This window comes from Flavobacterium sp. GT3P67 (assembly GCF_004349155.1).
Lineage (GTDB): Bacteria > Bacteroidota > Bacteroidia > Flavobacteriales > Flavobacteriaceae > Flavobacterium > Flavobacterium ranwuense.
Window position 1 is genome coordinate 1 of the sequence record NZ_SMLF01000007.1, and the last position, 57,671, is coordinate 57,671.

Annotated in this window: 49 protein-coding genes and 2 pseudogenes (1 of these 51 running past the window's edge); 8 read left to right on the forward strand and 43 right to left on the reverse strand. The window is 34.4% G+C overall.

Annotated elements, in window-relative coordinates:
* Together E0H99_RS17310 and E0H99_RS11655 are read left to right on the forward strand one after the other, a co-directional pair.
* Positions 1-222, forward strand: a 222-nt coding sequence (locus E0H99_RS17310; RefSeq protein ID WP_205728690.1) for a hypothetical protein, incomplete at its 5' end; no start/stop codon positions are given.
* Between the two features lie 24 nt (positions 223-246).
* Complete coding sequence (locus tag E0H99_RS11655; protein WP_131995601.1) at positions 247-987, forward strand: tyrosine-protein phosphatase; 741 nt, start codon at positions 247-249, stop codon at positions 985-987.
* A 373-nt stretch (positions 988-1,360) separates the two neighbouring features.
* Here the strand turns inward: E0H99_RS11655 and E0H99_RS11660 are convergent, their stop codons facing one another.
* From E0H99_RS11660 to E0H99_RS11685, 6 genes are all read right to left on the reverse strand, one after another.
* The gene (locus E0H99_RS11660; RefSeq protein WP_131995604.1) at positions 1,361-3,328 is read right to left on the reverse strand and encodes a polysaccharide biosynthesis protein; all 1,968 of its coding nucleotides are present in this window, start codon (positions 3,326-3,328) and stop codon (positions 1,361-1,363) included.
* 323 nt (positions 3,329-3,651) lie between these two features.
* Positions 3,652-4,521: a glucose-1-phosphate thymidylyltransferase RfbA gene (gene rfbA, locus E0H99_RS11665; RefSeq protein ID WP_131995607.1), complete on the reverse strand. Its 870-nt coding sequence runs from the start codon at positions 4,519-4,521 to the stop codon at positions 3,652-3,654.
* Positions 4,522-4,542: 21 nt separating this feature from the next.
* On the reverse strand, positions 4,543-4,941 hold the full coding sequence (locus tag E0H99_RS11670; RefSeq protein ID WP_131995610.1) for a GxxExxY protein: 399 nt from the start codon (positions 4,939-4,941) through the stop codon (positions 4,543-4,545).
* Between the two features lie 24 nt (positions 4,942-4,965).
* Positions 4,966-6,015, reverse strand: coding sequence for a dTDP-glucose 4,6-dehydratase (gene rfbB, locus E0H99_RS11675; RefSeq protein WP_131995613.1), 1,050 nt, complete (start codon positions 6,013-6,015; stop codon positions 4,966-4,968).
* Between the two features lie 562 nt (positions 6,016-6,577).
* Complete coding sequence (rfbD, locus tag E0H99_RS11680; RefSeq protein ID WP_131995616.1) at positions 6,578-7,429, reverse strand: dTDP-4-dehydrorhamnose reductase; 852 nt, start codon at positions 7,427-7,429, stop codon at positions 6,578-6,580.
* A gap of 769 nt (positions 7,430-8,198) precedes the next feature.
* Complete coding sequence (locus tag E0H99_RS11685) at positions 8,199-8,465, reverse strand: helix-turn-helix domain-containing protein (protein ID WP_131995619.1); 267 nt, start codon at positions 8,463-8,465, stop codon at positions 8,199-8,201.
* Positions 8,466-9,662: 1,197 nt separating this feature from the next.
* Between E0H99_RS11685 and E0H99_RS11690 the strand changes: the two genes are divergently transcribed.
* Genes E0H99_RS11690 through E0H99_RS11700 form a run of 3 tightly spaced genes read left to right on the forward strand, consistent with a single transcriptional unit; the run spans position 9,663 to position 16,742 of the window.
* Positions 9,663-12,785 carry a SusC/RagA family TonB-linked outer membrane protein gene (locus E0H99_RS11690; protein ID WP_131995622.1) on the forward strand — a complete coding sequence of 1,041 codons (3,123 nt, stop codon included), beginning with the start codon at positions 9,663-9,665 and terminating at the stop codon, positions 12,783-12,785.
* 14 nt (positions 12,786-12,799) lie between these two features.
* Positions 12,800-14,179, forward strand: coding sequence for a RagB/SusD family nutrient uptake outer membrane protein (locus E0H99_RS11695; protein WP_131995625.1), 1,380 nt, complete (start codon positions 12,800-12,802; stop codon positions 14,177-14,179).
* Between the two features lies 1 nt (position 14,180).
* Positions 14,181-16,742, forward strand: a complete 2,562-nt coding sequence (locus E0H99_RS11700; RefSeq protein WP_131995628.1) for a prolyl oligopeptidase family serine peptidase — start codon at positions 14,181-14,183, stop codon at positions 16,740-16,742.
* Between the two features lie 87 nt (positions 16,743-16,829).
* Here the strand turns inward: E0H99_RS11700 and E0H99_RS11705 are convergent, their stop codons facing one another.
* From E0H99_RS11705 to E0H99_RS11720, 4 genes are all read right to left on the reverse strand, one after another.
* The gene (locus E0H99_RS11705; RefSeq protein ID WP_131995631.1) at positions 16,830-17,099 is read right to left on the reverse strand and encodes a DUF6520 family protein; all 270 of its coding nucleotides are present in this window, start codon (positions 17,097-17,099) and stop codon (positions 16,830-16,832) included.
* An 86-nt stretch (positions 17,100-17,185) separates the two neighbouring features.
* Positions 17,186-18,688, reverse strand: coding sequence for a DoxX family protein (locus E0H99_RS11710; RefSeq protein WP_131995634.1), 1,503 nt, complete (start codon positions 18,686-18,688; stop codon positions 17,186-17,188).
* Positions 18,689-18,838: 150 nt separating this feature from the next.
* A complete protein-coding gene (locus E0H99_RS11715) occupies positions 18,839-19,735 on the reverse strand; it encodes a helix-turn-helix domain-containing protein (RefSeq protein ID WP_131995637.1) in 897 nt (298 codons plus the stop codon).
* 36 nt (positions 19,736-19,771) lie between these two features.
* Positions 19,772-20,155, reverse strand: coding sequence for a hypothetical protein (locus E0H99_RS11720; RefSeq protein ID WP_131995640.1), 384 nt, complete (start codon positions 20,153-20,155; stop codon positions 19,772-19,774).
* 244 nt (positions 20,156-20,399) lie between these two features.
* On the opposite strand from E0H99_RS11720, the gene E0H99_RS11725 reads away from it, so the two are divergent.
* Positions 20,400-22,865, forward strand: a complete 2,466-nt coding sequence (locus E0H99_RS11725; RefSeq protein WP_131995643.1) for an aminotransferase class I/II-fold pyridoxal phosphate-dependent enzyme — start codon at positions 20,400-20,402, stop codon at positions 22,863-22,865.
* A gap of 303 nt (positions 22,866-23,168) precedes the next feature.
* Positions 23,169-23,486, forward strand: a complete 318-nt coding sequence (locus E0H99_RS11730; protein WP_240723481.1) for a hypothetical protein — start codon at positions 23,169-23,171, stop codon at positions 23,484-23,486.
* Positions 23,487-25,470: 1,984 nt separating this feature from the next.
* On the opposite strand, the gene E0H99_RS11735 is transcribed toward E0H99_RS11730, so the two are convergent.
* The 5 genes and pseudogenes from E0H99_RS11735 to E0H99_RS17245 form a co-directional block, all read right to left on the reverse strand.
* Entirely contained in the window at positions 25,471-25,647 is a 177-nt protein-coding gene (locus tag E0H99_RS11735) for a hypothetical protein (protein WP_165930296.1), read from the reverse strand.
* A complete protein-coding gene (locus E0H99_RS11740) occupies positions 25,634-25,873 on the reverse strand; it encodes a hypothetical protein (protein WP_131995646.1) in 240 nt (79 codons plus the stop codon). Before E0H99_RS11740 ends, E0H99_RS11735 begins: the two co-directional genes overlap by 14 nt.
* 46 nt (positions 25,874-25,919) lie before the next feature.
* Entirely contained in the window at positions 25,920-26,363 is a 444-nt protein-coding gene (locus E0H99_RS11745) for a DUF5675 family protein (protein WP_410503710.1), read from the reverse strand.
* Positions 26,317-27,072, reverse strand: a pseudogene (locus tag E0H99_RS11750) (hypothetical protein). Before E0H99_RS11750 ends, E0H99_RS11745 begins: the two are co-directional and overlap by 47 nt.
* Positions 27,073-27,091: 19 nt before the next feature.
* Positions 27,092-27,241, reverse strand: coding sequence for a hypothetical protein (locus tag E0H99_RS17245; RefSeq protein ID WP_165930297.1), 150 nt, complete (start codon positions 27,239-27,241; stop codon positions 27,092-27,094).
* 1,337 nt (positions 27,242-28,578) lie between these two features.
* On the opposite strand from E0H99_RS17245, the gene E0H99_RS11760 reads away from it, so the two are divergent.
* A complete protein-coding gene (locus E0H99_RS11760; RefSeq protein ID WP_131995649.1) occupies positions 28,579-29,343 on the forward strand; it encodes a hypothetical protein in 765 nt (254 codons plus the stop codon).
* 357 nt (positions 29,344-29,700) lie between these two features.
* Here the strand turns inward: E0H99_RS11760 and E0H99_RS17645 are convergent.
* The 28 genes and pseudogenes from E0H99_RS17645 to E0H99_RS11900 all read right to left on the reverse strand — a co-directional run.
* A pseudogene (locus E0H99_RS17645) lies at positions 29,701-29,844 on the reverse strand (UDP-GlcNAc--UDP-phosphate GlcNAc-1-phosphate transferase); the annotation flags it as partial.
* Positions 29,845-29,931: 87 nt separating this feature from the next.
* Positions 29,932-30,801: a glucose-1-phosphate thymidylyltransferase RfbA gene (gene rfbA / locus E0H99_RS11770; protein WP_131995651.1), complete on the reverse strand. Its 870-nt coding sequence runs from the start codon at positions 30,799-30,801 to the stop codon at positions 29,932-29,934.
* 671 nt (positions 30,802-31,472) lie between these two features.
* Positions 31,473-32,522, reverse strand: coding sequence for a dTDP-glucose 4,6-dehydratase (gene rfbB, locus E0H99_RS11775; protein ID WP_131995654.1), 1,050 nt, complete (start codon positions 32,520-32,522; stop codon positions 31,473-31,475).
* A 1,092-nt stretch (positions 32,523-33,614) separates the two neighbouring features.
* Positions 33,615-34,472 (reverse strand): dTDP-4-dehydrorhamnose reductase, encoded by an 858-nt coding sequence (gene rfbD / locus E0H99_RS11780; RefSeq protein WP_131995657.1) that lies wholly within the window; start codon positions 34,470-34,472, stop codon positions 33,615-33,617.
* On the reverse strand, positions 34,472-35,020 hold the full coding sequence (gene rfbC / locus E0H99_RS11785) for a dTDP-4-dehydrorhamnose 3,5-epimerase (protein ID WP_131995660.1): 549 nt from the start codon (positions 35,018-35,020) through the stop codon (positions 34,472-34,474). The genes rfbD (E0H99_RS11780) and rfbC overlap by 1 nt, the downstream gene beginning before the upstream one ends.
* A 23-nt stretch (positions 35,021-35,043) precedes the next feature.
* Positions 35,044-36,180: a DegT/DnrJ/EryC1/StrS family aminotransferase gene (locus E0H99_RS11790; RefSeq protein WP_131995663.1), complete on the reverse strand. Its 1,137-nt coding sequence runs from the start codon at positions 36,178-36,180 to the stop codon at positions 35,044-35,046.
* Positions 36,181-36,262: 82 nt separating this feature from the next.
* The gene (locus tag E0H99_RS11795; protein WP_131995666.1) at positions 36,263-37,507 is read right to left on the reverse strand and encodes an acyl-CoA reductase; all 1,245 of its coding nucleotides are present in this window, start codon (positions 37,505-37,507) and stop codon (positions 36,263-36,265) included.
* Positions 37,508-37,512: 5 nt separating this feature from the next.
* Complete coding sequence (locus E0H99_RS11800; protein ID WP_205728691.1) at positions 37,513-38,583, reverse strand: hypothetical protein; 1,071 nt, start codon at positions 38,581-38,583, stop codon at positions 37,513-37,515.
* Positions 38,570-39,943, reverse strand: coding sequence for an AMP-binding protein (locus tag E0H99_RS11805; RefSeq protein WP_131995669.1), 1,374 nt, complete (start codon positions 39,941-39,943; stop codon positions 38,570-38,572). The genes E0H99_RS11800 and E0H99_RS11805 overlap by 14 nt, the downstream gene beginning before the upstream one ends.
* A gap of 4 nt (positions 39,944-39,947) precedes the next feature.
* Positions 39,948-40,688 (reverse strand): SDR family NAD(P)-dependent oxidoreductase, encoded by a 741-nt coding sequence (locus E0H99_RS11810; protein ID WP_131995672.1) that lies wholly within the window; start codon positions 40,686-40,688, stop codon positions 39,948-39,950.
* 3 nt (positions 40,689-40,691) lie between these two features.
* Positions 40,692-40,928: an acyl carrier protein gene (locus tag E0H99_RS11815; protein ID WP_126461294.1), complete on the reverse strand. Its 237-nt coding sequence runs from the start codon at positions 40,926-40,928 to the stop codon at positions 40,692-40,694.
* Positions 40,929-40,949: 21 nt separating this feature from the next.
* Entirely contained in the window at positions 40,950-41,588 is a 639-nt protein-coding gene (locus E0H99_RS11820; protein WP_131995675.1) for a NeuD/PglB/VioB family sugar acetyltransferase, read from the reverse strand.
* A complete protein-coding gene (locus E0H99_RS11825; RefSeq protein WP_131995678.1) occupies positions 41,585-42,190 on the reverse strand; it encodes a sugar transferase in 606 nt (201 codons plus the stop codon). Before E0H99_RS11825 ends, E0H99_RS11820 begins: the two co-directional genes overlap by 4 nt.
* Before the next feature lie 25 nt (positions 42,191-42,215).
* The gene (locus E0H99_RS11830; protein WP_131995681.1) at positions 42,216-43,445 is read right to left on the reverse strand and encodes a glycosyltransferase family 4 protein; all 1,230 of its coding nucleotides are present in this window, start codon (positions 43,443-43,445) and stop codon (positions 42,216-42,218) included.
* A gap of 9 nt (positions 43,446-43,454) precedes the next feature.
* Complete coding sequence (wecB, locus tag E0H99_RS11835) at positions 43,455-44,597, reverse strand: non-hydrolyzing UDP-N-acetylglucosamine 2-epimerase (protein ID WP_131995684.1); 1,143 nt, start codon at positions 44,595-44,597, stop codon at positions 43,455-43,457.
* A gap of 23 nt (positions 44,598-44,620) precedes the next feature.
* Positions 44,621-45,739 (reverse strand): NAD-dependent epimerase/dehydratase family protein, encoded by a 1,119-nt coding sequence (locus E0H99_RS11840; RefSeq protein WP_131995687.1) that lies wholly within the window; start codon positions 45,737-45,739, stop codon positions 44,621-44,623.
* Between the two features lie 4 nt (positions 45,740-45,743).
* Complete coding sequence (locus E0H99_RS11845; protein ID WP_131995690.1) at positions 45,744-46,160, reverse strand: WxcM-like domain-containing protein; 417 nt, start codon at positions 46,158-46,160, stop codon at positions 45,744-45,746.
* A gap of 93 nt (positions 46,161-46,253) precedes the next feature.
* The gene (locus E0H99_RS11850; protein WP_131995693.1) at positions 46,254-47,288 is read right to left on the reverse strand and encodes a polysaccharide biosynthesis protein; all 1,035 of its coding nucleotides are present in this window, start codon (positions 47,286-47,288) and stop codon (positions 46,254-46,256) included.
* Entirely contained in the window at positions 47,288-48,058 is a 771-nt protein-coding gene (locus E0H99_RS11855) for an AglZ/HisF2 family acetamidino modification protein (RefSeq protein ID WP_131995696.1), read from the reverse strand. Before E0H99_RS11855 ends, E0H99_RS11850 begins: the two co-directional genes overlap by 1 nt.
* 2 nt (positions 48,059-48,060) lie before the next feature.
* Positions 48,061-48,675 (reverse strand): imidazole glycerol phosphate synthase subunit HisH, encoded by a 615-nt coding sequence (gene hisH, locus E0H99_RS11860; RefSeq protein ID WP_131995699.1) that lies wholly within the window; start codon positions 48,673-48,675, stop codon positions 48,061-48,063.
* Positions 48,672-49,835 (reverse strand): N-acetyl sugar amidotransferase, encoded by a 1,164-nt coding sequence (locus E0H99_RS11865; RefSeq protein ID WP_131995702.1) that lies wholly within the window; start codon positions 49,833-49,835, stop codon positions 48,672-48,674. Before E0H99_RS11865 ends, hisH begins: the two co-directional genes overlap by 4 nt.
* A gap of 2 nt (positions 49,836-49,837) precedes the next feature.
* Complete coding sequence (locus E0H99_RS11870; protein WP_131995705.1) at positions 49,838-51,055, reverse strand: glycosyltransferase; 1,218 nt, start codon at positions 51,053-51,055, stop codon at positions 49,838-49,840.
* Between the two features lie 35 nt (positions 51,056-51,090).
* The gene (locus E0H99_RS11875; protein ID WP_131995708.1) at positions 51,091-52,173 is read right to left on the reverse strand and encodes a glycoside hydrolase family 99-like domain-containing protein; all 1,083 of its coding nucleotides are present in this window, start codon (positions 52,171-52,173) and stop codon (positions 51,091-51,093) included.
* Positions 52,170-53,624 (reverse strand): lipopolysaccharide biosynthesis protein, encoded by a 1,455-nt coding sequence (locus tag E0H99_RS11880; RefSeq protein WP_131995711.1) that lies wholly within the window; start codon positions 53,622-53,624, stop codon positions 52,170-52,172. Before E0H99_RS11880 ends, E0H99_RS11875 begins: the two co-directional genes overlap by 4 nt.
* Before the next feature lie 69 nt (positions 53,625-53,693).
* On the reverse strand, positions 53,694-55,274 hold the full coding sequence (locus E0H99_RS11885; RefSeq protein ID WP_131995714.1) for a hypothetical protein: 1,581 nt from the start codon (positions 55,272-55,274) through the stop codon (positions 53,694-53,696).
* Entirely contained in the window at positions 55,261-56,001 is a 741-nt protein-coding gene (locus E0H99_RS17605) for a CatB-related O-acetyltransferase (RefSeq protein ID WP_131995717.1), read from the reverse strand. The genes E0H99_RS11885 and E0H99_RS17605 overlap by 14 nt, the downstream gene beginning before the upstream one ends.
* Before the next feature lies 1 nt (position 56,002).
* Positions 56,003-56,959, reverse strand: coding sequence for a glycosyltransferase family 2 protein (locus E0H99_RS11895; protein WP_131995720.1), 957 nt, complete (start codon positions 56,957-56,959; stop codon positions 56,003-56,005).
* A 53-nt stretch (positions 56,960-57,012) separates the two neighbouring features.
* Positions 57,013-57,671 carry the 3' portion of an O-antigen ligase family protein gene (locus E0H99_RS11900; RefSeq protein WP_131995723.1) on the reverse strand. 547 nt of this gene lie beyond the right edge of the window, so only the last 659 of its 1,206 coding nucleotides appear in the window; its start codon lies off the right edge, out of view; it ends in the stop codon at positions 57,013-57,015.

Below are 57,671 nucleotides of genomic sequence, written 5' to 3' on the forward strand. Positions count from 1 at the left end.
TCTGGGACTACAGCGGGTTTGGGATTAAAGATGCGAGTTTTTTCGGTTAAGCACAAATTTTCCAAGTACAAACCTTTTCATAGGGTTCCTAAAACAAAATCGAAAAAAACAACTATTTTTACATCGAAAATACAACACAACAACGGTAATTGCTTACCATTCAACTTAATCAAAAACGGAATACCAATCCCCGAAAACCTAAAACAGGAAACTGATCACTGAATACTGAACACTAGCTTTACACGTATGTTAACATTCTTCCGATCAAAACCCATACTTAAAGATTTAATTCCAGACCAACATATAGACATCCATTCCCACCTTTTACCGGGCATTGATGATGGTGCTAAAACTTTTGAAGATACGCTAAAACTGACGCTGGCGCTTCAAGAGATGGGAATTTCCCAATTTATTACGACTCCTCACATCATTCAACAAGTATGGGAAAATACACACGAAAAAATTCTGAATAAGAAAACGACAACAGTTTTAGAACTGGAAAAGAACAACATTACAGTTTCTTTTAATGCTGCTGCCGAATATCTTATGGACGATCAGTTTGTACGACTTTTCGAATCACATGATTTATTGACACTCAAAGATAATTATGTATTAGTCGAAATGTCATATATCAATGCTCCCATCCAATTATATTCCATACTATTTGACCTGCAGGTAGCAGGATATATTCCAGTATTAGCACATCCGGAACGGTATTTATTCTATCATAATAATTTTAACGAATACCATAAACTAAAAAGAGCGGGCTGCTTATTTCAATTGAATTTACTATCGGTTGTAGGGTATTATGGCGTTGCAATTACTAAAATAGCAGAACAATTACTCCAAAAAGGAATGTACACTTATGTAGGCTCCGATGTACATCATGACAATCATGTTGCCGCCTTCAAACAAAAAGTAAAATTAAAAGACCTGGCGCCACTAAAAGAAGCAATAGCCAACAATCAATTTTTTAAGTTTGGGTGATCTATTTTTATATAAAAACGTAAGTTCCAATTTTTGGCTTCCGCCGCGGCGGATCAGGTAAAACGGAAATTTTCCCGACTCCTCACAACCCAAAACCCATAACCTGATTTACAACAGCAACGATTTAATTTAAAATTACATCCTAAATTTTCAACTCCCTGTAGAAATGCGAAAAACGAAAATCATACCGACAAAACTCGAAGATCGAATCCTGCAACTTAAAAAATTGATTTCGAAATAAGACTTTTGATTTTCCCCACTCACTTTTCACTTATCACTTTTCACTATTTACTTCTCACTGAATATCAAAACAAAAAAGGTTATAAAGTACAGTACTTTATAACCTTTTTATTCAATGCAACAAAAGATGCAATTATTTATCTAATAATTCAAAAGTCGAATTCATACTTTTGAATTCAGGAACAATTTGCTTCATTTTTTGTACAATTTGGTCACTATCAAAATGATTCGCAATGCTTATAAGCTCTTCAATATCGGTATTCAAAACGTCAAACTCATCTAAAATCTCTTCAGAAATCATGATTTTTTCATGATAGGTGGGAAGTGTTTTTGAGGTGTCATTCAGCAATTCTTCATATAATTTCTCACCGGGTCTCAATCCTACAATTTGTATTTTGATATCCCTGTCTGGAATAAAACCGGCTAACTTAATCATCTTTCTGGCTAAATCGATGATTTTAACGGGATTACCCATGTCAAAAATATAAATCTCTCCTCCATTACCCATGGCTCCCGCCTCTAAAACTAACTGACAGGCTTCTGGTATCGTCATAAAATACCTAATGATATCGGGATGCGTAATCGTAATCGGCCCTCCATTTGAAATTTGCTTAGTAAACAAAGGAACTACAGATCCATTAGATCCTAAAACATTTCCAAAACGAGTGGTTATGAATTTTGTCGCATTTTTCCCGCCGCCCTCCTGATTTTTTAATTGCAGGGATTGTACATACTTTTCGGCTATTCTTTTACTGGCACCCATTACATTACTTGGGTTTACTGCTTTATCAGTAGATACCATCACAAATTTTTTGACATTATACAAGCACGATAAATCGGCTAGATTTTTGGTTCCCTCAATATTCGTGAGAATGGCTTGCGAAGGATTTTCCTCCATCAAAGGGACGTGCTTATAGGCCGCTGCATGAAAAACTACTTGAGGTTGATGCGTTTTAAAAACATTATTCATAGCTTCCCTATTCCTTACATCGGCAATTATAGTATGCATTTCTGAAGTAGAATTTAAAGCATTCATTTCTAAACACATATGATGCAAGGGCGTTTCAGCCTGGTCTAAAATAAGTACTGTCTTAGGATTAAAATTTAATACTTGACGCACAATTTCGCTCCCTATGGATCCTGCAGCACCGGTAATTAAAACAGTCTTATCTTTTAATTGTTTGGATATCGACTTGTTATCTAATACTATGGGTTTTCTTTCCAGTAAATCTTCAATTTGAATATTTTTTACTTTTTGGGAAATCTCTTTTTGATTCTCCCAATCGGAAATTAATGGCACTGTAAATACGCTGTAATTAAATTCCAAACATTGGTCTACAATAATTAACTGCTCCTCTTTTGACAAACTTTTATCAGCAATGATAACCGCTTGTGCATTTACGGAACGCATTAGTGGCGGCAATTTTTTCTTTTTAATCAAAATTGGCAAATCCAGCATACGCTTGGTTGCATTTTGATTATTTTTATCAACAAACCCAACAATTTTAAATCGGGATGGTGTTTCAAATTTTAAAGCATTCGCTACCGATATGGCATTGGCATCCGTACCATAAATGATGGTTCTGATTAATTTGTTGGTTCCTTGTTCAGAAAAATAGATCTCAAAAGTTTGTTTGATTATTACCCTATATAAAAATAACCCACAAAAGGAAAGTACGATATTGATGAAAAAGGCCGTATTTAAAAATACTTTCTCTCCTTGTAACAACTCGTACCCAAAATTAAAAAAAAGAAACAGTACTAAAACGGACATTTGAGAAAACAAAAGCTTAACGGCATCTATATAGGAAGAGTGTCTGATAATCCCGGAATACGTTCTAAACAGCCAGAAAAAGAAAATATTTACACTAAATAGAGCTGCTATAAATGTAAAACTGTTTGGCGTAATGATGTAATCTAATCCTGTTCCCTTAAAGATAAGGATGGTAAAAAAAAGCGACAGTACTAAAACCGAAAAATCCATCATAATAATAATCCATCTGGGCAGATAGTTCAAATTATGAATGTTGAATTTCAAGTTTTCTCTTGAAAAAAAATTAGGGGTGACTGATGATGAATCCGTGTTTTTAGTAGTACCCAAAGTATTTTTTTTTAAAGATTATTTCCTTACAATACACCAAAAATAACATTTAATGAATGGAAAAAAAAATCTTATTGATTCAATTTAATTTAAAATTCGAATAAACAAAAAAAGAGAGGCAATACATCCCTTAGTATCAGCCTAAATACATATTTAAACCGTGAAATAAAATATTTGAATCCGTTGAGTATAATTAGTTTTTTATAATAAATTTTCGTCAGTTCGTCACGATACTTCGGGTTTTTTGGTGGAATAAAATGCAACAAAAAATGTATCGAGAACCATTTTAATAATAATAATAATAATAATAAGCAATCTGTTCTCTACAACTTATGTTTCAGCAACCCCAGAAGATACTCCCCATAACCCGATTTTTTCAAAGGCTCAGCCAGTTCTTTTAGTTGTTGGTTAGAGATAAATCCTTGTCTCCAAGCAATTTCTTCGATACAACCCACTTTCAATCCCTGACGTTCTTCAAGAACCTGAACAAATTGTCCCGCTTGCATCAGACTGTTAAAAGTTCCGGTATCTAGCCAAGCGGTTCCTCTGCTTAAAATCCCTACTTTTAGTTTTCCTTTCTCTAAATATACTTTGTTCACATCAGTGATTTCATATTCTCCTCTCGCGCTGGGCTTGATATTTTTGGCAATTTCGACTACCGAATTATCATAAAAATACAAACCAGGTACCGCATAATTTGATTTGGGTTCCAAAGGTTTTTCTTCAATAGAAAGTGCTTTAAAATTAGAATCAAACTCAACTACACCATAACGTTCCGGATCTGAAACATGATAAGCAAAAACAACGCCTCCTTCCGGATTGGTACTGGATCGCAGCAATTCATCCATATTGGACCCAAAAAAAATATTATCTCCTAAAACCAGCGCTACACTGTCTTTCCCTATAAATTCTTCACCAATAACAAAAGCTTGCGCTAAACCGTTAGGGATAGCTTGTTCAGCATAACTGAATTGACAACCTATTGCTATTCCATCTCCTAATAATTTCTTGAAATTAGGCAAATCGTGAGGAGTAGAAATAATTAATATTTCATTAATCCCTGCCATCATCAAAGTAGATAACGGATAATAAATCATAGGTTTATCATAAACCGGCATCATTTGTTTGCTCATCGCTAAAGTTAACGGATGCAAACGGGTACCGGATCCTCCGGCCAATATAATTCCTTTCATAATTTGTGCTAATTTTACGAATTAATTCGAATTTTTCAAATTAATCATTCTTTTATAAGTTAATGAAGGTGTACCGAAATTAATCAACATACCCAATTCCAGATTTGTACATTTTAAATAATTTGTCAACTGTGTGTAAAATGCGACAGGTATTTGTGTCACAGCTTTTATTTCCAGAATAATAGTATCATAGCAAACAAAGTCTGCTCTATATTGTTTTTTCAAAAGCTGTTTGTCGTAATATAATGACAACTTTAGTTGTCTTTTAAAGGGAATTTTCTGAATGTGAAGTTCTTTTTCCAATGCTTCTTCATAGACCGCCTCCAAAAACCCTGCTCCTAATGACCGATGCACTTTCATACAAGCGCCAATTACAGCAAAGCTTTCTTCTTTATAAAGTATTTTATTGGCAGCATCCATTAGTGAAATTCGAATTAATTCGATTTAATTTGAGTATTGCTTCTCGTAATAAGTAGCATATTCCCCGGAAGTAATATTATTCAGCCACGTTTGATTTTCCAAATACCAATTTACGGTTCTTTCTAATCCTTCTTCAAAAGTAACCGAAGGCTTCCAGCCCAACTCTTTATTGATTTTGGTCGCATCAATAGCATATCGTAAATCATGACCTGGACGGTCTTTTACATACGAAATCAATTGTTCCGATGTACCAGCTGGACGTCCTAATTTTTCATCCATTATTTTACAAAGTAATTTGACTAAATCAATATTCTGCCATTCATTAAAACCTCCAATATTGTAGGTCTCATGATTTTTACCTTCATGGAAAACTAAATCGATCGCCACGGCATGATCTTCTACAAAAAGCCAATCACGGGTGTATTTCCCATTACCATAAACCGGCAACGCCTTGTTTTGAATGATATTATTGATAAACAAAGGAATCAATTTCTCAGGAAAATGATAAGGGCCATAATTATTGGAACAATTGGTCAAAACATAAGGCAAACCGTAGGTTTCTCCATAGGCACGAACAAAATGATCAGAACTGGCTTTAGAAGCAGAATAAGGCGAATTAGGATCATAAGCGGTAATCTCCGTAAACAATCCTTCGGCACCTAAACTGCCATAAACCTCATCAGTACTAATATGGTAAAAACGCTTGTCTTCATAATTACCTTGCCAGATAGTCTTAGCTGCATTCAATAAATTCATGGTTCCAATCACATTTGTTTTCACAAACGATAACGGGTCGGTTATAGAACGATCCACATGAGACTCTGCGGCTAAATGCAAAACGCCGTCAAATTGATGCTTCGCAAATAACTGATCAATAAATGGGGCATCAACTATATCTCCCTTGATAAAAGTATAATTCGGTTGTTTTTCTATATCAGCAATATTTTCCAGATTTCCGGCATAGGTAAGCGCATCTAAATTAAAAATTTGATACTGCGGATACTTTTTCACAAAAAGCCGCACCACATGAGACCCAATAAAACCGGCACCTCCGGTAATTAATATTTTTTTCATTATTATTTCTATATTTTAATATTCTTCAGTTCTAGTGATTTTATAAAATAGCAACAGCGTTTCTATAAAATTGTATCGAGAGCCTTTTCCGCGTCACCCTTAGCTGTCATCTCGAGCACAGTCGAGAAACAAAATCAAGTTTTGACTTTTAGGTTCCCTTTAGGGCTGGGGTAAAAACGAAAATTATAAACCTGTTCACATCTCACTAAAACCTAAAATCCCTAGCCCTGCCCTTAAATAAAAAGCATAAAGAAACAACGAAAAAGTAAAGTGGCAGCAGTCCGCGAGTTGAGGACGAACGGCTCGGGCTGCGGAACGGCACTTTGAGGTAGTTTTTAAGCTTTTTACTTACAGGCTTGATTTTTTTGTTTCTTTTTTGATCAAGCAAAAAAGAAAATGAGTAAACCCTATTTTTTTACTTTCAATAAAAAGTCATTGGTAGTACTATTTAAAGTATTCCGATTATCCTATTTAAAATCACCTTCTAATTTTTTGGTTACCTTTAGGGCTGGGACAAAACGAAAATTTCACAACTCAAAACAGATAACCGACAACCCAAAACTTACAACAACCCCATACACTTCATCAAACTTACTTTATAATCCGGAACAACAACTCCAAAACTATTCTTTATCTTGCTTTTATCCAATAACGAATATTGCGGACGCCTAGCCGGTGTTGGATATGCCGAGGAAGGAATTCCACTGATTTCACAATCAAAACCCCCTATCTCTTTTATTGCCAAAGCAAATTGGTACCAACTGATTTCTCCTTCATTAGAAAAATTATAAATCCCGGCCTGCCAATGCGTATGAATCATTATACTCATAATGGCCTGTGCCAAATCAGCCGCATAAGTAGGACTACCTATTTGGTCATTAACTACATTCAAACTGTCTCTTTCTTGCATCAATCGGGACATCGTTTTGACAAAATTATTCCCAAAACGGGAATATACCCAGGAGGTTCGGATGATAATCGCATTGGGATTTTCTTGCAAACAAGACTTTTCTCCTGCTAATTTGGTAACCCCATAAACATTAATCGGATTAGGGTCTGCTGTTTCCGTTAAAGCAGTAGCTGCGGTACCATCAAAAACATAATCGGTAGAAACATGTATAAATTTACAATCATTGGCATGACTCCATTGAGCCAATACCACAACAGCCTGGTGATTCAACACATCCGACAATTCAAACTCCAACTCTGCTCGGTCAACAGCGGTATGTGCCGCACAATTGATGATAATCTGAGGATTAATGACTGCCAACTCAGTTTCTAAATGGCCTAAATCACATAAATCCAGTTCTTCCTTATCAGTAAAAACCCATTCAAATTGGGGATAATTCGGAGCCAAAACTTGCAATTCTGAACCCAATTGCCCTTTGGCACCTGTAACTAATATTTTTTTCATTTATTTTTTAATCTTTCAATTTTAAAGGCACGAACACTTTTCACTCCTCACTATCAACTATTCACTCCTAATCCTCACTGTCATCCTGAGCGAAGTCGAAGGACACTCCTCACCATTCATAACTTATAACTCATAACTCGCTGTCATCCTGAGCAGAGCCTGTCCTGAGCTTTTGCCGAATGGTCGAAGGACACTACTCTTAGTATCAATACAAATTTACGCCCTAAATTCTCGGCTCCCTTTTAGGGCTGGGGCAAAACGAAAATTCACACTCCTTATTTCTTTTTTCTTTCCCCAACCCTAAAGGGAGGAAAAAAGAAACACAACGGTATCGTATTTCAAGATCGTCCTAAATTTTCGGCTCCCTTTAGGGACGGGGTAAAACGAAAATTTTATATGGAATAGAAAGTCCTTCTTTAGCATGAAATCAATTCCTCCGTTTTTGACAAGCTTTAATCCGTATTGACAAGTATTACGTATCGCTATAAAACAGAAAAAGACACCTCATCAGCATCTTCTCACTCCTTCTCCCTACTCTTCCAGCTATCATTATAATGTCTATTCCTCAAATGCTCATAAAACTTCCCTCTCAGGTAAAGTCCCACAAACCATAATAAAACAAGCCCTATTATTTCATACCATTCCATACCTCAAATATAGAAGGTATAAGATTTCCTCTTTTAGCATGAAATCAAAAACTCCTTTTTTGACAAGTATTAATCCCGAATTGACAAGTATTACTTAACGCTATAAAAACAGAAAAAGATGCCTAAGCATCTTTTTCTGTTTTTTCAAAATCAAATAATGAAATAATTTCTTCTCTGAATTCTTTAGCGATACCGTATAAAACGTCAACTGTTGTGTTTGTTTTACCACGTTCAATTAACCCAATGTGATTTTTCGCCAAACCAAGCCTGAGTGCTAGTTCTTCTTGAGAAATTTTCTTTCCCGTTATTTCATTTATACAATTATTTCTTAGCTGAGCAATTCTTTTCCCCAGTAGTTTTCGTTCCTTTAAAAAAACAAGCTTATCCATTTTATAAAATTCGTACTTTGAAAAAACAAAAACGGCAACATATATATTGCTTTTAATAAAAAAATTATTATATTTGTTATTGAATACATATATTTGCGATTCTTCTTATAAAACATTTGAAGCATTCGCTTAGAATCTCGCGTTAGAAAACTGGTAATTTTGCAACGGGATAATAAGTAAGATGCTCACGTCCTTTGGCGTGGGCTCACTTATTGTTGCTCGGTATACCAGTACCTCTAACGCAGTAAGCTGAGTTCCATGCCATTTTTATTTCTAATAGGCTCATACTCCGCTTATATTCTTAGCGCCTCTTCATCATTTTCATAGTCTCGCAGCAGTTTAACCCGCTAAAACCACATGCCTATGAGTAAAAAAAACACCCACTAAAACAGCCTACGCTATGCCTTAGCAGTGGTTTCAATCACAAAACCGCATAAAATCCCAGCCAAAAAAACACCGTTTTACTAGCTGGAAGTAGATACCTATGCGCAACTTTTAACCAGTAACCCAAAACCCATGACCTAACACCCAACACCCATAACCCAACACCAATAACTAAGAAACACCTGCACCGAAAGGTCCTTTGAATAAAACACCTAGTTAATTTAATTTGAATTTGTTAATAAAAGGTGCAGGTTATTTAGCCGCAACAGCAACTCATAACTCATAACCCTCAACAATTCACTATAATAAGATGAAATACTACAAACAAATACAAATAGGAATAATTATACTTTTTATAGCAACAATGTGCCTGTGGATTTATGGTTGAGATACAGGTTATTTAGCAGCAACATCAACTCATAACTAAAAAACGCCTATGATAATAGTAAACAAACATCCCTAAATACTTTAAGACTTATAAAATCACGCTGTAGCTCACACCGCCCTTAGACTGTGGCAGCCGGGCACCCGTTTTTAAAAAATTCTGAAAAAATCCAACACTGTTTGAGTGATAGCGAGTTTGTTGGATTTCAGAATTGATAAAATAACGGGTCGGCGAACAGTCCTGGCTAGCGTTTTTTGGTTCTTTTTTTGGCAATGCAAAAAAGAACAATCATCAATTATCCACTAAACTCTATTGCCTATGATTAAATAACCCTTTTAAACAAAAAAGCCTCCTGTCCAGTGTTAGCGCATAAGTACAGAAGGCAATAGCAAAACAAAACTCACATTTCATTTAACTAAACCAATATTATGAAAAAAATTTCAGTTTATAGGCCTTGGAAGACATTTATATATCCGTTAATTTTCGGAATATATCTGAACTCCATTTCCCCAACACTAGCTCACAATCCGTTCCCAAATTCCAATAATAATAATAATAATAATAATAATAATAAGGAAGTACTACAAATAAACCTTTGCGCCCTTGTGCCTTTACAGCAAGTGCAGTCACTACCTCAAGAAATCCAAATAAGCGGCACCATCACTGATGGTAAAAGCCCATTACCGGGCGTAACAATTTCCATAAATGGAAAAGCGACAACCGTAGCTATCTCAAACTATAATGGGCAATACAGGCTCACAGCATCACCTGACGATATTTTAGTCTTTGCTTTCATGGGATTTAAAACCGTCACAGTCCCCATAAACGGTCAAAATATAATCAACATACAATTGCAGGAAGATATAACCTCTTTACAAGAAGTCCGTGTCAATGCGGGCTATTATTCCGTAAAAGAAAGCGAACGCACTGGAAGTATTGCCCGCATCACGGCCAAAGACATAGAAAAACAACCTGTAAACAATCCCTTGGCGGCAATGCAAGGCAGGATGGCAGGAGTGAATATCACTCAAACCAGTGGTGTACCAGGCAGCGGTTTTAACATACAAATTCGAGGCATCAACAGTATTCGTTCCGAGGGAAACGAACCGCTGTATATTGTCGACGGTGTTCCGTATGCTTCAAACTCTTTGGGTAATTCTGGTGTATCGATCGGTATTTTACCAAACACTATCAGTCCTTTAAATAGCATTAATCCCAACGATATCGAAAATATTGAAGTACTTAAAGATGCCGACGCAACCGCCATTTACGGCTCACGTGGCGCAAACGGTGTTGTACTAATAACTACTAAAAAAGGAAAACAAGGAGAAACACGCTTCACTGTTCAGGGATATACTACGGTAGGTACAGTCACCAATACAATGGACATGATGAATACCCAACAGTACCTAGCCATGCGTGCTGAAGCATTCACAAATGACGGTATAACGGGATACCCACAACGAGCCTATGATATAAATGGCACCTGGAATACTGACCGTTATACAGATTGGCACAAAAAGCTAATTGGAGGTACGGCTTACATTAATAATATGCAAGCATCAGTTTCAGGTGGTAGTGAAAAAACACAATATCTTTTAAGCGGAACGTACAGAAAAGAAACCACAGTCTATCCAGGTGATACTCATTTTGGGAAGGGTGCTTTTCATAGCAGTTTATCTCACCGTTCCGAAGATGATAAATTTAAACTAGTCTTTTCTACTAATTACAGTGGGGATAAAAACACGCTTCCTGGTACAGACCTTACTCGTCAGGCATACACCTTAGCTCCAAATGCTCCTAAGCTATATGATGATCTAGGCAATCTGAACTGGGAAAATGGCACATTCGATAATCCATTGGCGTATTTAAAAGGAATGTACATAAGTAAAACAAAAAATCTGATTTCAAACACAATGCTTTCGTACGGATTTGCTAACGGATTTGAGCTAAGTACAAGCCTTGGATACAATGACACGCATGTATCAGAAACTCGTACAAGGCCGTTAACGATGTCCAATCCGGCAAACAACCCCGGCAATGATCTAATTACATTGTACCTCAATAATGGTACGCGCACTTCCTGGGTTATGGAACCACAATTAAACTATAAAAAAGCATTAAGTAATGTAGATTTAAACCTGCTTCTTGGCGCAACATTTCAAGAACAAAAACAAGAGGTATTGGCGCAAACGGGTATAGGTTTTCCAAGTGATGCTTTGATAAATAATCTAGCGGCTGCATCTAATATTTTTATTGTCAAACAAGATAACACCGAATACAAATACAATGCATTTTTTGGAAGAGCAAATGTAAATTGGAAGCAGCGCTACATAATTAATCTTACTGGACGCCGTGATGGATCAAGCCGCTTTGGTCCAGGAAAGAGGTTTGCAAATTTTGGTGCCATTGCAGGGGCATGGATCTTTAGTAATGAACCTTTAATCAAAAACATTAACCCAATCTTAAGTTTTGGAAAACTTCGAGCAAGCTACGGAATAACAGGCAGCGACCAGATTGGCGACTACCAATTTCTCGATACCTACGCTGTTTCAACAAACAATTATAATGGGTTAATTGGTCTACAGCCAACACGGCTTTTCAATCCTAAATTCGGATGGGAAACCAACAAAAAAGTTGAGGTGGCACTGGAAATTGGCTTATTGCACGACAAGATATTCTTCAATACGGCCTACTTTAGAAACAGATCTTCTAATCAGTTGGTAGGCGTTCCATTGCCAGGAACTGCGGGGTTTTCTTCAATACAATCCAATTTTGACGCAACGGTACAGAACACAGGACTTGAATTGGAACTTCGCACCATAAACTTCAAAAGAAAAAATTTTAATTGGACAACTTCATTAAACCTTACTATGCCTAAAAATGAGTTGCTGAAATTTCCGGGATTAGAAGGCTCGACCTACGCAAATAGACTTGTGATCGGACAATCGCTGAGTATCCATAAGGCATACCATTTTACAGGGTTTAACCCACTAACAGGGTTTTATACTTTTGAGGACTTTAATGGCGATGGTACTATTACCGCAGCAGCTGACCGCCAGAAAATACTAGATACCGCCCCAAAACTGTTCGGTGGTCTGGGGAACCAGATAAACTACAAAAATTGGACTTTGGATTTCCTATTCCAATTTGTAAAGCAGAAAGGTTTTAATTATGCGTATTCCACAAATATGGCGGGTACTTTTTCAAATCAGCCATTTCTAGCGATGAATCATTTTCCACATGACGGACTCAGCAGTAGGACTCAGCAGTACACAACAGGACTTAACTCTGGAGCATTGAATGCTTATTTTAATTATACAAACAGCGATGCCGCAGTTAGTGATGCCTCCTATATAAGGTTAAAAGGTTTAAGCCTTGCTTATAAAATCCCCGCATCCTGGTCAAAGTCATTCACCGGCAAATTATACATGCAGGGTCAAAATCTGCTCACATTTACAAAGTATAAAGGCGCCGACCCCGAAAATCAGTCGACGACATTCCTGCCACCATTGAAGCAGGTTACACTCGGATTTCAATTAAGTTTTTAACCAAAAAAAAAATTATGAAACGATACAATTCAATAACAACACTCATACTATTACTTCTCTCCTATTGCTTTTACTGCTGCGAATCATTTACCGAAGTAGCCCCACCCCAAACCCAACTTACAGCTGCTGCGATTTTCGAAAATGTCAATACCGCTAGTGCGGCAATCTCCGATATTTATGCGCGTTTGCGCGAGGACAGTATGGTGTCTGGCTCCTTTGAAGGGTTAAGCAGTCTGATGTCAAATTATTCAGACGAACTTACTTTCTATGGCTCCAGCCCTGATTTGGAAGCTTTTTACAACCACACTGTCAATCCTTCAAACACAAAAATTAAGGGAATGTGGAACAACTCTTATGGTCAGATCTATGCAACGAATGCTTTTTTGGAAGGCTTAGCTAATTCGAATGCCATTAATCCGGAAAATAAGGATCAATTGCAGGGCGAAGCTCTTTTTCTAAGAGCATACATTCACTTTTACCTCCTCAATATCTTTGGCGATATACCATATATAACCACCACAGATTACATAGTCAATAGTAGTGTAGCACGTATGCCACAGTCAGAGGTATGGGATAAAATAAAGACTGATTTAACTGGGGCAGAATCATTGATCGCTGACAAATATTCTACCGTCGAAAGAGTGAACCCAAACAAGTCTGTGGTAAGGGCTATGTTGGCAAGGGTTTCACTTTACACTCAGGATTGGGAAAAGGCAGAATCCTATGCAACATCAGTTATTGAAAATCCAGCCTATGTGTGGGAGACAAATCTTGCATCCGAATTTTTGAAAGGCAATCCCTCAATTATATGGTCATTGCATTCGGGCCGTACAGGATTTAACACACAGGATGCTAAGACTTTTGTTTCTTCGCTGACACCGCCGATAAAATCAACATTGGCAGTTGATTTTGTAAACAGTTTTGAACCCGCAGATCTCCGCAAGACATCGTGGGTACGAACCGTTACCAATGGAACTACCTCATGGTACCAACCCTACAAATATAAAAAAACAGGAGTTACTGCACCTTCGCAGGAATATACCATTCTGTTCCGTCTTGCTGAGCTATACCTCATTCGGGCAGAAGCACGTATTCACATGGGCAATGAGACTGACGCCATTAAGGACATCAATAAGATTCGCAGTCGAGCGGGATTAACGGGAACCACAGCCTTGGGAGAGTCAGCCTTATTGGCAGCAGTAGCCAAGGAAAGAAAATTTGAATTGTTTACAGAACAAGGGCATCGGTGGCTTGATTTGAAAAGAACTTCACAAGCTGATAAAGTACTATCAGCCATAAAATCAAATTGGCAGCAAACACAAGTACTATTACCTCTTCCGGAAGCAGAACTGTTACTAAACAGCAAGCTGCTTCCTCAAAACCCAGGCTATTAATATGAAACTAATATTAAAAATAAATTGGGGGCTCACTTACTTTTTTTTATTCGTCTTTCAGGCTGGCTTTAGTCAGCCTGAAAGACGGATTCCAGCTCTCGATGAGTATGTGAAATGGCACACTCTGGTAGGTGAAGGTATTTCACCAGACGGAAAATGGATTAATTACAATTTTGATTATCAAACAGGAAATGACACCCTATTTGTTCAGAAAGTAAAAGCTGAGACAAAATACATATTTCCCAATGGAACCAATCCAATGTTTAGCATTGACGGCAAATGGTTCACCGTCTATAATGAATCGAAGGGACTGGCGATTCTTAATCTGAATAGTGGTCAAATTGAATGGATACCCAATGTGATCAAGCACGAGTTTTCTCCAACCGGAAAATCAATGGCGCTGTATATTAGAACCAAGAATATAGATGTTTTGACGCTAAGACACCTTTCAGACAAAAAAGAGCAGTCGTTTCATAATGTAAAGTCTTTTGTCTTTTCTGCAAAAGGGAAACTTGCAATGGTTACAAAAAACGACATATTGATTATCGATGAGAAACCCAATTCCAAAGTTAAGGTTGTAATGACAGCAGCTGAGAATATTTTAAAAAAAACTATGTGGAGTACTTCGGGAAAATTTCTTTGTTTTTTGCAGGAATTACCAAAAGACGAGGGGAATCAGCCAAATCATAAGGTAGTTTGTTACGATACTGAAAAGAATAGCCTCACCTTTTTAAATCCATTGGAATTTGATAGCTTGAAACATCAACGTATAACATCGGCATCCCTTTCAGTTTCAGAATCAGGAAATATATATTTTTATCGCCAATCAATAGACACAGTTCCTTCAGGCACTGACACAGTACAGGTCTGGGAATCGGATACACCTTATGAATACCCAAAACAGAAAGTTGTTGGGGATACGAGAACAATGCCGTTACTGACAGTTTGGTTTCCACAGTCAGATAATGTAATCCATATAGGAACTACAGATGCTCCGTTGGCAAGGCTTACTCTAGACAGGAATTTCGCACTCACATACAACAGGCTACGCTACGAGCCACAGTACGAGCGGACTGGCCCAGCCGATATTTATAGTACAGATTTGCAATCGGGCACAAAAAAGCTACTGCTTAGCAATCACGGTGGTAACGATCAAACTTTATTACTTTCTCCAGACAGTAAATGTATCGCCTACTTTAAAGAACAAAATTGGTGGATCTATGATTTTTATAAAGGTTCGCATGTAAACCTGACTAAAAATTGGCAGGGAACCCTCAACAACTTAGAGTATGACAATGCAGGCCCTTCTTACGGATATGGCAGTCCGGGTTTTACTCTGGATCAAAAATATCTCATCATTTATGATAAATATGACGTTTGGCTTGTAGCTGTCGATGGAGGGCTGCGCAAAAGGATTACATCTGGAGCTAAAAGCAAAATTAGATTCCGTTTATGTGAAAATATTGGATTTAATAGCATTCATCTTGGTACGCCAGATTTTTCGGTTAGAGAATTTGATACTCGCAAAGGTATTTTTCTACAGGCAATAGGTGAGAATAAGAGTAGCGGTTTTTATATTTATAGAGATCAAAAACTTAAAAACCTCCTTTTTAAGAATACGAATAATGATAGGCTAAAAAAAGCGGCTGACGCGGAGCGACTTATTTTCGTTGAGCAGTCAGCTTCGATTCCCCCACGACTATGGTTGTTGGATGCAGGGTTGAAGCAGATTAGGGAAATGGTAAAATCTAACACTCATACCGAAAAGTTTGAATCTGGCACGGCAGAAATTATAAAATATAACAATAGCAAAGGACAAGATTTAAACGGTGCACTGTTTTATCCTGTTGGCTACGAAAAAGGAAAAAAATATCCGATGGTGGTATACATCTATGAAAAGCTTTCCGATGAATTTAATAAATATCACAATCCTTCGCTATTTTGCTTCGGGGAGTTGAATATTGCGAATTATGCATTGGACGGCTATTTCGTTTTGCTTCCGGATATTGTTTACGAAGTGGGTAATCCTGGACAGTCAGCTTCCGACTGCGTTGAGGCTGCTGTAAAAGCAGTCATCGACAGAGGGCAAATTCATGCAGATCGCATTGGAATAATGGGGCACTCTTTTGGTGGTTACGAAACCTCATTCATAATTTCCAAATCCTCCACTTTCGCAACAGCTGTTGCTGGTGCAGCAATAACCGATCTGCCGCGCAGTTATCTCACGATGAACTTTTCTACAGGCCTGCCTAATATATGGAGGTTTGAAACACAACAGCTTCGCATGGGCAAATCATTATATGATGATTTTTCAGGCTATTTACAAAATTCACCTGTTGCACAAGCAGCATCGATTACGACACCTTTGCTTAGTTATACCGGTGATAATGATAAGTCAGTTGACTGGCAGCAAAGTATTGCATTGCATTTGGCGTTGCGAAGACTAAAAAAAGTAAGCCGTTTAATTGTATATCCTGGCGAAGGGCATGTAATTGTTAAATCCGAATTTCAGTTTGATCTCGAAAAAAGAATAAAAGACTGGTTTGATTTTTATCTTAAGTAATTATTGAGAAAACTAAGTCTTATATAACAACAATGCCGGTTCCATTACAAAGAACCGGCATTGATTTTACCTGTTTGCAGCAATCAATTAATTGATTCTGTAAAGAGGGTCTGGACAATCAGTCCCTGACAGATTCATCTCATGCAACCAATTTGTGCCATTGGAACAAAAGTTTGGTTGAATAACGTCAGTACAATCGACATCTGTCTTCTCACAATCCCCTTCGGCAATACGGATATAGCCTTTCAAGGTACTTCCTGTCCCCTTTGTAGGAGCTTGATTGAATGCAAAGGCACCTGCAACAGCAAGTACAATTGCAACAAAGGGAAGCATAGTTTTAAAAATTTTCGTTTTCATAATTAAAATATTTATAGTTAATGATCTACTCTGTTACAGGTTTTCAATCGTTACCCTGATACTGCGCAGTATATTTTTATTGTGATCTATTCAATCGATTTTTTTAAAGTATACACCTCGAGATAATTTCCCACTAAACCTATAAACAAAGTATTGTCCACGCGGAATTCTCTCATTTTTTCATCCATCTTATCATACACATAAAAACTATGGGAATAGGACTTGGATTCAATGTCATATACATCGACAATCGAAGAGTTTTTCCATATTTTTTCGGGTTCGTATTTTCCTATCAATCCGGAATTTATATATAGCTTACTCCCGAATGTTGCAGTACTTCTATTCACAGTCCGGACAGGAGATGATAATTTGCTTTCTTTGCGGGAAGATATATAAGTAACTTTTATTTTGGCTTTACTCGTGGTATCGATGGTGTTCCCACGAAACTGTAGTTTAAGGTCTTTATCAGCAACAACATATTGGTTTCGGTAAGAGTAAGTATAGATTATTTTATCTAATTGGGAATTGTAAAGCAAAGTTCCATCAGTGTCAAAGACACCATCTATCTGTTTTTCAAGTAAATTCGAAGCGAGCATTACTTTTGGATTGTCAATAAGAGTAATAGTACCCAAGACGCTTTCATGTGTTGCACTGCTCTGTGCCCTGATTGCGACAACACTTGCATTTATGGGTTCAAATGCTGTAAAATAGGCTGTTCCTGCATTCCATACAAAACCTTTCCAGTCAGCAACAAGCCCACGAAAAATGCAGGGAGTAGTACCATCTGTAACATAAAAGAACGGAGGCTTTATCGTAATTTTTAAATTTCGGAAAGTAAGATCGGTTTCAGGTAATATTATCGTATGGTTTTGCCTAATATGAAACGATGTATCGATTACCGTAACGGTAAGTGGAGCTTTAATGTTACCAAGGTAGATTTTTCCACTTTCAGCACCAGCAATGTAATAGTTTTTTGTTTTTAAATTAAGTTCGTTTTTTAGTATTGCAGATCGTTGGGGAAAGCGACGTATAAAATTATTACGTTTATGGATTATGTCTTCCGATAGAAAAAACAGAAGGGTAATTGTCGAGATACTAAAAATTGTGCAAACTGCCAAAGCCCTATTTCTAAGATATTTTTTTTCGCTTACTGTTGTCGTTTCACCTTCCGCATATTTATAAAAAAAAATAGCAAATACACCAAATAAAACAAATAGGATATTAAAAATCAGGTGTTCTCTCCATTTGAGATTCTCGAGTATACCTCCACAGGAACAAGGTACAAACGGACTAAAATTCAATATAATAATAATATAACTAGTAAACATAACCATTAGGCTGAAAGCAGCATAAAGCCCCAAAAGACGAAATCTTGGAAAAACCAGCAATAACGCAATTATAAGTTCTACAATAGGTACTCCCCAAGAAACCCATCCGGCAAAAGCACTCAACAATGGCGATTGCCCCAACTGCACCTGAAAATTTTCAAAATCCAGCAATTTACTGACTGCCGCATAAACAAACAATACAACATACAAATAGCAGATGCAATCAAGAAGAATACTTTTAGTTGTTTCAGAGAGTTTCATATGGTTGTAACTTTAAATTTAAACCAATGTAAAGTTCTAAAATACAAACTAATAACAATTGCCAAATCGGGAGCATAACTTGCGCTATAAGGAGTTTTTAAAATTACAGCCAAAATTATAACCACCAGATCTTAAAACACTAACCTAGTACTACTCACACCTCCTCTTTACATCCATAGACCTATAACCAAATTCCGTTTTAAATTTCCTTGAGAAATTGGGATAGTCAGAGAATCCACTCATTAAAGAAATTGTTTTGAAGGATATTGTAGTTTGCTGAATCAAAAAACGAGCTTTTTTCAAGCGCTCAGAAGTATAAAATTGATAAATACTAGTTTTGAACAATAGCTTAAATCTAAGTTTCAATTTGTGCTCATTTGTTCCAAAAATACGGGACAATTCATGCATTGATGGTAATGGAGTATCCAAATGATCTAAAATATAGTCATACACATTTTGGATCATTTTCATGTCAGAGGAGCGACCGTCCCCTCTTCTTGACCTTGTAAAATCATCCTTTAATGCTGTTTCTTCTATAGCAGTAGCCACAGAACTGATTATAATTTTTGAACAAGGCGCAAGTCTATATATAGAGCAAAAAGCGGGTGATAACAATTTATTTTCTCCTACATAGACTAATTCTAAGGTCTTATGGTAATTCGGTTCTAATAACAATTCTTCCATTACCTCTTTCCATAAAACCAATGACTCCTCCGAAAGCAAACTGCTAAACGCTTTATCTAACAAAAAATCGGGAATATATCCCAATACCGTGGAGCTTGAATTGTACCCTTTGATTGTAAAATCTTCATCCAATATTAGGGTAGCTTGTATGAGCTGTTTATTGTTAGAATGAGGATTAATGAAGCCCGAATGAAAAACAGCTCCTTTTAGTTCTTCTGCTACCATATTCATCGTTATAACCAATCCTTCTAATTCATCATTTTGTCCAGTCCGTTGGATCTGACCAGCAAAATTACCACTTGCCATTTCAAGTAACATTTTCGACATACTACGAATACGGCTCTGATTGACTTCTTGATGCATGACAAATTATAATTAGTTGCGAAATTCAATAATACACTAGGCGTAAGATTCTAGAAAAGCTAAAGCATCCACTTCATCCGTGAAAATTTGTGTTGGTATTCTTGGTCTATTAATTCTAGTGTAAAAAGAAGTTAGGGTTAAAGAAATTGCATGACTTCCAAGCAGACCAACTGCTTTGGTCAAAGCAGAACCCGATTTTGCCAAATAATCTCTTGCCGACTTATCTATAGCTACAACACCCCGAATATCGCATAAAATAGGATATGCTTTTTCATTTTGTATCCGTATTCGGTCGGATACCACAAGCTGTGCAACTGCCAAATCTATTACAACATTAGGTTTATACCGAAAAAAAAGAATCCCATTCAGAATCCAGAATTGCGCAAATTTATTCTCATGACAAATAGGATTTAATTTCATAATATTTTAAATAAAAAAACAAACTAACGCAAATTAATCACAATACTTCCTAAAAAATATTAAAACAATAAAAATAACATAAAAAATTACGTAAAAATTGTCTAATCGGGAGTATAAGTTGTCGAAAAGGGATTCTTTTTACGCACCATATATTGTTATTGGTTTTTTATTCAGAATATTACTCAATAAATCAAGAAGTAAAAACTCATTTAAATCTAATTTTCAATAACTTACAGGAATCAATATGGCAAAAATCAAGCACAACAACTTCATCGATACGGTCGATGAGGTTTTATCAGGAGCAAAAAAAGAAGGCGTATTGCACTTATATGCAGAAGACAAAGTATTGACAGGAAGAACCATACAAATCAAAGGAAAAGAAATGTTTCATTTCGGTACAACAGGATATCTTGGTTTAGAACAAGACAATAGACTTAAAGAAGCGGCAATTCAAGCAATTCGCGATTATGGTACTCCATTTCCGCTGTCAAAATCATACATTTCGCATCCACTATACTATGAATTAGAAAGTAAAATCGAACAAATGTATGGTATTCCGCCTATTATTACCAAGAACAGTACGCTGGGGCATTTAGCGATTATTCCAACGCTCATTAGAGATGAAGATGCCGTAATAATGGATCATCAAGTGCATTGGAGCGTCCAAAATGCATGTCAACTTTTAAAACTAAGAGGAATTCCGGTAGAAATGATAAGACACAGTAATTTGGATATGCTGGAAGATAAAATCAAACAACTAACCACCAAATGCAACAAAATCTGGTACATGGCTGATGGGGTATATTCCATGTTTGGTGATTATGCACCCATCCCGGAATTATTGGCTTTAACTCAAAAGTATACACAACTATACCTTTATTTTGATGATGTCCATGGAATGAGTTGGAAAGGCAAAAACGGAACTGGTTTTATTTTTGACGCTATTAAAGAATTGCCCGAAAATTGCATTGTGGTAAGCACACTAAGCAAAACCTTTGGAGCTAGTGGTGCAACAGTATTTTGCAAAAATCAAAAACTGAGAGATAAGATTAAAAACTTTGGTGGACCACTTACTTTTTCTGCACAACTGGAACCTGCCTCTGTAGCAGCAGCAATTGCATCGGCAGACATTCATCTTTCATCTGAGATTACAGTATTACAATCCGATTTGTCAGAAAAAATAGAATATTTCAAATCAGAATTGGAAAAAACGGCCCTTCCGATGATTGCCCTCAATAACTCCCCGGTATTTTTCTTGGCCACAGCTACACCTCTGACGGGCTATAAAATGGTACAACGCTTATTTGATGAAGGGTTTTATGTAAATCTGGCTATTTATCCGGCAGTCCCAATCAAAAACACGGGTATCCGAATCACACTCTCCCGTCACAACCAAAAAGAAGAAATAAAAGCACTAGTGGAAGCGATGGAACTCCATTTTCCAAAAGCCTTGGAAGAATCCGGTAATAATCTAAACAAAGTAAAAAAAGCTTTTGGTATAGATGGAATAATGCTACCAACAGAAAATATAGAAAAAGAAACCGTCTTAAAGCTCCAATACGAGACATCCATAGAAAAAATAAACAAACAAAACTGGAACGAACTTTTGAGTAAGCAAAGCACGTTTGATTGGGATGGGCTGTGTTTCTTAGAAAATGCTTTTACAAATCCAAATTGTCCTGAAAACAATTGGGACTTCCATTATTATGTAATCAAAGATCAAAACGGAATTCCTATACTGGCAACTTTTTTTACGTATGGATTATGGAAAGACGATATGTTAGCATCAGAATCGATTTCATTGCAACTGGAAGAAAAAAGAAAACAAAACCCATTATACCTCACATCAAAAGTCTTGGGAATGGGTTCCTTATTTACGGAAGGCAATCATTGTTACATAAACAAAACGCACCCGTTGGCAGAAGAAGCCATAATGCTTTTACTGGAACAAGTGGAAATAGTATACCATCAATTAAACGCCGACATGCTCGTATTAAGAGATTTTGAAGAAGACGAACAATGGAATCGAATTTTTCACAATCACGGCTTCTTAAAAATAAATATGCCCGAAACGTGCATCATACAAAATATGAAATGGAACAGTATCGAAGAATTTTCGGCTTCCCTTTCCCCACGTTCTAGAAAACATTTTTTAAAAGAAGTACTTCCTTTTGAACAGGCTTTTGATATTGTAATAAAAGACAAACTGACAGAAGAGGAATCAGATCAGGCATATAAACTGTATCAGAATGTAAAAAACAACAATCATGCTATAAATACATTTACCTACCCCATAGAAGTCTTCAAAAAAATGGAGAATCATCCCCAATGGGAATTCATTCTGCTGTATCTCAATAATAATAATAATAATAATAATAATAGGGATCAACACACTAGCCTAAACCTACCAGTCGGAATCTTATTTTGCTATAAAAACACTAATCATACCTATGTTCCATCTCTGATAGGGATGGATTACGCCTATGCAAAAAAATTCCAACTCTACCGACAACTCCTGTTTCAGGCAATCAAACGGGCTAGGAAGCTAAACCTTAATAAAATTGATTTTGGTATGTCAGCCACTTTCGAAAAAAGAAAACTGGGAGCCACTATAATTCCAAAAGTAGCCTACATTCAGGCAAGAGATAATTTTTCAATGGAATTAATGGGCACCCTTCAAAACGAAGATAAAACACGCTTAGCCAACTAGCCCATAGCCTGCCCCTTATCCCAAACTGAAGTACAATAGAATTACTGATAACCCCTCACGATTCACTGTCATCCTGAGCTTGTCGAAGGTCAAAACCCAAAACCCAAAACCCAAAACCTAAAACCCACTTTCATCCTGAGCTTGCCGAAGGACACAACCCAAAACATAAAACCCATACCCCACTGTCTTCCTGAGCTTGTCGAAGGACAAAACCCAAAACCCAAAACCTAAAACCCACTTTCATCCTGAGCTTGTCGAAGGACACTACTCACTTTTCACTACTCACCATTCACTAAAAAAAACATGAACTACATAAAACACCTCACCGGTTTCTTTGACCGAATCATACAAGACCGAAACCTCAACCCTACTCACATCAGTCTATACATTGCATTATTCCAATATTGGAACATAAACCGTTTCCAAAATCCAATAAGTATAACCAGAGACGAGGTGATGCGCATCAGTAAAATTTGTTCCACAGCAACGTATCACAAGTGTATGCGAGAGTTAAATGAAAAAGGATATATAAAATATGAACCTTCATTCAATCCATTCAAAGGCAGTATGGTAATCCTTTTTAATTTTTCAGAAGACCAAAACCAGTTCATAAAGGAGTAAAAAGAAAAGATTCTCTTCAAATACATAATAATAATAATAATAATAAAACCAGTAAACGTTCATTTAAATCCTCTTCTCATCGCCCTTAAATAAAAAGCATAGCAAAACAACGAAGAAGTAAAGTGGCAGTGCTCCGCGAGTTGAGCCCGCAGGGCGAACGGCTCGGGGCGCGGAACGGCACTTCGAGGTAGTTTTCAAGCTTTTTATTTGCAGGCTTGATTTTTTGTTTCTTTTGTATCAAGACAAAAGAAAAGATTCTACTCATATACAAAAAATAGAATAGCAACAGTTTTTTGTTTCTTTTGAAATCAAAGATTCACGAACTCCAATAAATTATAAACTCGTGAGTAATCAAGACAAAAGAAAAAGAATCTCTTAATAAACAGAATTGCAACAGTTTTTTGTTTCTTTTGAAATTGAAGATTCACGAACTCCAACAAATTATGAACTCCTGAATAATCAAGACAAAAGAAAAATTGTTCTTCAGAAATAATAATAATAATAATAATAATCCTCTTCAGATCGCCCTTATACTTTTATACCAAAAAATCACGGTAAAAATTTTAGCGCTGGCCGCAGAAAGTGACTCTAAGCTTACTGATAAAGCACCATCCAACTAATGTCCACTTTTAACTCGCCCTTAAATAAAAAGCATAGAAAACAACGAAGAAGTGAAGTGGCAGCACTCCGCGAGTTGAGTCCGCAGGACGAACGGCTCGGGGTGCGGAACGGAATTTCAAGGTAGTTTTCAAGCTTTTTATTTTCAGGCTTGATTTTTTGTTTCTTTTGTATCAAGACAAAAGAAAAAGAATCTCTTAATAAACAGAATAGCAACAGTTTTTTGTTTCTTTTGAAATCAAAGATTCACGAACTCCAATAAATTATCAACTCATGAGTAATCAAGACAAAAGAAAAATACTCGTCATATACAAAAATAGTAATAACAACAATAAACGTACAATTACACTTTCTTCAGACCGTCATTAAATAAAAAGCATAGAAAAACAGACAAAAAATAAATTACAATTGTATTTTAAGTATTAGAAATGCTGCGGAGAATGATTTTTAAAATCAAAACACACCCCTAACCCCTCTCAAGAGGGGAATCGCACAGGAAAACCATTCATTTCAGTTTTCACTATAACCTCCCTTATAGTTTTAAACCAGAAAATCACGGTAAGGATTTAAGCATTGGCCGAAGGGAGTGACCTCCGAGTCGAGTGTGAAACACGAGCGATTGGGTCGCGATAGAAAAATTTGTCCGATGATTTTTGGGATAAAAATATTCAGGCTTGAAATCGAAGATTCATGAATACCAAAAAACAATAATAACCCATGAATAATTTTTTGTTACTTTTTTCATCAAGACAAATCTACGATTCAGCGAACACCACTTATAATAAAAGTTAAGTGAGCTAAAAAAGTAAAGATTTTCTTCATATACAAAATAGCAATTGCTTCATAGTTTCTTTTGAAATCTAAGAATCACAAACTCCAATAAATTATTAACTCGTGAGTAATCAAGACAAAAGAAAAATTGTTCTTCAGAAATAATAATAATAATAATCCTCTTCAGACCGCCCTTATATTTTTAGACCAGAAAATCACGGTAAGAATTTCAGCGTTGGCAGAAGGGAGTGACCCCCGAGTCGAGTGTGAAACACGAGCGGCTGGGGTCGCGATAGGAAAATACGTCCGATGATTTTTGGGATAAAAATATTCAGGCTTGAAATCGAAGATTCATGAATACCAAAAAACAATAATAACCCATGAATAATTTTTTGTTACTTTTTTCATCAAGGAAAAAAGTAAAGATTTTCTTCATATACAAAATAGCAATTGCTTTATAGTTTCAGTTGAAATCGAAGATTCACGAACTCCAATAAATTATGAACTCCTGAATAATCAAGACAAAAGAAAAGCCCATTCCTTTCGGTTTGGGCCTTAACTTAGTCTAACTCTTGATTACAAAACCAAAATTAAACTACTGCTTGTGCTTCTTAAGTAAAAATTTAAGCACCATTGATATTCCAAAACTGACTATAGCTCCAATAGCAGCCAATAAAACAGTTTTCAAAACATCCTCCGAAGCTAAATTCGGCACAATACTCAAAAACGTACCACCTGCGGTACCCATCAATGTCGGATTACTCGTTGTCATCCTGAAACTGCTGTGAGGCATTCTCATTGACAGTCGTAATCTGACTAATTGCCGATAATACACCACCGGCAACGGCCAAATACCCTCCAACGGAGCTAACTACAATAGGCAAGGCAATGGGTGCAGTCAAAATAACACCGCCAACCGCCACCAATGCCAATCCGATATTTCGAAGCACTCTAAAAAATTTCGGTGTTGGAGCTTTCGCTCTTTTTACTATATTCATAATATTTGATTTTTTATTCCCTGTCATCCTGAGCGGAGTCGAAGGGTTAAGATTGAACAATTAATGAAACTATTGCGGATTGCTCCAAGGCGGTATAAACCTTTTTTTTTACCATAGCAAAAGCCCGTCGGGATTGCAACCCTAAACCGGCTCCGGAAAGTTCCGTTACAGGAGCAATACAACCAAGCAATTGGCTCAAGGCATTATTGGCAGAATGCAACAAAATAAGATGCCTGTTTTTTACAGCAACCACTTCAATATGCCATTGAAATTTCCGACTGTATCGCTTGCGCAATAAATAGTACCCTTCCGGAATGCAGGAAACGCCCTTTTTATTTTCCCTCCAAGGCAATTCAATGGTATAACAGAGAAATTGGCCGTCACAAGCAAGTGATCCGTTAGTTCCCTCAGGGAAATAAGTTCTGGACAATAGCAAAACCATCTTACAGTCCGCTGACTTGTACCAAAGCCAATGGGTTGTAGGAGCCATTTTTCAGTGGATACATCTTTCCATTTACCTCTTGATAAAACTCCACTCCTAAAGCTAAGAATAGTGGCTTAGTACTGTTTGGAGTTATCATATTGGTTTGGCTGATGGCTACAGTGGCTACCGCATCCCAAGGAAGAATCGCGGTTTCTGAATGGGTCTCTATAAAGCTTTCCGCTTCAAAATCAACTTCTGCTCCCGCAGAAATAATTTTAAAATGCGTGGTCCCGGAGGCTGCTGCAATCATATTTACCGGAATAAAAGAAGCCAAATCAACTTTGATAGCTCCAGTTACGCGGTCAATGGTTGCTGTATACGGGGCAAATAAACTGGTACCCAGCTTGCCTCTGATATTGAACTCAAAACCCGCGAGCAATTCCGCTTCGCCGTCAATGACATTGCGCAATCCTCGTACACTGGTAACATCGGCTTGAATGACTTTTATCATCGCTTGAGTGAGTCGGCTCACCATCCTGCCATCAGCAGAGTTCAAGAGCAAAGCTCTTAACGCGGTTCTCAATACTTTTCAGGCCTTTCCGGCTCTTCCAAATTCAGAACCGTTTTCACGGGTCCTCTGAAACGCAGGATCGTTCGCAATTCTACTCGCTTCAATGCCTCCTTTTTCACGTGCCAAATGCCCGTCTTGCGTTTTGTAAAAAGTAATATCTCCGATAGTACCTTTCAATTTAATGATGCCTTTCTGTCTTGCCATAAGTGTTAAAATTTAAGTTTTAAAATAATTGAACTACGTTGTCATCCTTACTATTCGTTGCAACTAAATCCGGAATGATTACAGCAAAGATTCGGTCAATTAAAGCACTTTTCAAAAAGCAGATGTCAATAATGGTACTAAAAAGCCTATAATTACCTATTTTAGTCATTTCATAACTCGTTCTTTTTCATAACTTTACATACAATTAAAAACAAAACCCTTGAAATGGGATAAACAACAAGAAAGTCCATAGACTTAAATAATGCATTAAAAATAAAAAGTGTGATTGCAAGTAACATCAGGGTATGTATCTATCCGAAAGATGTACAACGTATTACAGGTAAAACATACAGACAAGCAAGGTTGTATCTGCATAAGATAAAAGCCAACTTGAATAAAGAGCCACATCAACTACTCTCCATAGAGGAATTTTGTGACTATTCAGGGCTTCAAATGGAACATGTTTTACGTTGTATAATCGGATAGGATTTAAAGCAATTAAACAGCTGACATACTTTTTATAAAATGACAATACATGTTCAATAAGCAGTTCAAATAATAATGCAACGACTAAAAAATACAATACAGTTTATCTAATACCATTTGTCAATGTTTTTTTGTCACATCGAGCGCAGTCGAGATGCTGTAATGGTTCTCGACTGCACTCGAACTGACAATTAGACTAATTTACAAACATTAATGGTATAATATAACCCGTTGAATAAGTACCAAAAAACGTCAGTTTGTCCCGACACTTCGGGATTTTATGTAATAAAATGGAATAAAAAAGGTATCGAGAACCATTTCACAACAAAAATTTATTTAAGCAACACACATAACAAAACGAAATAATGCAGTTAACTAACAACCATTCACTACTCACTGTCATCCTGAGCGCAATCGAAGCCTCCCATAGCAAAAAAGGTCAGTTCTAAGTAGAATTTTTCATCAAAAAAAGCAGTCTAAAATGACTTTTTATGTTTGTATTCAATTATAAACCAAACTACTGTTATTTTCGGGGTTCACTGTCCTTAGCTTCCGCAGTCGAGCGTCAAATGTTTGAAGAATACGTAAAAAGAAAAGCTGTTTGAGCATAGCGAAATCGAAGATTCGTGAATACAAATTAAAATATTAGCGCATGAACAATTTTTTTCTTTTAGTATTCGAAAACTAATTTGACCGACGAGGAAGTGAAGACTTGAAATCGAAGATTCATGAATACCAAAAAACAATAATAACCCATGAATATTTTTTTGTTTCTTTTTTGATCAAGCAAAAAAGAAAATTAGTAAGCCTTAATCATTTACTTTCAATAAAACGTCATTCGTAGTGTTTTTTTTATGTAATGAAATGGAATAAAAAATGTATCGAGAACCATTCCTCAACAAGAATTTATAGAACCAACACACTACACAAAACGAAATAATGCGATTCACGATTCACTAACAGCCATTCACTACTCACTACAAACTATTCACTAACAACAATTCACTAACAAAAAAAAATATGGCAAAAGTAATAGCACCCTTCTTAATCAAAGGAACGATAGATGATATAAATTTTGTGGTAACAGCTGACGGAGAGAACTATGCGAGAAAGAGAGGAAATACCGGGGTAACCGCCGAAGAATTCAAAAACAATCCTATTTTCGACAGAATACGCAATCAGGGACAGGAGTTCGGGCAATGCGTCAGAAAAGCAGCCCAATTTCGACAACTTGCCGTCCGTTTTAACACCTTAGCCAAAGACGGAAGTGTCGCGGGAAGAACAAACAAACTCCTTTTTGAAATACTGCAGGAGGACACGACCCAACCACAAGGAAAAAGAACACTGACAGAAGGATTAAAAACCAGTGAGGGAAAGGAAAATTTATTGTTTTTTGAAAGCAACAAACTAAGACCGCTAAGAACGGTACTAAAGATAAAGGAAGAATATAATCCGGACAGCCAAACCGTAATAATTAATGATTTCTTGGCAAAGGAACATTTAGATTGGCCGGAAGAAGCAACGCAGGTACTTTTAGCGACAGCAACAGCCAATTGGGATTTTGAAAACGACAGCTACGAAACCTTTTACAGTAGTGAATGGATACTCGATAAAGAAGCTGAAAAACAGACTATAACAATAACCACTGAGAAGCCTTCAGGAAATGAGCTCCATCTGACATTCCTATTCATAGGATTTCTAAAACAAGATCGAAAAAAACAAATAGTATTACATCGAAAATACAACACAACAACGGTAATTGCCTACCATGTTCCTAAACCCTAAAACTGAATACTGAATACCAATCCCCCGAAAAATGAAAAACGACCACCGAAAACCAATCATCGAAAAACGAAAAACGAAAACTGAACACTTTTCACCGTCCTCCTGAGCTTGCCGAAGGACACCATTAACAATTAACAATTAACTGTCATCCTGAGCTTGCCGAAGGGTCGAAGGGTTCTTCTCACAACCCATAACTCAAAACTCACAACCGACAACCCAGAACCCATAACCTGATTTACAACCCAAAAAAGATAACCCATAACCGAACTAATTACCCCCAAATAAAAAATGGTTCAAAGAAGAAAAAATCTTCTTTGAACCACCGACTGACGTATTTACTTTGGATATTGGCTATTGAAAAATAATCTCGCCCCCTCTTAAAGTAATGGAAGTATGAGACGATCTACTATTGGGTTTATCGATAATGTTATATTTATCTGCAATTTTAAAATAAATAAGTTCAATACCAACCAATAACCCAATTAATGCAATATATATCATATTTTAAACTATGTCTATGCTGTTATTTGAATAATGGTTTCTAAACACTGATCACATTACTGAACACTGAATACTGAACACTGTTCTCTACAACTTATGCTTCAGCAATCCAAGAAGATACTCGCCATAGCCTGACTTTTTTAAAGGCTCTGCCAGTTCTTTTAGTTGTTGCTCACTAATAAAGCCCTGTCTCCAGGCAATTTCTTCGATGCAACCTACTTTTAATCCCTGACGTTCTTCAAGAACCTGAACAAATTGTCCTGCTTGCATCAGACTGTTAAAAGTTCCGGTGTCCAACCAAGCAGTTCCTCTGCTTAAAATCCCCACTTTTAGTTTTCCTTTCTCTAAATATACTTTGTTCACATCAGTGATTTCATATTCACCACGCGCACTTGGCTTTATATTCTTGGCAATTTCCACCACCGAATTATCATAAAAATACAAACCGGGTACCGCATAATTTGATTTGGGTTCCAAAGGTTTTTCTTCTATAGAAAGTGCTTTGAGGTTTTTATCAAATTCCACCACTCCATAACGTTCCGGATCCGAAACATGATAAGCAAACACAACCCCTCCTTCCGGATTCGTATTGGATTGTAACAATTCATGCATATTGGCTCCAAAGAAAATATTATCTCCCAAAACCAACGCTACACTATCGTTTCCTATGAATTCTTCTCCTATAACAAAAGCTTGCGCTAAACCGTTAGGAATAGCTTGTTCAGCATAACTGAATTGACAACCTATTGCCGCTCCATCTCCTAATAATTTCTTGAAATTAGGCAAATCGTGAGGAGTAGAAATAATCAATATTTCATGAATCCCAGCCATCATCAAAGTAGACAACGGGTAATAAATCATAGGCTTGTCGTATACCGGCATCATTTGTTTGCTCATTGCCAGCGTTAACGGATGCAAACGGGTTCCAGATCCTCCGGCTAATATAATTCCTTTCATTGTGTTTTCTGTTATAGTATGTTAGTTTTATATCTAGTATTCGTCTCTTCGAGGTGTAATTTTTATCCTAAAAAAAGTAATTTAAAATGATTTTGTATGGTTGCATTCAATTATATATCAAATTGCTGTTATTTCCGAGGTTTAACTGTCCTTAGCTTCCGCAGTCGAGTGTCAAATGTTTGAAGAATACGTAACCGAGCGAAGCGAACAGGCCTAGCAAACACCACTTATAATAAAAGGAAGTGAGCTAAAAAAGTTAAAAGCCACTTCAAAGCACTCAACTATCTCCTAACTAATAACACATCCCTATATCTAAAGAGATCTGAAACTATCTCCTAACCACTCCTAACCCCGCCCTACTATTTTTAAACTAGAAAATCAAGGAATGGATTTAAGCCTTGGCCGAAGGGAGTGACCCCCGAGTCGAGTGCGCAGCACGAGCGGCTGGGGTCGCGATAGGGAAATACATCCGAAGATTTTCAGGATAAAAATAGTCAGGCTTGATCTTTTGTTTCTTTTGCATCAAGGCAAAAGAAAAAAATCAGACATCCGAGCGCAACGAACAAGCGAAGCAAACATCACTAAAAAAAGAAAATTAGTAAACCTTAATTTTTTACTTTCAATAAAACGTCATTGGCAGCATCCATTCGTGAAATTCGGATTAATTCGAGTTAATTTGTGTATTGCTTCTCGTAATAACTAGCATATTCCCCTGAAGTAATATTATGCAACCAGCTTTGATTTTCCAAATACCAATTTACGGTTTTTTCCAATCCTTGTTCAAAAGTAACTGAAGGTTTCCATCCCAGTTCTTTGTTTATCTTAGTGGCATCAATAGCATAACGTAAATCATGCCCGGGACGGTCTTTTACATAGGCAATCAACTGTTCCGATGTTCCTGCCGCACGACCTAATTTCTCATCCATTATTTTGCACAATAATTTCACCAAATCGATATTCTGCCATTCGTTAAAACCACCAATATTATAAGTATCATGATTTTTACCTTCATGAAAAACTAAATCGATGGCTACAGCATGATCTTCTACAAAAAGCCAATCGCGTGTATATTTACCGTCGCCATAAACCGGCAAAGGCTTATTTTGAATGATATTATTAATGAATAATGGAATCAATTTTTCCGGAAAATGGTAAGGACCATAATTATTGGAACAATTCGTCAACACATAAGGCAAACCGTAGGTTTCCCCATAAGCACGAACGAAATGATCCGAACTGGCTTTAGAAGCAGAGTAAGGAGAATTAGGATCATAAGCAGTAGTTTCGGTAAACAAACCTTCGGCACCCAAACTGCCATAAACCTCATCAGTACTGATGTGATAAAAACGTTTCCCTTCATAATTGCCTTGCCAAATAGCCTTAGCCGCATTCAATAAATTCATGGTTCCAATAACATTTGTTTTCACAAAAGATAACGGATCAGTTATCGAACGATCCACATGAGACTCTGCAGCCAAATGCAAAACTCCGTCAAATTGATGTTCCACAAACAATTGGTCTATAAATGGTGCATCAACGATATCGCCTTTTATAAAAGTATAGTTGGTAGCTTTCTCAATATCAACAATATTTTCTAAATTCCCGGCATAAGTAAGAGCATCCAAATTAAAAATTTGATACTGCGGATACTTCTTTACAAAAAGTCGCACTACGTGGGACCCAATAAAACCAGCTCCTCCAGTGATTAAAATTTTTTTCATTTATACTTAATATTTTTATATTCTACAAATTAATTTATTATTACAAACTTCCGAAATTCATTTTTTAATTTCTCCCTTTAGGGCTGGGGTAAAAATTAAAAAATCATTTCCTGAATTTTCGGTTCCCTTTAGGGCTAGGGCAAAACGAAAATCATCACGACTCCTCACAACCTAAAACCTAAAACCCAAAACCTAAATTAAAATAATATTCTGATTTTCGGCTCTCTTTAGGGCTGGGACAAAACGAAAATTTCAAACCCTAACCGAATACCCACGACACCAATAAACGTCCATTTAAATACTCTTCACATCGCCCTTATAGTTTTAATCCATAAAATCACGGTAAGGATTTAAGCCTTGGCCGAAGGGAGCAAGCCCCGAGTCGAGTGTGAAACACGAGCGGCTGGGGTTGCGATAGGAAAATACGTCCGATGATTTTTGGGATAAAACTATTCAGGCTTGATTTTTTTGTTTCATTTTTGATCAAGCAAAAAAGAAAAAATTGTTCTTCAGCAATAATATATAGCATCAATAAACGTACAATTAACCCCTGAATATTTTTTTGTTCCTTTTTTTATCAAGACAAATCGAAGATTCAGCGAACACCACTTATAATAAAAATTAAGTGAGCTAAAAAAGAAAATTAGTAAGCCTTAATTTTTTACTTTTAATAAAAAAGTAATTGGTAGCGCTATTTAAAGTATTCTAATCATCCTATTTAAAATAACATTCTAGATTTTCTACTCCCTTTAATGTCGGGTTAAACCGAAAATTTCCTATCTTGTTTTTTATTCCTCTTACTTTAAAATCACAAAAATAAAATCTGATAAGTTTCTTTTTGTTTACCCCTAACCCTAAATGGAGCAAAAAGAAACACAAATTCCTATTTAAAATAAAATCCTAAATTTTCGACTTTTAGTGCCGAGACAAAATCACATTCTGAATTTTCGGCTCCCTTTAGGGACGGGGTAAACCGAAAATTTCACCCACTCCTCACTATTCACACACCCTTTGCCGTTAAAAACGACTACTCATTCCCATAACAGAGTACACAAAACCGATAACAGAAAACCGATAACTCACTATTCACTATTAACCACTCACTATTTTCATACAAACAACCAAACTATCCTTATAATCCGGAACTTCCACTCCAAAAGTATTCTTTATTTTACTTTTATCTAATAAAGAATACTGCGGACGTTTCGCCGGAGTAGGATAAGCCGCCGATGGAATACCACTGATTTCACAATCAAAACCCCCTATTTCTTGTATCGCCAAAGCAAATTCATACCAACTAACTTCCCCTTCATTCGAAAAATTATAAATCCCTGCTTGCCAATTTGTATGGGTCAGTATCGTCATAATGGCTTGTGCTAAATCGGCAGCATAAGTAGGACTTCCTATTTGATCGTTTACCACATTCAAACTATCCCGTTCTTGCATCAATCGAGACATCGTTTTTACAAAATTGTTCCCAAAACTGGAATACACCCAAGAAGTCCGGATAATAATTGAATTTGGGTTAAGTTCTAAACAAGCCTTTTCTCCGGCTAATTTAGTAACACCATACACATTGATGGGATTTGTTGGTGCTGTTTCGGTCAAAGCGGTAGCTGCAGTACCATCAAAAACATAATCGGTCGAAACATGGATGAATTTACAATCATGAGCCTTGCTCCATTTCGCCAGCGCCGCAACCGATTGATGATTCAACACATCCGATAATTCAAACTCCGATTCGGCTTTATCCACCGCAGTATGTGCCGCACAGTTGATAATAATCTGAGGATTAATTTGGTTTAATTGCGTTTCTAAGTTCTCCAAATCACATAAATCCAACTCCTCCCAATCCGTAAAAACCCATTCAAATTGCGGATAATTCTGAGCCAAAACTTGTAATTCCGAACCCAATTGCCCTTTGGCCCCTGTAACTAATATTTTTTTCATTAAAACTGACTGTTACAATTAGCAAAATTAGGTAAAACTAAATCCTTTTCAGATACAATTGCATCCGCTAAATCCATTCCCCAATCGATATTCAAGGTTGGATCATCAAAACGAATTCCACCCTCACTTTGTTTGTTATAAAACTGATCGCATTTGTACATCACGACAGCCGTTTCACTCAATACCGAAAAACCATGGGCAAAACCTTGTGGCACCAACAATTGTTTTTTATTTTCGGCCGTTAATTTCACTCCGAAATGTTTCCCGTAGGTAGCCGAATCTTTTCTCAAATCAACTGCCACATCCATAATTTCACCTTGAAGTACGCGAACTAATTTAGTTTGTGCATAAGGTGGATTTTGATAATGCAGCCCTCTCAAGGTTCCTTTTTTAGAAAAAGACTGGTTGTCCTGTACAAAATCGATAGTAATCCCTAAATCTCTAAATTTACTTTTGCTGTAGGCCTCAAAAAAATAACCCCTTTCGTCTTCAAATACGGAAGGGGTAATGATTATTAAATCTTTTATAAATGTTTCTTCGATTTTCATATTAAACTTTAATTTCAAATTTATTATTTAAAGAAATTTGTTATCACTCCTTTTATTCTATTTTTATCTTCAATTGTGAGATTAGATCCTGAAGGCAGACACAAACCATTTTCAAATAAAGTTTCCGCTACTTTTTTTCCATAATAAGGATACTTCTCAAAAATAGGCTGTAAGTGCATCGGTTTCCACAAAGGACGAGATTCAATATTGGCAGCTTCAAAAGCCAAACGCAAAGCTTCACGGTCGATTCCTTCCTGATTAGGCTCTATCACAATAGCGCTCAGCCAATAATTAGCAAAATAATCTTCGTTGGGAACGGTAAAAACAGTCACTACTGCAATATCCTTGAATAAATCAACATAAAAAGCATTCATTTTACGGCGCAAACCAACATGTTCGTCTAAAACTTCCATTTGTCCGCGGCCAATTCCCGCGCAAATATTACTCATTCTATAATTATATCCTATTTCACTGTGCTGATAATGAGGAGCGTTATCTCTAGATTGGGTCGCAAAAAACACCGCTCTGTCTTTCTGCATTGTGGTTTTGGTTACAATAGCGCCACCTCCGGAAGTGGTAATAATTTTATTTCCATTAAAAGATAGAACTCCAATATCTCCAAAAGTACCGCATTTTTGGCCTTTGTAGCTACTTCCTAATGCTTCGGCACTATCTTCCAAAATTGGAATTTCATATTTATCGGCTAAAGCCCTAACTGCTTCGATTTGATACGGCACACCATACAAATGGACCGCAATAATAGCTTTAGGCTTTTTTCCATTAGCAATTCGGTCTATTATAGCTTCTTCAAGTGCTACTGGGCTAAGATTCCAAGTTTCATTTTCACTATCTATAAAAACAGGAATTGCCCCTTGATATAAAATAGGATTAGCAGAAGCCGAAAAAGTCATGCTTTGACACAAGACCTCATCTCCCGCCTGAACACCTAATAAAATTAAACCCAAATGAATAGCCGATGTTCCGGAACTTAAGGCACCAACATGAGCCATATTCCCTAAATAATTTTCAAGATCCTGCTCCAAGCCATTGACATTAGGACCTAAAGGGGCAACCCAGTTGGCATCGAAAGCCTTTTGTACATATTGTTGTTCGCTTCCTCCCATGTGTGGTGACGAAAGCCATATTTTTGAGTTATTCATGCTTAAATTTTTATGAAGTATTTTGCTTTATCTATACATATACTTTTTTGTGTTAATATAAAGGTACTTTTAGCATTTTAGCTTATTTTATAAATACTTTCTTACTCAATTCGTCAAATAAATTATAACCATCCCAAATATAATTAAAATGTAATGCTTGCCCCAAAGGAACAATTCTATCAATACCCTCACCATTTGATAATTGACATAATGCTTTTAAATCACTTTCTTTCAAACCATAATAAGAAACTGTTTGAACTTTGGGAGTATGTAAATTAACCAAAGATGTTGTAGATTCTATATTACGTATATAAAAATATCCACCACCACAGCCATGCAATGTAGATTCGTCAATATTAGTATTAAGTTCTAAGAATTTAATATAATTATCCCCTATTTGAGCAATTATGACATCTTCAATTGCATCATCTACCATTCTATTTAACTTTAAAGAAGAGATTGAAGCTAAATCTGTGTCGTAGTTTATTTTCAAATAATCAGAAACATCTTCTTGAAACTTAACTATACACTTTTTATATTCATCTTTGTTACCTATAAAATAGATCGTTTGGGGTGAAGAACAACCCATCTGATCAAAAGTATATGCATCATTATAAAAATTACGAACAACTCCTTTAATCTCATTTTCATCCAAATCTAGATAGGAATTACAGTCTATACATAACATAGAAACTCTGTCAGCGAAGACTATATCTTTAGTTCTTGGTGAAGTTCTAAATTTCTTAAAAGTTTTTATAGTTTGATCTCCTCCCCAAATTACACGAACATTTACTTTTTCAGATATAAAAGAACTTATAGAATCATTATGAGGATAACTTATAATGTTAATATATGATTTGAAAACAGTAAATTTTTCCTGCTGAATAGTACTATTCAAAATATCAAACAACATTTTTACATGAGGAGCTTCCATTCTTGAAGAAACACGCAAAATATTTTTATTCCCCATTAAGACGGAAACTGTTAAACTATAGATAAACATTGTATCAACATTTGCGGGACAAACATGAAAAACTTTACCCAGGGGAGAAGTCCTGTACGAAGCCCCTACAAACAAATGACTATTTTGGGCTTTTAATTGGTTCAAATTCGCTTTCCTTAACCAAAATCCTAAAGCAGCAATCTCTGGAAGGTGATTAATACTTTTATTTGATAAAATGTTTTTTGAAAATGAATCAAAAAAATCTATTGTAATAACATCAAAAGGTTTTAATAAATAACTACTGTTATCAAATACATCTAAATCTTTTAATAAAATTCTAGCTATCTGACTAGGACTTAATTGACTTACTTCTAAATTTTCCATTTAATTTAATTAGATTTGAAGGTGTCACTACACCCTCTTAACTCTGCTCTCTTTGCTCTCCCTAAAATTTTGAAACTCTTCCCTTTCCAACCATTAGAAGCATCATCCTCACCCATTAAAACACCAATATCTTCAGTTAGTAACGAGTGACCCGGATAGCTTTTAGGTAATGCACTTATCACCTGTATCAAACCCTCTTTACCAGGTGGCTGGACTGAAAAATCATAAGGGTTTCGAATGATTACATCAGCAAAGTTAGGGCAATGCAAATACCCATCACTGTTCTCTAAAAAAACAGACCCAACCTGTTCTACCATACCATAAAAATTATAAATATGTTTAAGATTAAATTTTTCTTTAAGTGAGTTTCTAAAAGTTGGATTATCAACAGCTATATCAATTAGTTTTTTCCAACCTCCACTATGTATTAATATAGCCTTACTCAAATCATATTTATTTTTCAAATTAGCATTAAATAAATACTGCCAAACCATAAAAGTAAAACCAAAAATTAAAACAGGTTTACCATTATGCTTTTCAAGAAAAAGTTTCAAAACCTCTTCATCAGGTTCAAATTTATCATCTAACACATAAGTATGATCTTTACCAAAAATAGAAACTCCTAAAACTCCTGCACCTCTTGCTGAAAAAGAAGATTTATTAGAAAATATTGATTTTGAATCAATTATCAGCATTGGAAGCCGAGAAGTTCCGACTACATGAGAAATTATTTTAGACAAAGCAAATGTTTGTAATTTAGCCGTTTCCTTATCCAAATAGATTTTACTAACTTGTTGCCCTGTTGTACCACTTGAAGTCAGAACTTTAAATACTTCTTCGTCTGGAATGCTTTTTATTTGATGGTTTTTAAAAGCAGAAACAGGGAGAAAAGGCAAATCTTCTAAAATTTTCACAACATGATCTCTACCCCATATCTTTTCTGTAATTTGTTTGTACTCTACTGAATTATTCAAGTGAAAATCATTAAGTTGAGTTAACAAACCGTTCATATAATCTCGTTTTTCCGTTCGTTCAAGACTATATTGTTTTAAATTAATTAAATTATTTAGCTCCATACATTTTTATAAGTTCTTTATAATCAATCTTACCATTTAAAGTTAAAGGCATTTCTACTATATATTTAGATTTAACAACTGAAATATGAAGTTTTAAATCTGTTGAAATAAACTTGTTTAACTCCTTCAAATCCAGCTTCTCATCAACTGTGAATAAAACCAATTGACTATCGTTGAAACCAACACATCTCACACTTACACCAAACTGCTTGAATATCAACGCTTCAACTTCGTCGAGATTAATTCTGTTACCAAATATCTTTGTTACACGTTTCAATCTTCCTGTAATATAGTAAAACCCATCCTCGTCAATCCTTGCTATATCCCCTGTTTTTAATATTTTTTCTGCTACAAATGAACTTAAATCTTCACGTTTTTCTACATAACCACCGAAAACATTAGGTCCAATATAACTTAATTCACCTGTAGTCTCATCAATAGAAAAACTTCCATTTAATATTGGTTTACCTATAGACCCTACTTTATCTAATGTAAATTCAGGTGATAAAAAAGACATTCTAGCGGTAGCTTCCGTTTGCCCATACATTACATAAAATTTAAGCCCGTTCTCATAAGCATATTGTCCATATTTACTAACTAAAGCATCTTGCAATTTACCACCAGCTTGAGTAAAGTATTTTAACGAATTATAAGTTTTTTTTGTAAAACCAATTCTGTCTAACATTTCATAAACAAACGGAACACCAGCAAAGCTAGTATATCCATATTTATGAAAACTTTCCCAAAATTCTTTTTTTAAAGGATCGTCATTTGTACAGATAATTCTACCTCCTTTTAATGCATTACTAGTTAAGATAGATAACCCATATGAATAAAATATAGGCAAATTTAGAGGCGTGACATCAGTACTATTAATTGGTAAATAGTCACATATTGAAACGGCATTAGCAATTAAATTCTCTTCAGATAATTTAACAAATTTAGGAGAACCCGTTGTGCCAGAAGTACTTATCAAAACCTTTACTTCATCATCAATTCTAAAGATATCCTTTTTAATTAACTGAAAATATTTTATACTTTTTTCATTTAAATTATCATATCCTGAAATTTCAATTCTTACATTATCAAAAATTAAAACAGGTTTATATAGTTCCTCCAAATCTTCTTTAAAATGATTAGCTAAAGATGGAGACAAAAGTGCAATACAATGATTACTCTTCATGAGAGACCAAAAAATTGATATTGCTTCTATTGAGTTATCAAGATAAGCAAAAACCAAAACCTTGTTAGTTTCTAAAAAATTTAAAGAAGAAATATCCTCTAATGAATAAACATTAGCATTTTGATTATCTATAAATTCTAAATTTACGTTCTGTAAAGCTTGTTCGAAAAATTTCATAAAATTAAATTATCATTCCCCCATCAACTCCTATTATTTGTCCTGTAACATAACTAGATAGATCAGAAGCTAAAAAAAGAGCCACTTTTGCTACATCTTCTGGTTGACCTAATCTTCTCATACCAATAGACTTTAAATTTTTCTCATAAAATTTCTCATCCATCCCTTTAGTCATATCAGTATCTATAAAGCCTGGCGCTATTGCATTTACTCTTATATTAAGACCTGATAGCTCTTTACTTAATGATTTTGTTAATCCTATAATTGCAGCCTTGCTAGAACCATAAATAGATTGCCCCAAATTACCATTAGTTCCAATTATAGAAGATACATTAATAATTGACCCTCCTCTTTTACGAATTAATGGTTTCAAAGCAAATTGAGACGGAAGTATTGTCCCGTAAACATTGGTACTGTAAATTTCTTCAATTATCTCTGGTTTAATCATCTGTAAAGTGGCATCTTTCATTATTCCTGCATTGTTCACCAAACAATCAATGAAAATTTTTTGACTGTTTAAAGAATCGAAAACCTTTTTTATACTTGCAATCTTTGTGACATCCATTTCATAAGTTAGATGTTCTTCAGCGTGAATAGGCAATGAATTTTTTAATTTATTAAGACCATCAACATCTCTTCCTGTAAGTACTAATCTAGCACCTTCCTTTGCAAAAAGTTCAGCTATAGCCTTACCAATACCTTTAGATGCACCAGTAATTAATACAATCTTATTTTCAACAATCATAATTTAGAATTTAATTCCATGTTTAGCTAATATCTCTTGTGCCTTTTCTACTGAACTCATTTCAATGACATCATCAGTTTCTAGTGAGATATCAAAATCCTCCTCTATCTGACTAATCAATATCATATGAGAAATAGAATCCCATTCAACAATACTTTGATATGCCAAATCGTTCGTAATGGCTTCAATTTCTAAATCTAAAGCTTCTGAAAATGAATTTCTTAATTTTTCGTAGTTCATTATTTTATATTTAATTATTATTTATTTTTTTATCATTTCTCTTGCAGGGTTACCCATTGCAACACAAGGGTAATTAATAGATTTTAAAACTACTGAACCTGCACCAATAGTAACATTATCATGAATCAAAATATCGTTATTAGTTACTGACCCTACACCAATAAATACTTCCTTTCCAACATCTACATTACCAGAAATACTTACCGCAGGCATTAAGCTAGAATACTCTCCTAATTTTGCATCATGTCCGATAGTACAATTTACATTAATACTTACAAAATCTTCTATTTTGACATCAACCGAAACAAATACGCCAGAACATATAACAATTCCTTTTCCTAACTCAACAAATGCAGTATCAATATTAACAGTGGGATGAACAATGTTAGGGTAATTTATTTTTTTGTTTTTTATATTACTAATTATATTTTTTTTCAAAGTTGGATTTCCTATAGCTATTACAATATCAATCGCAGAAAATGAATTTAATTCCTCAACCCCCCCTAAAACCGGATATCCATCAATAATTTCATTTTTAGATTTAAGATCATCAAAAAATCCAATTAATTCAAATTCATTAGAAATAGAATTAATCTGTTGGATTAATTTCTTAATCTCTTTACTAAACCCTCCTGTACCATAAATCGCAATTTTCTTCATAAACTATTACCTTTAAATTCTGTTGAAACTGAATTTTCAACGTTTATTCCTTCTCGTCTAAACACTTTATTTATTGACAAAAATACAATTTTAAAATCTAACAAGAAATTACTATGATCAATATACCACACATCATACTCAAATTTTTGTTGCCAGCTAATAGAATTTCGTCCATTTACTTGTGCCCAACCTGTGATTCCAGGTTTTACTTCATGTCTTCTCTTTTGAAAATCATTATATAGCGGTAAATATTCGGGTAACAAGGGTCTTGGTCCTATCAAACTCATATCTCCTTTTAGTACATTCAATAATTGGGGTATTTCATCTAAAGAAGTCTTTCGTACAAAAGCACCAATCTTAGTCAATCTTTGTACATCAGATAATAAATTTCCTTCATCATCTTTTTTGTCGTTCATGGTTTTGAACTTTATTATCTTAAATATTTTGTCATTTTTCCCTGGACGCAATTGAAAAAAGAATGGTTTTCCTTGGTTGGCAAAAAATAACCCAACAATAACTAAAACAAATAATGGAAGAATTAAAACCAATCCAATTAATGCAATGATAAAATCTAAGACTCTTTTTATATATTTTTTATACATTTTTTCTTTTAATATCTGTTTTTTTTTAAGCTAGATTAATAGTTGAATTTAAATGTTGGTCAACTTTATCTACAATTAATTGGTATGAATTAGCCACTAAATAATTTCTTTGTAATAAATCCCAGGCATTCATGCCTAACCCATCCAAATTATCTTTTTCAATCAGTTGATGGATAACATTATTCATCTTTTCGATATCTCCGGCAATTACTTTATATCCGCAATTTGCGTTTTCAATCACATTCCCAATGTCAGTATTAGTATCGGTTGCTGCAATAATGGGTTTTTTCATTTCCAAATACGATAACAATCGCGAAGGGAAATTAGGAATTAAAAAATCGGGGTGTAAAAAAATTAATCCAATATCACAAGCTGCCAATAAGACATCAAAATCTTCTTTTGGTAAGCTTTGTACTAACTTTGCATTAGTGGGACTATAGCCCTTAAACCAATTTTGTATTTTATTGAATTCCGTTCCGTCTCCAATAATTAGGAAAAAAGCTTTCTCATTTGTACATTCCTCGATAGTTTTCAATAAAAAATAAATTCCTTGAGGTTTTCCCAAATTCCCACCGTAAACCAATATTTTTTTATCAAGGGGAATTTGATATTTTTTTCTTATTTCAATCTTTTTATCATCTGAGTAATTGATTTCTAAAGGCTCTATCGAATTGGGATTTATTTCTACTTTTAACTGACATAACTCTGAATTATGATTCAAAATAAAATCAACATTAGCCTGGGACATACATCCTATAGTGTCTGATAACTGATATAATTTTTTTTCCTTTTTGATAAACATTCGATGCAAAAAACTATTCTTTTTTATCATTTTCATATCAACCGCATTCTGTGGGAAAATATCTTTTAATAACAAATAAGAATAGGCATTATCTCTTTTTTTAACAAAATCAATCACTTTAGAAAAAGTAATTGGTGGCGTTGAATACAAAATCAAATCAAATTTCACACCCTCAAAATGCTGCTTAATTGCATTTAAATATTGATATTCAATGGCTAAAGTCCCAATACCTTTTTCTAAGACATTCGTTTTTTGTAAATTCAAAGTTCGGACACTCAATATACTTACCCCTTCTTTCTTTGAAAGACGAGTCTTTTTATTATCTCTTCGTTCTGAGGGACTTACAACAAAAACGACATGTCCTTTCTCTCTGAATTTACGCAATAAATCTGTATATATGCCCCGCTCATCGAGAGTAGTAATTTTAACCAGAGTCAAAAAAAGAACATTCATAATTTTAGATTAATTGGATTCACTCCAAACTACCCGTTTCACATAATCCGTATAACTCAAAATAATCCGTACCATTTTTTCGGAAACATTTGGCATCGAATAATCTTCAACAGCCCTGAAATTGCGTTCTACTCCTCTTTTTTGTGTTTGTAATTGAACCAACCCCTGCATGATACGCTCAGGATTCAATCCTACCATCATAACCGATGCTTCTTCCATGGCTTCTGGACGCTCATGTGCATCACGAATATTTAAAGCCGGAAAATTTAAGGTCGATGACTCTTCAGAAATAGTTCCCGAGTCAGAAAGGACAGCATAGGATTTCATTTGTAATGCATTATAGTCATTAAAGCCAAGTGGTTTTAAAAACTGAATATTTTCATGCATTACTATTCTCTTTTTATCAATCATGTTTTGCGTTCGCGGATGCGTACTTACAATAATCGGATAATCATATTTTGCAGCAATTAAATTTAAGCTATCCATCAACCCTTGAAAGTTTTTCTCGCTGTTGATATTCTCTTCTCTATGGGCAGAAACTACAAAAAACTTCCCTTCTTCCAACTGTAGACGCTCCAAAACATCAGAGGATTCAATTGACGGAAGATAATGATGCAAAACCTCAAACATAGGTGAACCTGTTTTGATTATTCGGTCTGCAGGCAATCCTTCACGCAACAAATATTCTCTTGCAATATCACTGTAAGTCAAATTGATATCAGAAACATGATCTACAATTTTTCTATTAGTTTCTTCGGGAACACGTTGGTCAAAACATCTGTTTCCTGCTTCCATGTGAAAAATAGGAATATGCCGTTTTTTAGCCGGTATAGCACACAAACAACTATTGGTGTCACCTAATACCAAAAATGCATCTGGCTTTTCGCTTTCTAATAAAGGATCAATTTTAATTAAAATCTGGCCAACTGTCTCAGTCGCTGTTGCCCCAGCTGCATTCAGAAAAAAATCTGGTTTACGAATCCCTAAATCATCAAAAAAAATCTGATTTAATTCATAATCGTAATTTTGTCCTGTGTGAACGATAATATGCTCAATAGCATCAGAACTGTCTAAGGCAGACATTACTCTGGATAATCTTATAATTTCCGGTCGAGTACCAACCACAGTCATTACTTTTAATCTAGATTTCATTGTATAGAAATTATTATTTTTAATTAAACATTTTCAAAATAAGTATCGGGATCATTCGGATCATAAAATTCATTAATCCAAAAATTAGTATAGAGTACTTCATCTCCAATATTCTTGATATTATGGGTGTACCAAATGGGCATATCAACATAGGCAGGCTCATTGCCATCCAAATAAAAATCCAATACTTCATCAGTACCTATACGACGCAATTGAATTAACGCTTTCCCTTTAATCACGGCAAATCTTTCAATTTTACGAGTATGATAATGGTTTCCGCGTGTTATATCAGGAACAGTTGTTGAAAAGGAAACTTGCCCGCCAACTCCAAGACGTATTATTTCTACAAATGTACCTCGAGGGTCTGTATGTTCAACAAATTTTACCGGAAAATGATTTTTGATATCCATATAGCAACGAAACGTGTTGAATAGATTCAATTCAAACGTGCTATCAATACCCGGAATACTGCCCTTATCCTGATATTCTGATTTATATTTTTCCAACAAACTCAAAATCTGAGAAACTTTAGATTCGGAAGTATGTTGTACTACTATTTCAGATTCCCCCTTCTTACTTCTGATTTCGGAAAGAAAGGCATCAACTAATTCTCCGACATAAATCAATTTTAAATCACCATCCACATCAATAGTAGGTGTTTCGTTATGTGATAATTTATGACAAAAAGTAGCTATTACTGAATTGTAATTGGGATGTCCAAAGGGACCAAAAACATTCGGGATAATCATTCCTGTGAATTCTCCTTCAGAATTGTTTGCCCAATCTATCATTAATTCTCTTCCCTCTTTCTTAGATTTCCCATACAGATTATCCTTTCCTTCCTGAGTTGATGAAGAAAAAAGAACATGAGCTTTACTATTTGTTGTCTTAAGAGAATTAACCAATTTTTGCACCAATCCTAAATTGGTATCATAAATAACCTGAGGATCATTATGACGATTCATCGCAGCCAAATGTACAATTACATCACATTGGGCGACAAAATCATTTAATCTATTTTCATCTTCAAAATATTCTTTTTGAAAATCAATTCTAGTAAATTCGCTATGTAATAAGCCGAGTGTATTATATAAATGTGTGCCAACAAAACCAGCTTGGCCGGTAATTCCTATTTTTAACATTATTTTATATTTTAAAATAATTAATATCATATCGATATTCATCTTGAATCGCTCCTAACAAATAATCTGCCATCACCAATAATTTAGATTCTTCTTCGAGTGCTTGAATACTGCTTACATAACCTTGTGGGACATTAAGAACATCAAGTGTTTTAGCATTAACAATAAAGGATAAGGACTTTAAATCTCTAGAAGGACACTCCCAATCATCAATAGCAATCAATTCAATCTTGAAACTGCCATGCAAAACCGAAAACCACCTTTGTTCAATGCGGTGACCTTGCCATCCACGAACAAATCTAGTATCTCTATTTTCTATGAAATAAATCCTTTTTATTCCTGTTGCATCAAAAGAATTATTAAACCGAATTGTACCTCTATCATCAGAATGACTTCCTCCATTTATTATCCTCGGAACCATATTATTTCTGATTTATAATTAGTGCCAATTTCTGCTATGCAAAATTTGCCTCCTAAATACTTAACACTCAAAACTAGCAATGCTAACAAATTTTTATCCTGGCATTTGTGCTACATCTTCTCCAAACACTTCTTTCCGTATCAATGGTAATTGTGACAACAAACGTTTCATCCCTTCTACATCTTGTTGTTCTGTATTATGGGAATGATAATCTTCAATAACCGAAATATCTTGTTCACCTTCCGAGAAATATTGTGCATAATTCAAATCACGATTATCCGCTGGAATACGATAAAAATCACCCATATCCTCAGCTTTTACCATTTCTTCGCGGGTACACAAAGTTTCATATAATTTCTCTCCGTGACGTGTTCCTATAATCTTAATTTCATTATTTGCTTTGCATAGTTCTTTCAAAGCTTGCGCCAAATCTCCAATAGTTCCTGCTGGAGCTTTATTCACAAACAAATCCCCGGGATTACCATTCTCAAAAGCAAATAAGACCAATTCTACCGCTTCTTCCAATGACATTAAAAAACGGGTCATATTAGGATCTGTTATAGTAATTGGGGTATTCTCTTTGATTTGTTTTAAAAACAAAGGAATAACAGAACCTCTGGAAGCCATAACATTACCGTAGCGCGTAAGACAAACTGTTGTGTCACTGAGATTTCTTGATGCGGCAACTGCAACTTTTTCCATTAAAGCCTTAGAAATTCCCATAGCATTAATTGGATAAGCTGCTTTATCTGTACTTAAACAAATTACTTTTTTTATTTTATTGACTCCTGCAGCGTCAATCACATTCTGGGTTCCAAACACATTGGTTTTGGTGGCTTCCAATGGAAAAAATTCACATGAAGGTACTTGCTTTAAAGCAGCAGCATGAAATACATAATCTACACCACGCATTGCTCTCTCTACACTATTATAATCCCTTACATCTCCTATGTAAAATTTAAGCTTATCATTTTTTAATTGGTTACGCATATCGTCTTGCTTTTTCTCATCACGAGAAAAAATACGAATTTCACTAAAATGATCAGTCGTTAAAAAACGATTCAATACGGCATTTCCAAAAGAACCAGTACCACCAGTGATGAGTAATGTTTTATTTTCTATCTTCATTATAGATTGATTTTAAAAATCGTATTTTTTTCAGTTTGATTTGGATAATTGATCAATACTGCTTTATAGGGGCCTTTAAAAACAAAAAGACTTCCTGCAGCCACACCAATCACTCCATGTTTATCAATTACTTTTTCAATGTCACTTAGAGAACCCGCTCCGCCCAAAACTGTCAAAGGAATAGAAATCACTTCAGTAATTTTATCAATTAAATTCATGTCATATCCTTTCATTACACCATCTTGGTCTATTGAATTGATGATAATTTCTCCTGTTCCTAATTTTTCTAATTCTTGTGCAAATTTAACTGGATTAATTCCTGTTGCTTTTTTACCGTTATGAGTATATACTTCGTATCCACCAAATAGTTTTTTTTTGACATCAAGAACCACAATAACACTTTGAGAACCTACTCGATTAGCTATTTGAGTTATCAATTGAGGGTTTTGAATGACCGCACTACTTAAGGCTATTTTCTCAATTCCCAAACCAAATATTTTTTGAGCCTGCTCAACCGTCTTCACTCCACCACCATAACACAATGGCATACGAGACTGATTTGCTAATTTTTCTATTAACACATAATCTGGTTCTTGATTTAAAACGGTAGCATCAATATCAAAAAAAGCCAATTCATCTACTTCTTTTTCATTGAAAATTCGAACTGCATTAATTGGGTCACCTACATATTTAGGCGATTTGAAGTTAACTGTCTTCACTAATCCCCTTTCATGTAGTAATAAACTTGGAATAATTCTAGGTCTTAGCATACTTATAGTTGAGCAAAATTGTGTAATAGTTTTTCACCATATTGATGGCTCTTTTCTGGATGAAATTGAATTCCATATACATTGTCGGAATTCACTGCTGAAGAAAATGGAATTCCATAATCAGAAATCGCAATACTATCTTCCCGCTTATTACATTTGAAATAATAGGAATGCAAAAAATAAAAAATTGCATCTTCTTCTAATCCTACAAATAAAGGATGACTCATAACTGGCTTGACATCATTCCAACCCATGTGAGGCAACTTAGTTCGCTGTTGAATCAACCTTTCATCAAACTTTAAAATATCTGCATCGATCCATTTTAAACCTTCTGAGGTACCTTCATCACTTCTATTGCCCATCATCTGCATACCCACGCAAATACCTATAATTGGTATTTTTTTATCCAACACTAACTCATCCAACTTTTCACGCATCCCTGAACAGTTTAGTTGTGCCATTGCATAATCAAAAGCACCCACTCCTGGTAGAATCAACTTCTCCGCATCTTCTAGGTCCGCAGCTGTTTTGGCAATTTTAGTTGGAATATCAAGACGTTTATATACATTTTGAAAAGCAAAAATATTACCTACTCCGTAATCGATCAATGTTATCATCTAAACAATCTTTTTTCAAGTCCCAATTTAGTCATTACTTTAGCTCCCAGCCCAATCAGTTTTATTTTAGACTTATAATCACGAAATGTTTTATTCTCCCCATCAAAAATAGCTTGTAATTCTTGTCGACTTAAATCTAATTTATCGGCTAAGTAATCAAACTCTTTTTGCAAAAATTCTTCTGAAAGTTCTGGCTTAGCAATTCGCACTAAAGCTTCCTCTCTAGTCATTTGACCAGTCAAAATCAAACTAGAAAAATGTGCTCTCCTTTTCTCATATCCAAACTTTCTTGGCATCCAGAAATCTTCATAAAATCGGGTAAAACGAGACTCGTGATGTTTATGTTGAAAAGATTCCCATCCAAAACGATCAAACAAAAACTGTTCAACGTCTTTCTTAATATAAGGAACAAAGTTTAAAGGTTTAAAAACCTCCATACCTATGACGTATCTATAATAAATCTTGTAAGTCAATATATCTACTATAGGAAATGTTTTAAGAGGTCGCTTGCCAAATCGAGAATGAATATCATTGACCAATATAGAATCGATTCCTGGAAATGCACCCCATTCTTCAGGTTCACGACAACATTCTGTTGAGAAGTTACCACCCGTAAGCACATACTTAATTTTATTTTTTCTGGCAAATTTGTATAATGCGGAAAAGAAAGCATAATCCTGTGGTAAATCTTGATCAGCAATTTGAGATTTAAGAACAGCTACCTGCAAGTCTTTCATCTCTTCCCAATTAATTACTTCGGTGTACAGATCCAAACCTAAGCCATTACATAATTTTTCAATATTCCCAACAGCTCTATCGGTATTCCACCCTGCATCTACATGAAATAACAAAGGTCTCAAGCCCATTACTTCTTTCGCTACATAGGCGACATAAGAACTGTCTAACCCCCCACTTAAACCAATAATGCAGTCAAAATCTCTATTTTTACCATCGACTTTAATTTTTTCAGCAGTACGCATCAATTCAGCATAGCCTTTTTCGTCAGTATGCCAATTAGGTAAAATAGCATCAATATAGTTGGTATAGTAATCACTCTCCCCTTTTTCATTAAACACAATATTTGGATCTGAAGTATCCATAATTGTTTTAGTGCAAATCTGATATTTCAATTCTGTATTCAATGTATTATTATTTGACATTCTTAAATAGTATTTAACTTCTCATTATATAAATCAAAATATTCCTTAAATCTTATATTTTTATCAAAATATTTTACAGCTCTAGTTCTACAGTGCTCCGTATAAAATGATTTTCCATTTTTTTTAATCTCTTCAATTGCTACTAATAAACTTTGTATATTATTTTTTTCAACAATTATACCTGTGTGATTATCAATAAGCTCAGGCGATGCTGTTGCATCATAAACTATAGCAGGAGTACCACACGATAATGCTTCAGCAGTTGTTAGTCCAAATGTCTCTTCTACAGAAAGATTCAAAAAAACATCGCTAGCAACATATAGATCAACTAATTCTTGTACGTTTTCTGTTCTTTGGAGTCCAATAATGTTTTTAGGAAGAGTTTTAATTTGTGCTGTATTAAGACCAACTAAAATAATTATTGCATTTTCATCAATATTTTTACTTAGTTTAATAAAATCATCTAATCCCTTGCGCTTACTCCACGTGGTAGCTAAACCAAAAATTAAAAATTTACTTTCAATAGAAAATTTTTCTTTTATGTTGTTTGAACTACTTGGTTTAAATAATTCAACATCAACTCCATTATATATAACTTTTCTTGATAATTTTCTCATGAAAGACTTTCCGACAATATCATTCAACCAATTTGATACCGAAACAACCGTTAAATTATCGACAGAATTAAATAAAGATTTCTTTAAATAAAAATTTTTTTTTGATCTGTCTATAAAAATACTGGCCGGATATTCTTTCATTTGAGGGCAATTATTACACTCTGTTTTCCATTTGTCACAACCAATATAATCGAAATAAGTACAATGCCCCGTAATTGACCAACAATCATGAAATGTCCATACAACTGGGATATTATTTTCTGATAAAAATTTAAATAAAATTTCTATGTTAATATAATAGCCATGTAAATGATGTAAGTGAATTACATCCGGCGCAATTTGAATAATTTCTTTAATTAATTTTTTTGTAGCACCTCGTGACCCTAGACCATGTCTGTCAAATATCCTTGTTTCAATTCCATGTAAAAATATATCCCAATAATTTCCAATTTTAATCAATTTTGAATTACTTTCTCTTGGAAAACGGCCAAAAGCTATATAACTTTCCCAACCTGAATTCAAAGCAATCTTGCCAATCGATTCAGCAATTGTTCCTGTAGAACCGGTGTTTCCCTCTACGCAAATTTGTAATACTTTTGGCATTATATACTGATATGATTAAGTTAAACTATAATAAATTATTTATTATTTTTTAAATCACCTAAAACTTTAATATATCGTTTACCAAATTTAAGATCTGGTTCCATATAATTCCCTTCTCCCCATTCATTCCAAGACTTTAAAAATATAATTTGACTTTCTTCTTCTTTATCTTTTACAACTTGAAAAACATCTTTAACATGCTTGGCAAATAACTCCGGTGTGGAATTATAAAATACAGATCCTTTCCTACCACTTCTTGGCGTATGATCCCAATTTGGAATAATAGAAGGATAGATATTTTCTCGCTTTTCTAAATCTTGAACGAAATATTTTATCATCAAAGAATAACTAATCTTTAATGGTCTTTTAAAGAATTTATAAAGAATTGTTGGCCAGATGATTTTCTTAATTAATTTAGGATTATGCGCATACTCCCCATTACGAACAATATTTACAGCATTAAACCCTTTATCTAATATTAACTCAACATCTTTTTCCTTATCAGAATGGCCTATAAAATAAATACCTTCTGAAACCCCCTCTTTTATAGACAATTCATTCCAAATAGACATAAACTCACTTACATCCCCGAATAACAATGGCTTATACAACACAAAAATTGGCTTTCCTTCTTTTCGCAAATAGCGTTTATCCTTGAAAGCATCTAGTAAAGCATAAAAATGATTTATATAATCTTCTTTACCCGGATATAATTGTTCAATTAATGTTATATCTCGTTTTGAACTATTATAATCCCAAACTTTTGATTTCCAAGATTCATTTGCCCATCCCAAGCAAAAAGGAAAATTGGGCTCACCTGAATTAAGGACTTCATTGAAAGGCATTTCCAATAACCTTTTACCATTACCAAACCAATAATGCCAATAACAAAAAGCATCAACTCCAGCCTCCTTTGCTAATTCTGCTTGTTTTGCTCTGATTGAAGAAATTCTTAAATCATAATATCCTAAGTCTTTTGGTACTTTAGGCTGGTCATGATTTTTAAAATATTTTTTGGCTTTCCCAACATTGGTCCATTCTGTAAAACCTTCTCCCCACCAATTATCATTTTCTTTTATTGGATGATATTGTGGTAAATAATATGCAATTATTTTCATAAAACTAATTCCTGTTTTTTAATAAAATTCTTAATTAATAAATCATAAACAATTTTGACATTTTTCCTTTGCAAATACCCCACACCCATTATAAAAAGAATTAAGACAAGATATCTTATTAAAATAAAATCATAAAGCTTAATAATTAAAAAACAAATTAAGGTTGTCACAATAGCAATTAGCCATATAAATTTATCATCATAAACTTTTTTCTTAGTAACTTTTTTGTGTGCAAATAAATGAAACAAAGCAAGAGCAAAATAACTAAAAAAAGTAGCATATGCAGCCGCAATATATCCAAAAATAGGAATGAACATACTATTGAGAAAATAGTTTAATATAGCAGCAAAGATTGTACCTATTGCAATAATGATAGTTTTTTTGTGATATAATTCAAGCCCAGTGTAGGTGTTATACATATATTGATATAGAGTACCTATTGCTATTGGCATCACAACCCATTTGGCCTCCCAAAAGTTTTTAGCTCCTAATATCATCATAACCTCTGGAGCAATTGTAATGATGATGATAGTTAATAAACACATACCTAAAGCAATAAGATTATTTGTCTTTCTTATCGGCTCTAAAGTATTATTCTTATAATTTATATATAACCATGGTTGATATGCCTGTAAAACAGCATTCGAAAATATGGTAAGTAATATTGCATAAGAATAACCAAAACTATATAAGCCAGCGTCTGAATTACCACATAATTTAATAATCATTATTCTATCTATCTGAGTTAAAACAACCATAGCCAATGCATGCGGTATCATCGGTAGTGATATTTTTAATGCGTATTTCCAATATTTTCTTATGTCAGAACTCCATCCATTTCGAATTATTTTAATGTAAAAAAACACACCCATAATAAACATTGGAACTATAAGCCCTAAAACTCTGCCATAAAATCTTTGTTCATTAAAAACATATAATATTAATATTAAACAAGATAGAATTGCTCCTAGAGTACCAAAAATAGATATGTAAATATTCTGCTTATATTTCAGAATAAATTTGTACATTTCTTGTGCATATGTAACTGATGGAAAAAACAATAAATAACAAAAAATAACTAACACTAAATCTTGATCTAAGCCCATTAATGAAGATACTTGGGATTTAAATATAAAAACAATCATCAAAACAATTACAGCCACTATGCTTCCTAATGTTTGTATTGATGCAAGATATTTATTAAGTTGTTCTGGAAAATCTGTTTTTGCGTTACCAATACTATAAGGCAAACCCAACCCTATTATTACTAATCCTATATTCAACCACGCAGCAAAATTACTTGCAATTCCGTAATCTGCAGTTGTCAATAATCTTGTAAAAAGTGGTGCCGTAATTATGGAACTTGCACTAATCAATATGTTAGAAAGCATATAGCTTGACCCTGACTTAAATGCAGTTTTATTTAAATTTTCTATTTTTTTTTGTTCCATTTTTATATAAAATAATTAACAAGTTTAACGATTTTGTTAGATCTAATTACAAAATTTCAACTAACAAATTTATTTAATTACTCTTTTAGAATATTCATTAAATGCACTTTCAAAAAAGTTTGTTAAATTATCAATTTGTTCATCATATTCATCTGAATATTTTTTTTGCTTTCTTAATATTGCTTCCCCTTCAGATACCAAATACTTTAAATTAATTTCTTTACCTATTGCCTTAATAGTTGCTAAATAAGCGGCACAAGATTTTACATTATCTATATTACCAAAAGAAGCGATAAGCTCTGGAAGTTGTTCAAATGAATGAATACGTATAATTCCTTCAATTAAATTAAAAGGAACATCACCAAAAATTAATGCTTTTTTACCAAGCATTGCGGCTTCATATGCTCCAGTTCCTGTGATGGTAATAACACCTTTAGCATTTTCTATCCAAGGTTTAGGATCTTGATAATAATTAAATTTCACCAAGCGAACATTAGGAAATTGTTTAACTTTTTGATAAAACTGAAAACTTCTTTCACCCAACATCGACTGATGTTCTTTAACATATAGTTTCCAACCAATAGGTAATGATTTAGAAATCTGCTCAATAATGAATAATTCATTAAAATAAAAAGGAGCTTTGACAAATGTAGTTGACTCAGGTATTAAATGCAAAGGCATGTAAACATACTGCTCGTCTTTTACAGGATTCTCGAAAAATTTTCTAGATCTAAATAGGAATTGCCGTTTAATGTCAACTTTAGCATAAAACAGAAAGTATTTTAACGGATTAGGATATATAATACGACTCCAACTAATTTTTTTATAATTACCACTTTTAAAAAACACATTCCAAAAATAAAATACCTTCCCAATAGTATTTTTCATTACAGGTATTAAGTGATCTGCTTTATATTGGCTAGTGCTGGTGCCTTGAAACTCTTTAGACATGATATGAGATTGATTTCTCATATTTGATACATATTCAAATTCATCTTTTAATTCCGAGTCATTTTTCAATAAAAATTCTTCATATTTCAATTTTACAAACTGCTCTGTTTTTACACCTAGGCAATAAGTAGGTATTTTATACAATTCAAATCTTGGATAGTCAATTGTGATATATGGAATTTTATTTTTGTGTGCTACTTCGCATAAAATAGTTCTCAAAAGTTCGCCATCTTCTGTATCAATTATAAGGTCTGGTTGGCATTCCTTTAATACTTCTTTTACCCTCTTGTAGCCAAATTCTATAAAATTTAAATTCTGTTCAAAACTAGAATAATCAAAATAAAATCTATTATGATAATGCCTTGTAGTTAATTGTGAAACTGTTAATTGTAAATTTAAATTTTTAAAATGAGTATACTCTTTCTCTAATGATTCAAGATATTGATAATCAATAACTGGATTACTATTAAACTTTGTACAAAAATCTTTCAAATCATACAACTTAACTTCTGGTAGATTATCTTTGAAATTGTAAAATGTGTTTTCGTTGTACGCACATTTATTATAAAAACTTTCTTCTGGATGGATAAAAAAAGCACTGACTTCGTTTCCTTGTGCAAGTAATTTTTTTGCAACAAAAAACAACGGAAAAGAAAAACTTTCTTTACAAATTAATAATATTTTTTTATCTTTTATCATGAAATTCAGGCTTCTCTTTTATTAAATTTAAAATCGATAATTTATCAATATTTGAATCTTTAAAATCAATATTGAATATATTTTTACAATGTACTATCCTATCGTTATCCCATTCCCACCACATTAAGTCTTCTAATATATTTATTATATCATCGTCAAATCTTTTTGAAATTATTTTGGCGGGATTACCAAAAACTACTGAATATTTTGGAATGTCTTTTGTGACTATACTTCCTGCACCAACTATTGAACCTCGCCCTATGGTAACACCCGGTAATATTACTGTATTTGAACCAATCCATACATCCTCGCCTATAATTACCGATCCTTTAGTTTGAATATCATCTAAATAACTCTCTTTTAGCAATAAATGATGAATAAAACTGCTTGAAATTCTTCCGAAGGAATGATTGAAATCTACAATACAAACATTTTGACCAATTGAAGTAAAACTACCGATATAAATTCTTTCTTTTAAAGATTTAATTACAGTACCTGGACCCGTTATTGTAACAAACTTTCCTAATGTGATTTCACCATAACATCTTGCCTCCGATATAACACAACCTTCTCCGATTGATTCAAAATTGCATTTTGAATCAATAATTTTAACCGGAAAAGTAAAATCTTTTTTACTTAGTAGAATATTAAAGTTAACATCAGACTTTGCATCTAGAAAAATATTCTTTTTGTATTTTAAAAGGAGTCTTTTTAAAAACAATTTCATTTTAATATAATTTAAAAAAAAGTCTAAACAAGCCATATTTTAACAATACAACTTTAATTTTAGTTCTCTTAGATGAATACTTTGATTTAAGAATATTACTATAGTTGCTTTTTATCTCTTTCTTATACTTTTTATAGATCGAAATTCCATAATCATCCTTAACCTTAGACAAATAAATACAATTATCTATTACCGTTGCATAATAATGCATACTTGCTTTTTCAAATAAAGTAGGGTAATTTAACTCTGTATGATTCTTCCAACTTAATGATCCTTCAACAATATCAAGTTTTTTATAATTAAAACTTGATCTTGTGATACTTAGTCCTTCTTGATTATAATAATACAATTCTTGTGAGTTTATCGCTACTATTTTAGCTTTGCTGAATAATGTAGGCATAATAAACATATCTTCCATAAGTTTCCCTTCAGGAAATTTTACCTCTTTAAATAAATCAATGTCATATAATTTACCCCAAGGTGAACATTTTGATTGATCATTTAAAAGCATGTCCATTGCCACCAAGTCTGAAATTGTTTCGAAATCAGTATTTACTTTAATTTCATCTATTTCTGAATCAAAAACCCGCTTATAAGCGCACATTGATAATTGAGCCTCGCTATTACTCAACATAAACATTAAAGTACTTAAATAATCTTTATGGATGTAATCATCACTATCTACAAAAGCAATATATTTCCCTTTAGTAATTTCAATCCCTTTATTTCTAGCAATTGAGACTCCTTCATTTTTTTTATGAATAACTTTAATACAGCTGTGTTCACTTGCGTAAGCATCACATATTTGAGGACAATTATCAGGGGAGCCATCATTAATCAATATTAATTCAAAATTTTTATGAGTTTGAGAAAGAATACTATCAATACAGCGGCTCAAGTAAGCCTCAACTTTATACACAGGAACAACAATGCTTATTAAATCTCCCGATTTTTTCATTAAATATATTTTTTTATATAATGAGATTTCATATAATTATTGATGATAATGGTTTATTCAATTTTAGGATTATTTATCGCAGAAATCTTACCCACAGAGTACCAAAAAACAGGAGCAATTATTTGATATTCGAAAATATTAGATCCTACTGCCATCAAACTCAACCCAATGACAATACCCATTTCAAGATATTTATTCCTCAGGTCTTGCATTCCTTTAAATATTGAACATGCCAAAATAGAAAAAAATATAAATGTCCCAATAATACCTAGTTCAGCGAACATTTTGAAATAATTACCATCTGCAATTACTACTTTACTATAAGGAACTACTTTATGGCCATAAGCTCCTAGTCCACCTCCTATTAAAAAATTATCGTGGCTAAATGCGGATAAATTATTTGCTTTTCGTTCATCAAAGGCTTCTGACAACATTGAAACTCTCTCAAATAAATTAGTAAAAAAATCATCGTAATTATAAGAGACAAATAAAATTACACCATAAAAAAAAGCAAGCTCTAATAGGAAATATCTTTTTTTAACAAAACTATATCGAAAATAGCCTATAAAATGCATCACTAAAATGGACATTATAAGTACAACTAGTGCAGAACGTCTAAAAGTTAAGATTGTGGCTACTAATGATACTAGCAAAGCTATTTTTCCATTTTTTCCTTTACTTTTAAAAATAATGTGAAAACTAATTAGAAAAG

Excerpts from the sequence above, each read along its gene's own strand:
- E0H99_RS11655 (WP_131995601.1), top strand. The coding sequence starts at position 247 with ATGTTAACATTCTTCCGATCAAAACCCATACTTAAAGATTTAATTCCA.
- rfbA (WP_131995651.1), bottom strand. The coding sequence starts at position 30,801 with ATGAAAGGAATTATATTAGCCGGAGGATCTGGAACCCGTTTGCATCCG.
- E0H99_RS11745 (WP_410503710.1), bottom strand. The coding sequence starts at position 26,363 with ATGGCTCCTACAACCCATTGGCTTTGGTACAAGTCAGCGGACTGTAAG.
- E0H99_RS11790 (WP_131995663.1), bottom strand. The coding sequence starts at position 36,180 with ATGAATAACTCAAAAATATGGCTTTCGTCACCACACATGGGAGGAAGC.
- E0H99_RS11880 (WP_131995711.1), bottom strand. The coding sequence starts at position 53,624 with ATGGAACAAAAAAAAATAGAAAATTTAAATAAAACTGCATTTAAGTCA.
- E0H99_RS11885 (WP_131995714.1), bottom strand. The coding sequence starts at position 55,274 with ATGATAAAAGATAAAAAAATATTATTAATTTGTAAAGAAAGTTTTTCT.
- E0H99_RS11830 (WP_131995681.1), bottom strand. The coding sequence starts at position 43,445 with ATGAATGTTCTTTTTTTGACTCTGGTTAAAATTACTACTCTCGATGAG.
- rfbB (WP_131995654.1), bottom strand. The coding sequence starts at position 32,522 with ATGAAAAAAATTTTAATCACTGGAGGAGCTGGTTTTATTGGGTCCCAC.
- E0H99_RS11685 (WP_131995619.1), bottom strand. The coding sequence starts at position 8,465 with ATGGATAAGCTTGTTTTTTTAAAGGAACGAAAACTACTGGGGAAAAGA.
- E0H99_RS11820 (WP_131995675.1), bottom strand. The coding sequence starts at position 41,588 with ATGAAGAAAATTGCGATTTATGGTACAGGAGGGTTTAGTAAAGAGATT.
- E0H99_RS11695 (WP_131995625.1), top strand. The coding sequence starts at position 12,800 with ATGAAACGATACAATTCAATAACAACACTCATACTATTACTTCTCTCC.
- E0H99_RS11795 (WP_131995666.1), bottom strand. The coding sequence starts at position 37,507 with ATGGAAAATTTAGAAGTAAGTCAATTAAGTCCTAGTCAGATAGCTAGA.
- E0H99_RS11805 (WP_131995669.1), bottom strand. The coding sequence starts at position 39,943 with ATGAAATTTTTCGAACAAGCTTTACAGAACGTAAATTTAGAATTTATA.
- E0H99_RS17245 (WP_165930297.1), bottom strand. The coding sequence starts at position 27,241 with ATGACTAAAATAGGTAATTATAGGCTTTTTAGTACCATTATTGACATC.
- rfbD (WP_131995657.1), bottom strand. The coding sequence starts at position 34,472 with ATGAAAAAAATATTAGTTACAGGGGCCAAAGGGCAATTGGGTTCGGAA.
- E0H99_RS11720 (WP_131995640.1), bottom strand. The coding sequence starts at position 20,155 with ATGAAATTAAATCCTATTTGTCATGAGAATAAATTTGCGCAATTCTGG.
- rfbB (WP_131995613.1), bottom strand. The coding sequence starts at position 6,015 with ATGAAAAAAATATTAATTACCGGAGGTGCCGGTTTTATTGGGTCTCAT.
- E0H99_RS11875 (WP_131995708.1), bottom strand. The coding sequence starts at position 52,173 with ATGAAAATAATTGCATATTATTTACCACAATATCATCCAATAAAAGAA.
- E0H99_RS11865 (WP_131995702.1), bottom strand. The coding sequence starts at position 49,835 with ATGTCAAATAATAATACATTGAATACAGAATTGAAATATCAGATTTGC.
- E0H99_RS11825 (WP_131995678.1), bottom strand. The coding sequence starts at position 42,190 with ATGTATAAAAAATATATAAAAAGAGTCTTAGATTTTATCATTGCATTA.
- E0H99_RS11735 (WP_165930296.1), bottom strand. The coding sequence starts at position 25,647 with ATGACAACGAGTAATCCGACATTGATGGGTACCGCAGGTGGTACGTTT.
- E0H99_RS17605 (WP_131995717.1), bottom strand. The coding sequence starts at position 56,001 with ATGAAATTGTTTTTAAAAAGACTCCTTTTAAAATACAAAAAGAATATT.
- E0H99_RS11670 (WP_131995610.1), bottom strand. The coding sequence starts at position 4,941 with ATGGATGCTGCCAATAAAATACTTTATAAAGAAGAAAGCTTTGCTGTA.
- E0H99_RS11725 (WP_131995643.1), top strand. The coding sequence starts at position 20,400 with ATGGCAAAAATCAAGCACAACAACTTCATCGATACGGTCGATGAGGTT.
- E0H99_RS11730 (WP_240723481.1), top strand. The coding sequence starts at position 23,169 with ATGAACTACATAAAACACCTCACCGGTTTCTTTGACCGAATCATACAA.
- E0H99_RS11715 (WP_131995637.1), bottom strand. The coding sequence starts at position 19,735 with ATGCATCAAGAAGTCAATCAGAGCCGTATTCGTAGTATGTCGAAAATG.
- hisH (WP_131995699.1), bottom strand. The coding sequence starts at position 48,675 with ATGATAACATTGATCGATTACGGAGTAGGTAATATTTTTGCTTTTCAA.
- E0H99_RS11760 (WP_131995649.1), top strand. The coding sequence starts at position 28,579 with ATGGCAAAAGTAATAGCACCCTTCTTAATCAAAGGAACGATAGATGAT.
- E0H99_RS11800 (WP_205728691.1), bottom strand. The coding sequence starts at position 38,583 with ATGGAGCTAAATAATTTAATTAATTTAAAACAATATAGTCTTGAACGA.
- E0H99_RS11815 (WP_126461294.1), bottom strand. The coding sequence starts at position 40,928 with ATGAACTACGAAAAATTAAGAAATTCATTTTCAGAAGCTTTAGATTTA.
- rfbD (WP_131995616.1), bottom strand. The coding sequence starts at position 7,429 with ATGAAAAAAATATTAGTTACAGGTGCCAAAGGGCAATTGGGTTCAGAA.
- E0H99_RS11870 (WP_131995705.1), bottom strand. The coding sequence starts at position 51,055 with ATGCCAAAAGTATTACAAATTTGCGTAGAGGGAAACACCGGTTCTACA.
- E0H99_RS11895 (WP_131995720.1), bottom strand. The coding sequence starts at position 56,959 with ATGAAAAAATCGGGAGATTTAATAAGCATTGTTGTTCCTGTGTATAAA.
- E0H99_RS11840 (WP_131995687.1), bottom strand. The coding sequence starts at position 45,739 with ATGTTAAAAATAGGAATTACCGGCCAAGCTGGTTTTGTTGGCACACAT.
- E0H99_RS11740 (WP_131995646.1), bottom strand. The coding sequence starts at position 25,873 with ATGAATATAGTAAAAAGAGCGAAAGCTCCAACACCGAAATTTTTTAGA.
- E0H99_RS11850 (WP_131995693.1), bottom strand. The coding sequence starts at position 47,288 with ATGAAGATAGAAAATAAAACATTACTCATCACTGGTGGTACTGGTTCT.
- E0H99_RS11690 (WP_131995622.1), top strand. The coding sequence starts at position 9,663 with ATGAAAAAAATTTCAGTTTATAGGCCTTGGAAGACATTTATATATCCG.
- E0H99_RS11810 (WP_131995672.1), bottom strand. The coding sequence starts at position 40,688 with ATGATTGTTGAAAATAAGATTGTATTAATTACTGGTGCATCTAAAGGT.
- E0H99_RS11710 (WP_131995634.1), bottom strand. The coding sequence starts at position 18,688 with ATGAAACTCTCTGAAACAACTAAAAGTATTCTTCTTGATTGCATCTGC.
- E0H99_RS11845 (WP_131995690.1), bottom strand. The coding sequence starts at position 46,160 with ATGGTTCCGAGGATAATAAATGGAGGAAGTCATTCTGATGATAGAGGT.
- E0H99_RS11855 (WP_131995696.1), bottom strand. The coding sequence starts at position 48,058 with ATGCTAAGACCTAGAATTATTCCAAGTTTATTACTACATGAAAGGGGA.
- E0H99_RS11700 (WP_131995628.1), top strand. The coding sequence starts at position 14,181 with ATGAAACTAATATTAAAAATAAATTGGGGGCTCACTTACTTTTTTTTA.
- wecB (WP_131995684.1), bottom strand. The coding sequence starts at position 44,597 with ATGAAATCTAGATTAAAAGTAATGACTGTGGTTGGTACTCGACCGGAA.
- E0H99_RS11705 (WP_131995631.1), bottom strand. The coding sequence starts at position 17,099 with ATGAAAACGAAAATTTTTAAAACTATGCTTCCCTTTGTTGCAATTGTA.
- rfbC (WP_131995660.1), bottom strand. The coding sequence starts at position 35,020 with ATGAAAATCGAAGAAACATTTATAAAAGATTTAATAATCATTACCCCT.
- rfbA (WP_131995607.1), bottom strand. The coding sequence starts at position 4,521 with ATGAAAGGAATTATATTGGCCGGAGGATCCGGTACCCGTTTGCATCCG.